Source organism: Streptomyces sp. RKAG293 (genome assembly GCF_023701745.1).
Taxonomy (GTDB): domain Bacteria; phylum Actinomycetota; class Actinomycetes; order Streptomycetales; family Streptomycetaceae; genus Actinacidiphila.
In genome coordinates this window covers 2,142,674-2,199,236 of sequence record NZ_JAJOZB010000001.1, presented here as the reverse complement: position 1 = coordinate 2,199,236, position 56,563 = coordinate 2,142,674, and the positions used below count along the sequence as shown (strand labels likewise).

Below are 56,563 nucleotides of genomic sequence, written 5' to 3'. Positions count from 1 at the left end.
TGCGCTGCCCCGGCGGCCGCGGGACCGGCGTACGGCCGGTGTGCCGCGCCGAGGACGCCGTGCCGCCCGCCGTCCGCCGCTCGGTGTGCTGCTGGGCGTACTCCTCGGCCCGCCGCCCGGTGGGCCGCTCCGGGCGCGGGCCCGCCGTCTTCGGCACCGCCTCGCGCCGGGGCGCGCCGAGCCCGCGCGCCTCACGCGCCGCGATCTCGGCCAGCCGCTCGGACAGCTGAACGGTGCTGGGCCGGTCCCCGGGATCCTTCGCGAGACACGCGTAGACCAGCGGCGCGAGCGCGTCCGGCACCCCGCTCAGATCCGGCTCCTCGTGCACGACCCGGTACAGCATCACCTCGGAACTGCCCTGACCGAACGGCGAGTCGGCGGTCGCCGCGTACGCGAGGGTCGCGCCGAACGCGAAGACGTCGGTCGCCGGGGTGACGGCCGCGCCGCGCACCTGCTCGGGGGCGAGGAACCCGGGGGAGCCGACGGCCGTCCCCACATGCGTCAGGGTGCTCGCGCCGGTCGACCACGCGATCCCGAAGTCGATGATCCGCGGGCCCTTCGGCGACAGCAGGATGTTCGACGGCTTCAGATCGCGGTGGACCACCCCCGCCTCGTGCACCGCCACCAGGCCGTCGGCGAGCGCCGCACCGATCGCGGCGACCTCGGACGCCTGCAGCGTCCCCTCCTCGGCGACCTTGTCGTGCAGCGAGGGGCCGGGCACGTACTGGGTGGCGAACCACGGCCGGTCCGCGTCCAGATCGGCCGCCACCAGCCGCGCCGTGCAGCCGCCGCGGATCCTGCGCGCGGCCGAGACCTCACGGGCGAACCGCGAACGGAACTCCTGATCCTCCGCCAGTTCCGGCCGGATCACCTTCAGTGCCACCCGCTGGCCGCGCTTGTCGGCACCCAGGTACACCACACCCATGCCGCCGGCGCCCAGCCGCCGGTGCAGCCTGAACGAGCCGACGACACGCGGATCCTCGCGCCGGAGCCGCATCATCGCCATGTTCTTCCCCGCTGCCTGGCCAGTTGGACGTCCACAGCTTACGGACTGAACTCCCGGTGCGCCGATAGGCCGCGCATGCGCCGGACGGGGGATTGTCAGTGCCGGGTGGGATCCTTAAGAGGTGGGAACGGGCCGCTCCGAAGGGCTGGAACGGCCGGGCCCGCACCATCAACGGTCCGTCTGCCAAGGGGGAATGACGCCGTGAAAGGTGATCGCGTGGAGATAGTCGTGGATGCCGGGGACACCACCCGTACCTATGAGGTGGTGGCCACCCGGGCCGGCCGCCGGGTCGAGACCGCGGTGCGCCGCGGGGTGGTGGAAGTGAGTGAAGTCACCCGCAACGGCACCGTCGTCCGCACCGCCCGATTCATGTCCACCCGGGTGCTCGCCCTGGTGGAACAGCCCATTCCTAGGGACGACACCGAGGCCTAGCGCGACCGAACGGCCCGCCGGGTGGTCCCTCCCTCGGGGTAGCCCCCTCAGGGATCACCCTGGGACCGGGGGCCCGGTGTCCACCCAGGGGAGTACCCCGGGCGGGCCCGCGTCATCCTCCCGGAGGCCCGGAAAGCGGTACGACGGCATGACGACCAGGCCATGGCGCGCACCTAATCTTGAAATCAAGCGGCGGGCGTAGCACTCGTCCCCCGAGGTCAGACGCCCGCCGCTTGCCTGACCGACAACCAGACGTACCACCAGCGTGAACGACCGACACCTCAGGAGAGGGCCATGGCGAACACAGTGAGTCGTACGGTGCGCCCCATGCGCGGCAGCAGGATCGCCGCCTTCGGTACCCGCCCGTCCGGCACGCGCCATCCGCTGGTCGCAGCGGCCATGGTGCTGCCACTCGCGGTGCTCCTCGCCCTGCTCTTCGGAGGCTTCGACGCGGTGGCCACACAAGCGTCGTCCGTAGCCGGGCTGATGGGGCGCTGACACAGCGCCCCGATGCATCGGCCCCATGCCCGGAAGAGCGGTCCGGGCTGGGGAACCGGTACGAAACCCCGTGGGGACGGGGGTGCGACGGACGGCCGTGATGCCCGGGTACCAGCGGTGGTACCCGGGCATCACGCACGTCAGGGCTCGCGAGGGTGCTTGACTGAACGTATGACGGTGGTGGGGGAGGAGCTGACGGCGGAGCTCGCCGCGCTCGCCGCGGGCATCTCCGGCATATCCGAGACCTCGGTGCTCGCCCACCGGCCCGACGGCACGGTGGTCCGCAGCGGCGCGCTCGTCGCCAAGGCGCACGCCGGCGACACCGACCGGGAGGCCCTCGCGGTCCGCCTCGGCGTCGCCGCGCACCCGTTGCTCCGCGGCATCCTGCTCGCCCCGCTGCCCCTGCCCGCGCCCAGCACCGGCTCGCTGCTGCACGGCCGCCCCGTCACCGCCTGGCCGCTGGGCGAACCCGTGGACCGCGAGGAGCCCGGCAGCGCGCCCTGGGAGGACGCCGCCGTCCTCCTCGCCCGGCTGCACGCCGTCCCCCCGCACGCGCTTCCGCACCCGCTGCCGCCCATGCGCGGCCCCGCCAAGGCGGCCCGCGCCGTCGCCCGCATGACGGCCGGCGCCCGGTCGGCCGCCGCGGACACCGTGCTGCGGGCCTGGGAGTGCCTGCCCGGCTGGGCCCGCGACGAGGCACCGCAGCCGCGTGCGGACACCCTCTGCCACGGTGATCTGCACCTCGGCCAGCTCGTCCGGCATCCCACCCCCGGCGGTCCCTGGCAGCTCATCGACGTCGACGACCTGGGGACCGGCGATCCCGCCTGGGACCTGGCCCGTCCCGCCATGTGGTTCGCGACCGGCCTGCTCGACCCGGACGCCTGGACGCGCTTCCTGGGCGCCTACCGGGACGCGGGCGGCCGGGCGGTGCCGCCCGACGGCGACCCCTGGCCGTATCTGGACGTGCCGGCCCGCGCGTTGACCGTCCAGTCGGCCGCGCTGGCCGTGGTGCGGGCCGCCCGCGAGAAGCGCCCGCTCGACGAGGTCGAGCTGGACCTCACCGCTGCCTGCGCCCGGATCACCCACGTATCGTGAACCCAGCTCCGCCGGACGGGCGTTCCGGCGGCGAATCACCGCAATCGAGGAGTTGAGCCGGAGATGCACTGTCCCAAGTGCCAGGGCCCGATGCACACGTTCAATCGCAACGGCGTCCAGATCGAGCAATGCGGCAACTGCCGGGGGATCTTCCTGGACTACGGCGAGCTGGAGGCGCTCGCCCGGGTCGAGGGCCAGTGGAACCAGCCGGCCGCGCCGCCGCAGCAGGCCTACCCGGCCCAGCAGGCCTACCCGGCGCCGCAGGCGTACCCCGCGGGTCCCGCCTGGGGCGCCCCGCAGCACGGCGGCCACGGCGGTCACCACGGCGGCCACCACCAGAAGCACCGCAGCTTCGGGCACATGCTCTTCTCGTCCTGACCCCAGGACGGATGCCGGGGACGCCCGGCGAGCGGCGGCGGGAACGACCGAGGGCCGGAGCGATGATCGCTCCGGCCCTCGGTCATGACGTGTGCGCGATACTGGGATTGAACCAGTGACCTCTTCCGTGTCAGGGAAGCGCTCTCCCGCTGAGCTAATCGCGCGGGACCCACTACAACTGCTGCCATGCAAGTGGTGCTGTGCTGCGTGCGCGATACTGGGATTGAACCAGTGACCTCTTCCGTGTCAGGGAAGCGCTCTCCCGCTGAGCTAATCGCGCGGGACCCACTACAACTGCTGCGATACAAGTGGTGCTGTGCTGCGTGCGCGATACTGGGATTGAACCAGTGACCTCTTCCGTGTCAGGGAAGCGCTCTCCCGCTGAGCTAATCGCGCGTGAGGTGGAGACGGGATTTGAACCCGTGTAGACGGCTTTGCAGGCCGTTGCCTCGCCTCTCGGCCACTCCACCAACATCGTCGGGGACGGGAAATCCCCCACGCCGAGCGGACGACGAGATTCGAACTCGCGACCCTCACCTTGGCAAGGTGATGCTCTACCACTGAGCCACGTCCGCAGGTGTCGTAGCTCCGGGGCGCTTCCGCGTCCCGGCGACGTGTTGAACTCTAGCGGATTCCACGGCCAGCTCAAAAACCGGTTTCCGCAGCGTGCCGGGCTGCTGACCAGCGAATGACCAGCGGGGCGCCGCGGCGGGCGCCGCTCTAGACTCGGCCACACCCCTTCGGACCGACCCTGGAAGCACTGTGCGAGACCTCGTCCCGATGGCCCGCTTCGGCGGCCGCGTCGCCTCCGACCTGCGAGATGTCACCAGCGACCTCGCCGCGCTCGACTCCTCGGGCTTCTGGGCGGTGTCCGCGGACTTCGAGGGACAGGTGGTGTGCGCGCGCTTCGGGGACGTCCGTTCCGCGCCGCCGGCGTCGCCGGACGGCTGGTGCGGACCGGCCACCGGAGTGTGGACCTCCTCACTGGACCGGGAGGCCTACATCGCGGGTGTGCGCCGCATACGCGCGTACATCGCGGCCGGCGACGTCTACCAGGCCAACCTCTGCCGGGTGCTGTCCGCGCCGCTGCCCGACCCCGCCCGGTCCGACATCGACGCGCTCGGCTCGGTGCTCGCCCACGGCAACCCGGCCCCGTACGCGGGCACCATCCGGCTCCCGGCGCACGGTGTGGAGATCGCCACCGCGTCCCCTGAGCTCTATCTGCGCCGCGACCGGTCCCTCGTCGGATCCGGCCCGATAAAGGGCACCGGACGTACGGAGGCGGATCTGCTGCCGAAGGACCACGCCGAGAACGTGATGATCGTGGACCTGGTCCGCAACGACCTGGGGCGGGTCTGCGCGACCGGCTCGGTCACCGTCCCGGAGCTGTGCGCGGTCGAGAAGCACCCCGGCCTGGTCCACCTCGTCTCGAGCGTGCGGGGCGAGCTGCGCCAGGACACCGGCTGGGCCGGGCTGTTCGCCGCCACCTTCCCGCCCGGCTCGGTCACCGGAGCTCCCAAGTCCAGTGCGCTGCGGATCATCGCGGAGCTGGAGACGGCGCCGCGCGGCCCCTACTGCGGGGGCGTCGGCTGGGTGGACGCCGACCGCGGCACCGGTGAACTGGCCGTGGGGATCAGGACGTTCTGGGTCGACCGCACCGGCCCGGAACCGCTGCTGCGCTTCGGCACGGGAGCCGGCATCACCTGGGGCTCCGACCCGGTGCGGGAGTGGGACGAGACCGAGCTGAAGGCGTCCCGGCTGCTGGCGGTAGCGTCGGGGGAACATCCGGGACACGAAGGGACCACACCGTGAAGATCTGGGTCGATGGCTCGCTGCGGGACGCCGCTGACGCCACGGTGTCGGTGCTCGACCACGGGATCACCGTGGGCGACGGGGTCTTCGAGACGCTCAAGGCCGTCGACGGCGCGGCGTTCGCGACCACCCGCCACCTGGACCGGCTGACCCGGTCCGCGCGCGGCCTCGGACTCCCGGACCCGGACCTCGACGAGGTGCGCAGGGGCTGCGAGGCGGTCCTGGCGGCCAACCCCGTGCCGCTCGGCCGGCTCAGGATCACGTACACCGGCGGGCTCTCCCCGCTCGGCTCCGACCGCGGCGACGCGGGACCCACCCTGATCATCGCCCTCGGTGAGGCCGCCGTCCGGCCGGACACCACCGCCGTGGTCACGGTGCCGTGGACCCGTAACGAGCGGGGCGCGCTCAGCGGCCTGAAGACCACCTCCTACGGCGAGAACGTCGTGGCGCTCGCCCGCGCCCATGCCCACGGCGCCTCCGAGGCGATCTTCGGCAACACCGTCGGCCGGCTCTGCGAGGGCACCGGCTCCAACATCTTCGTCGTGCTCGGCGGGCAGCTGCTCACCCCGCCGCTCTCCTCCGGCTGCCTCGCGGGCATCACCCGCGAGCTGGTCGCCGAGTGGAGCGGGGCGCAGGAGGCGGATCTGCCGCTGGAGGCGCTCGACGAGGCCGAGGAGATCTTCCTGACGTCCACCCTCCGCGACGTCCAGGCGGTACGGCTGGCCGACGGGCGGGAGCTGCCGGGAGCACCGGGCCCGGTCACGGCCAAGGCGATGCGGGTCTTCGCGGAACGGGCCGGAGCCGACCCGAATCCGTGACGTGGCGCTGAGGAGCGGGTAGAACTGGCCCCAGTCCAAACGGGGGAGTGACGCCATGACAACCACCCTGCGACCCGATCAGCCGGAGCGGCACGGAGCGGGCGGCGCGCGTTCGCGCCGCTACACGGTATGCGTCAACAGCAGGCCGGTCGGCGGGATCGAGCTCTCCGCCGGGCCGCGGTTCGGCGTCACGGCCGGCCGGATCACCGGACTGGAGATCCACGAGGCGGACCGGCGGCGCGGCCGCGCCACGGTCGCCGCGCTCGCCGCCGAGGAGGTGCTCCGCGGCTGGGGGTGCGACGAGGTGACGGTCGACATTCCGGCGGACGCCGTCCTGGCGCAGCGGCTCGCCGACACCCTCGGCTACACCGAACGCAACCGGGGCATGGTCAAGCGGCTGTCAGGGCCCGCACCCGAACTGCCCGCGGGCAGCACCGTCCGGCCGATGACCGAGGCGGAGTACCCCGCCTGGAACGAACACAAGATGATCGCGTACGTGGACGGCATGGTGGCCCGCGGCGTCCCGTTCGCGCAGGCCTCCGCCAGGGCCGAGGCCGATCACGGCGCGGCCCTGCCCGCCGGCGTGGGCACCGCCGGCACCCTGCTGCTGACCGTGGTCCACCGGGGCCGGGACGTCGGCACCCTGTGGCTACGGCTGCGGGACGCCGCCGACCCGGGGGTCCCGGCGTGGGTCTTCTCCGTCGAGGTGGCCGAGGAACACCGCGGCCAGGGGCACGGCCGCACCCTGATGCTCGTCGCGGAGCGGGAGTGCCTGGGCGCCGGGGTCGGCACCCTGGGCCTGAACGTCTTCGGCGGCAACACGCCCGCGCTGCGGCTGTACGAGTCTCTGGGATACGCGACCACGCGCCGCCATCTGTTCAAGCGGCTGCTCTAGCGGCTGCTTCAGGGAGACACGACCTGGCGGCTGCTCCGGGGGAGGGGACTCCGGACCGGACCTATCCGGCGAGCAGTCGGTCCGCGATCTCCTCGATCCGGGCCCGCAGTCCCTCCTGGCTCCTGCCGCCGTCCAGCCGCTGCCCGTCGATCACATACGTCGGCGTGCCCGTGACGCCGATCGCCCGCCCCTCGGCCTCGTCGGCGTCGACGATCAGCAGATGCCGGCCGTCGATCAGCGCGGTGTCCACCTCCTCCGCGTCCAGCCCCAGGTCGCGGGCCACCTCGACGAGCAGCTCCTCGCCGCGCTTGCCGAGCTCCTCGGTCCTGGCCAGCACCGCCTCGGTGTACGGCCAGCCCTGCCCCTGCGCCCAGGCCTCCTCGGCCGCCTGGGCGGCGGCGAGGGCGTGCCGGTGCTTCTCCAGCGGGAAGTGCCGCAGCTGGATGTCCAGCGCGTCGCCGTAGCGGGCGCGCAGCGCGCGTACGTCGTCGAGGGCGGTGCGGCAGTCGGGGCACTGCAGCTCGCACCAGACTTCCAGGACGGCGCGGGCGGTGGCCGGGGGAGTGACGTCGTTCATGCGGCCCAGTCTCGCACCTGGGGAGGAGCCCTCCCCCGAGATCACCCTGAGACGGGTCCCGGGACGTGGCCTCCGGCTTCGCGACGGGTGCACGATGGATACAGGAACATCCCGATACAGCCGCAGGAGTACAGGATCAGGAGCACTGGATGCTGACCGCTACCGTATGCGTCGCGCTGTCCGCGGCGGGCCTGGCGATCGCGATGCTGACCGCGTACCGCCGGCGTTATCTCGCGGCCGTCCGCACCGCCGCGTTCGCCCTGCTGCCGGTGGGCCTGTACATGACGGGCCTGGTGACGCTGGGCCGGAAGGTCGGCACGGCCACCGGGAGCTGGGCCGCGGACCTGGTCTTCAAGCCGACGGTATGGCTGGGCTTCGGCGTCCTCGCGGTGTCCGTGGTGCTCTACACGGTGACGCGTTTCGCCGCCGGCCGTGACGGCGGCGGCCGCCGTGAGCGCAAGGCCGCCGCTGCCGCCGCGGGTGCTCCGGCGGTGGCCCCCGGCGCCTCCCAGCCCGCACTGTCCGCGGGCCGCAAGCCGGCGGCGAAGTCCAAGGCCGCGACCGACGGCGGACTGTCCGATTTCTCCGACATCGAGGAGATCCTCAAGCGCCGCGGCATCTGACCTGCCGAAGGGCCCCGGAACGCAGAACCACCCCTGAGAGTTCGCGTGTTGGGCGCGGCGGCATGGGGTGCTGCGTCATCATCGCGGTGTGCTGCGATCTTCCGGGGGGTCACCCCCGTGCCCACGGCCGACATCTGAGGCCGAGAGGCCGGCCCCCGGAGACATCCCGCGGCCGAGGGCGGGCGCCGACGAGCCCAAGGGGTGTCTGTTCGCGCTCTCCCAGCCGCCGCTGATGCTCTTCCTCTGCGTGATCGCGGGGCTGATCGGGTTCGGGGCGCTCTACGACATCGTCATGCTGTGAGCCGCGCGGCTCAGCGGCTGGCCTCGCGCTGCCGGGCCCGGTACGCGGCGACGTGCAGCCGGTTCCCGCAGGTGCGGCTGTCGCAGTAGCGCCGCGAACGGTTGCGCGACAGGTCGACGAAGGCCCGGCGGCAGTCGGGGGCGTCGCAGCGCCGCAGCCGTTCGCACTCACCGGCGACGACCAGGAACGTCAGTGCCATGCCGCCGTCGGCGGCCAGGTGGTCGGAGAGCGACGCGCCCGGGGCGAAGTAGTGCACATGCCAGTCGTGGCCGTCGTGGTTCGTGAGCCGCGGGGTGGTCCCGGCCTCGGCGACCATCGCGTTGAGCAGCGTGGCGGCGGCCTGGGCACTGGGGGCGCAGAACACCTGCGCGAACCGCTCGCGCACCCGGCGCACGGTGGCGAGGTCGTGCTCACCGAGCCGCCCCACCTCGCTCACGTGGTGGTCCTCGACGAACGCGCGCAGCGCGGCGACATCGTGCAGACCCTCCCGGCCCTCGCTCTCCGGGGAGGTGTTGATCAGGTCCACCACACAGTCGAGTGCGTACCTGGTGTCATGGTTGATCAACACGGAATCGCTCCCTGGCCGGTGGGGGTCGGGCGGCTGCGTTCCGGCGACTCTAGCGCGCGAGAGCCACCGCCGTGGGGGTCGTGGTCCACGGCGGTGGCTCTGCGAAGCGCATGTCAGGCTTCGTACGGCGGTCGGGTCCGGGCCATGCCCCCGAGTAGGACGGCACCGGACGGCTGGTGGGCTGGGGTCAGCTCTCCGCGAGGATGTGGGAGAGCTCGGTGTCCAGATCGAAGTGACGGTGCTCGGTGCCCGGGGGCACGGCGGCGTCGGTCCGCTTGAGGAACGACTCCAGTGCCCGCGCCGGGGCTTCGAGCAGCGCCTCCCCCTCTGGGGAGCTGAGGGCGATGCACACGACGCCCTGGCCATGACTGCGGGACGGCCAGACCCGGACGTCTCCGGTGCCGGTAGGCCGGTGCAGGCCCTCGGCGAGCAGATCGCGGGCAAACACCCATTCGACCGTCTCTTCGGCACCAGTGTGGAAGGTGGCGTGCACGGCATAGGGATCGGCCGTGTCGTACCGCAGGCCTGCGGGTACAGGCAGTGAGGATTCGCTCGACACAACGAGGCGCAGGTGCAGCTCGCAGCTGACCGTGGTGTTCATAAGCGCCAGGGCCTTTCGCTCAGTGTGCGCTCGGGGATTCGCACGTCGGCGAAATCGACATGCCACCTGCGGGGACGTTGTAAACCCCTCTGACTGGTTTGTGAGGCTTCTGGTACCTCGTCCGGCCCAGTACTTTTACGGTGTCGAAGGCCATTCCGGTGATCTCCGCCCGTCGGGTAGGTTTGGCGCCATGACTGCGGAGAGTGACGAAATTCGGGAGGACGTGGCCATGGACCGGAGACTCGGTTCGAAGGCTCCTGAATTCATCAGGAAATCCCGGGGACTGCACCTCAGCTGGCAGGTGGGCGTGTTCATCGTCGGGCTGGCCGTGGTGGCGGCCGGTGTGGTGATGCTGCCGCTGCCCGGCCCCGGCTGGTTGGTGATCTTCGGGGGAATGGCCATCTGGGCCACCGAATTCGTCTGGGCGCAGCTCGTGCTGCGCTGGACGAAGCGCAAGGTGACCGAGGCGGCGCAGCGCGCGCTCGACCCCAGGGTGCGGCGCCGCAACATCATCCTGACGGCGGTCGGACTGGTGATCATCGGCACCCTGCTCGGCTACTACCTCTGGCGGTTCGGATTCGAGATGCCATGGCGGATCGGCTGACCCGCGGATGGTCCTGGGCACCGTCTGAGGTGCGGTAATGTTGTCCCCGCACAGGGGCGATTAGCTCAGTGGGAGAGCACTTCGTTCACACCGAAGGGGTCACTGGTTCGAACCCAGTATCGCCCACCCCGACCGAAGGCCCGGAAGCCGAAAAGCTTCCGGGCCTTCGGCGTTTCCGGACCTCCCGCGCCCCGGAAACGCCGCGCGGCGCTCAGTGCATCCGGCCGATGACCTCGCGCACCCGGCGGACGTCACGCAGCCGGCGCTCGTACGTCGTGCCCAGCGCCAGCAGCAGCAGACCCGCCACCGCGAGCGGCAGCCAGCGCGGCGCCGCGCCCACGACCTGGACGACGTACGGGGCCAGCTCGTGCAGCGCGAGGACCACCAGGACGCCGCCGCCCAGCAGCAGCGGGGCCTGCAGCCGGTGCCGGGCGCCCAGCAGCGTCACGGCGAGGGCGCCCGCGCCCAGCAGCAGCGGGCGCTGCCAGTGCGGATCGCCCCACGCGGCCACCAGGCTGGGCAGCAGGGTCATCGCCAGCCCCGGACCGTAGGCGGACCAGGACGAGGCCGCCGGGTCGCGGCGGCGGCGCAGCCAGCCGATGAGCAGCCCCGCGACGGACAGCGACAGCGTGTACGCCTCCGGCGTCGTGACGCCGGAGGCGGCGAGCCGCACCCAGCTCGCAGCGGCCGTCAGGGCGCCGGCGGCGTAGACGGCCCGCCGGCGGTCCTGGCGCAGGGCGAGAGCGCCGGCCAGCACGCCGGCTGCCGCGAGGACCAGGGCGAGCGCCGGAGCGTCCGTGGCGGCCAGCACGACGGCCAGCGCCGCCGCGGCCCACCCCGCGGGCTCCAGGGCCTGCCGGGGCCACCCGGACCGTGCCGCGGACAGCACCGCCGTGGCGCCGACCGCGAGGACCGGGAAGGCCGCCACCTGTGACGGGTGGCCCGCGGCGGCCGGACCGGCCCAGGCCAGCCCGGTCGCGCACACCACCGTGCCGACGGCGCCCACCGTTCGCCGCACCACGTCACCGCGCACCGCCGCCGTCCCGGCGAACGCCGCCAGGAGCACACCCAGCACGGCGAACGTGGCGGTCCGCCCGGCGAGACTCCAGGCCACCGCGGTCACGGCCGTAGCCGTGCCGGTGACGAGCGCGGTACGCGACAGCAGCGGGACGCGTACGGCCACGGCCGCCGCGAGCAGCGCGACCGCGAGCGCGAGCCGCAGGGAGAGCGCCACCGGGTACGTCGCGCCGACGGCCGCGGGCAGCGCCGCGACGGTCACGGCGCCGCACACCACGGCCGCGGGACCCGGCACCCGCCACGCGGGGCGCCGCAGCGCGGTCGCCGTGAGGACCAGGGCGAGCAGCCCGGCGACCACCACCATGGACGGCGGCGCGACCCGCAGCCCGTGGGGTGTCAAGGCGTCGCGGGCGGCGTGCGGGGCGCCCGTCCAGATCGAACCCACCCAGCTCAGCGGCCCGAAACAGGTCACCGCCAGCGGGGGCACCGCCCACAGCGCCGCCAGCAGGTGCGCCGCCGAGGCTCCCGTCGCGACCCCGTCGGCCGTGGCGCGGCGGGAGCCGCCGCGCAGGGCGGCGGCCAGTGCCAGCACGGCCACCGCGCAGCCCAGGTACCCCGGAACGACCCAGTCGTCCGCGACGCCGGTCCGCACCACGCCACCGGTCCCGGCGATCGTCACGAGGGCGGCCAGGGCGGCGAGCAGCGCGGCGGCGGGGTGCCGGGTGGCGGGGGCGCTGAAAAGTGGGGGACCGGCGACGGGAGCCGGGTGCGCCGGAGTCTCCGCCGGTAGGTGATGGGCGGCCGTGAGGGCCACCGCGGCACCTGCCAGCAGCAGGCCGCAGGCCTGGACCGTGGCGCCGGCCGACGCGGCGTCCAGCGACAGCCAGAGCGCGGCGGCCAGGCCCAGCAGACCCGTCACCGTGCCGGCCACGGCGCCCGTCGTCCGCAGACCGCGCGGCAGCCGGCGGCCCGGTGCCGTGACGGCGAGGGCGGCGTCCGACGCGGCGGCGAGGAGCACGGCGGCGGCGAAACCGCGCACGGAACCGTGCGCCCAGGCCCACAGCGACAGCGGCAGTTGGGCGAGGACCAGCGCGACGGGCGCGGGCAGCAGGAGCCGGCCGCGCAGCAGCAGCCCGTAGCCCGCCCAGAGCGCGCTCACGACGGCGAGGCACCCCGCCGTGTACACCAGCGCCTGGACCTCGCCGAGATCCGCGCTCACCCGGCGCACGGCGTACGCGTCGAGCAGCAGCAGGACCAGCCCGAGACAGGCGATCACCTCGGCGGTGGCCGACAGCGACCGGCGCAGCAGGAGCGCGGGAACGGTGAGCGCGGTGAGGGTCAGCGCGCCCAGGACCGCGGACCGGCCGCCGATGCCGAGCTGTCCCCAGTTGACGACGGTGAAGGCGGTCACCGCGACGGCGAGCAGAATGCCGCCGAGGGAGAGCAGCAGATTCTGCGCGCTCGGCGGGGACGTCTCCCGGACCGGACCCGCGACGCGACCCGCGAAGGGACCGGCGAACGGACCCGCGGCCGGACCGGGGCGCGGGCCCCAGCCGGGCGGCGGCGGTGGGAAGGCCACCGGGCGCGCCGCGGCGAACAACTGGGCCCGGCGGCCCAGGAGACGGCCGCGTTCCGCGTCGACCGCGGCGAGCGCGGTCCCGATCGCCCGCAGTTCCACGGCGATCTCCCCATGGAGCGGCAGCGCGCAGCGCGGGCACACCGGGACGGGCGTCGCCGGGTGCGGAAACGTTCCGCAGGCGGGGCATTGGGCGGATGGCGGTAGGGGCTCCATGCCGATGGAGTGTGGCGTGGACCACGAGATCCGTCATCCGGGCCGGTACTCAGAACGTGCCTGAGTACCCACACTGGCTTCCATGGACTGGAGCCGTTACCGCTTCCGCACCACCTGGCGCCTCGGCGCCCGCCGCGACGCCGTCTACGCCGTGCTGGAACGCCCCGACGAGTACCCGTTGTGGTGGCGGCAGGTGCGCGAGGTGCGGCGCACCGGCGAGACCACCGGCACCCTCCGGTTCCGTTCCATGCTCCCGTACGACCTGGTCGTCGACGCGCGCGAGTCGCGCCACGACGAGGTGGCCGGGGTGCTGGAGGTGACCATGACCGGGGACCTGGAGGGCTGGGTCCGCTGGACGGTGACGGCCGACGGCGGCGGTACGCGGCTGCTCTTCGAGGAGGACGTGGTCGTCCGCAAGCCCCTGATGCGCCGCCTCGCGGTGCCGTGCCGGCCGTTCTTCCGGGCCAACCACGCGCTGATGATGCGCCAGGGGCGGCGGGGGCTGCGGGACCGGCTCGCGGCCGGCCCGGCCGGGAATGGCGTTTGAACCGACGGGCCCGCGCCCTGTATTGTTCGGGACGTCCCGGGCGATTAGCTCAGCGGGAGAGCACTTCGTTCACACCGAAGGGGTCACTGGTTCGATCCCAGTATCGCCCACAGCAGTGAGACCGGCCGGTCCTGATGGACCGGCCGTTTTCGTGCGTGACGGGCGCTGCGGACGTCCTGGCGCTCAGGCGGCCGGGGGCCGTGCGCGCTGCGCGGGGATCATCGGCGCGGGGCGCAGCGGCCAGGACGGGTCGCAGCGTTCCGGCGTACCGTTCCTGGCGAAGTAGGCCTGCAGACCGCGGGCTTGGCCCGCATGCCACGCCGTCTGGCGTTCGTGCAGTTCGACGGGGCCGAGCTCGGCGAGCCGCTCCGCGAAGCGCCGCCCTATCGCCCGCGCCAGCTCCAGGGACGCGGCCGCGTCCGCCGCGGCGTCATGCGCGTCCGCCAGCTCGACGCCGTAGTGCGCGCACAGATCGGTGAGGGTGCGCCGGCCCTTGCGGTAGCGGTCCAGCGCCTTGTCCAGCACCCGGGGGTCGAGGACGCACAGCGCCGCCCCGTCCAGCCGGCCGTGCAGCGATCCGCCGCGGTGCCGCTTCAACTCCCGGTCCAGCAGCGTCAGGTCGAACGGCGCGTTCATCACCACCAGCGGCACCGACCGGGCCGCCCGGCCGGCCAGCGCCTGCGCCATCTCCTCGACGACCGGACCCGGCTGCCGGCCGTGCCGCCGCAGGAAGGCGTCGCTGAGTCCGTGTATGGCCCGCGCGCCCTCCGGCACGGGCACGCCCGGGTCGACCAGCCAGCGCAGGACGCGGGGTTCGGCCCCGGGGGCGTCCTGCTCCACGAGGGCCCCGGAGACTATGCGGTCGTGCTCCACGTCCACGCCGGTGGTCTCGGTGTCGAAGGAGGCCAGTGGCCCGTCGTACCAGCGAGGCATGGGGTACTCCCAAGGATGTCGGGGAGGTTGACGGGCGGTCAGTTCTGCCGCCGCTGAGCGGTATGTACCCGTAACTCGGGGTCACTGAACCGCAACTGTTTGCGACCCGCCGCTGGTGGAGAAGACACAGGTGACGGATACGCACTGACAACGCACGGCTCGGAAGGCACGGAAGAGCGATGGCGCTCACGCAGCCCGCCCCGGGCGAGCCGACGGCCGAGCGGGCCGCACCGCTCAGGGGAGGGCTCGCCACCACCAGTTGCATGGAGACCCTGCAGGTGGGGTATTTGCACGCGGTCGCGGCGGCGGCCGGCTGCTCGCTCGCCCAGCCCTTTCCGGACAACGGCATCGACTGGCATCTCAGCCACAGTTCGCGCGCGCACGCCGTCGACGACGAGGTGACGATAAAGGTGCAGCTCAAGTGCACCTACCAGGTCGCCCCGCATCCGGCGGGGCCGACCTTCGGCTTCACGCTGGAGAACGAGCACCTGGTGAAACTGGCCAGGACCCCGGCGTCGGTGCACAAGATCCTGGTGGTGATGCTCGTGCCGCGCACGCAGGACGAGTGGCTGGCGGCTGGACACGACCGGCTGGAACTGCGGCACTGCTGCTACTGGACGAATCTGGCCGGCGTCGCCGTGACGGGCAAGCGCAAGACCACAGTGCGGATACCGACCGCGCGGATCTTCGACGACCGTGCGCTGTGCCAGATCATGGCGCGGGTCGGGGCGGGAGGAAGACCGTGACGATGCAGCGGCCCACGAACACCGAAGAGCCCGTTCTGCCCGACCCCGAGCGCGTCGACCCCGCGGTGCTGACCGCGCTGCTCGTCCGGCACGGCTGGGAGCGGCGCGGCGGCGCCCCCGGCCGGTACAGCCGCTGGACCCCGCCCGGCAGCGCCGTCCGGCTCCAGGACGCGGGGGCGGACGCCGGCCGGCCGACGGGGAACGGCACCGGCACCAGCCTGCTCGTCCCCGAGGGCCGCCCGCGCCGCGGCCGGACCACGGACCCCGGCTACGCGGACCACACCGACCTGCTCGGTGAGGCCCTCACCGCACTCGCCCGCTCCGCCGCCCCGTCCGCGCGCGAGGTGCTGCTCGCCCTCACCGTCCCCGGCGACGAGATCCGCTGGCGGCGCGAGGTGCCGCGGATCGGCGACGCGGTGCCGTGGACCACGGCCGAGCAGCTGCGGGCCGGCGCCCGGGCGATGCTGCTGGCCGCCGCGCGCGCCGCCCGGCAGACCGCGGGGTACTTCGGCGAGCGGCACGGCCCGCATGCCGCGGGATTCCTGGAACAGGTCCTGGTCGGGCCGGTGACCGGCGGCCATCTGCTCACCGCGTACGCCCCCGTCCCCGAGGGCCGGCCGGCGACCTCGACCCTGCTGCGCGCGCTGCAGGCGGCCCGGGACGCGGTGGACTTCCAGCGCGCCACCGGCGGGATGGAGGCGTTCGACGCCGCCGTCGACCTCGGCGTCTGCCATGAACTGGCCGAGGCGCTGGTCCGGCTGGTGCGCGGCACCGAGGGCATGGAGGTGGCGCTCGCCTGGTCGCCGGCGGCCGGTCCGCCCGGCGGTTTCGCGAGCCGTCCCGAGCCGGTGGAGTTCTCGCCCGGCGACCTGCCGGCCCTGGAGGCGGCGAGCGCCCGCTATCTGCGCCGCGAACCGTCGGTCCCGGTCCGGGTGACGGGCACCGTCGTCCGGCTGCGCCGGCCCACCCCGTCCGGCGGCGGCTCGGTCCGGCTCCGGGTGCTCGCCGGCGCCGACGTCCGCCAGGTCCGGGTCCGGCTGGACGAGGCGGAGTACCGTATCGCCGCCCACGCCCATCTGGTCGGGCTGCCGATCCGGGTCAGCGGACGGCTGGAGAGCCGGGGCGGCTTCCGCCGGCTCACCGAGGCCGTCGGCGTCACCCCGGTCCAGGTGGACGAGGCCGAGCGGGACCGGCTGCTGAAGTCGCTGCACGGCGGCGTCGACACCTTCGAGGACGCCTGCGGCGGAGACTCCTGACCTGAGAAGCGTCCGCCGGTAGCTCACCGTCCCTCTATCACTTCGCGGCGCACCCGCCGGGCTCGGTACGATTCACCCGTGCGGCATCCGCCGCCGTGCGGTATTGAGTCATGGGAGAGAACCGGTGTCAGACGTCCGTGTGATCATCATTCGCGATTCCGTTGAGCGGGAAGAGCGGGTGGTCACGACCGGGACGACCGCCGGAGAGCTCTTCGACGGCGACCGCAGCATCGTCGCCGCGCGCGTCGCCGGCGCGCTGAAGGACCTGGCGTACCCGGTCGCCGACGGTGACGAGGTCGAAGCCGTCCCCTGACCAGCGAGGACGGGCTGAACATCCTGCGGCACTCCGCCGCGCATGTCATGGCCCAGGCCGTGCAGGAGCTGTTCCCGTCGGCGAAGCTCGGTATCGGCCCGCCCATCAAGGACGGCTTCTACTACGACTTCGACGTCGAGACCCCCTTCACGCCGGAGGATCTCAAGAGCATCGAGAAGAAGATGCAGGAGATCCAGAAGCGCGGTCAGCGCTTCTCGCGCCGCGTGGTGAGCGACGACGACGCCCGCGAGGAACTGGCGGCCGAGCCGTACAAGCTGGAGCTGATCGGCCTCAAGGGCTCCGCCTCCGCCGACGACGGTGCGAACGTCGAGGTCGGTGCGGGCGAGCTGACCATCTACGACAACATCGACAGCCGGACCGGCGAGCTGTGCTGGAAGGACCTCTGCCGGGGTCCGCACCTGCCCAGCACCCGGCTCATCCCCGCCTTCAAGCTGATGCGCAGCGCCGCCGCGTACTGGCGCGGCAGCGAGAAGAACAAGCAGCTGCAGCGCATCTACGGCACCGCGTGGCCGTCGAAGGACGAGCTGAAGGCGTACCTGGACTTCCTCGCCGAGGCCGAGAAGCGCGACCACCGCAAGCTCGGTTCCGAGCTGGACCTCTTCTCGATCCCCGAGGAGATCGGCTCGGGCCTGGCGGTCTTCCACCCGCGCGGCGGCGTCATCCGCCGGGTCATGGAGGACTACTCGCGCAAGCGGCACGAGCAGGAGGGGTACGAGTTCGTCTACACCCCGCACGCCACCAAGGGCGCGCTCTTCGAGAAGAGCGGGCACCTGGACTGGTACGCGGACGGCATGTACCCCCCATGCAGCTCGACGAGGGCACCGACTACTACCTCAAGCCCATGAATTGCCCGATGCACAACCTGATCTTCGACGCCCGGGGCCGGTCCTACCGCGAACTGCCCCTGCGGCTCTTCGAGTTCGGCACCGTGTACCGGTACGAGAAGTCCGGCGTCGTGCACGGCCTGACCCGCGCCCGCGGCTTCACCCAGGACGACGCGCACATCTACTGCACCAAGGAGCAGATGGCGGACGAGCTCGACTCGACCCTCACCTTCGTGCTGAACCTGCTGCGCGACTACGGCCTGGAGGACTTCTACCTGGAGCTCTCGACCAAGGACCCGGAGAAGTTCATCGGGTCGGACGAGAACTGGGACGAGGCCACCGAGACGCTGCGCAAGGCCGCCGAGAAGCAGGGCCTCGAACTGGTCATGGACCCGGGCGGCGCCGCCTTCTACGGCCCGAAGATCTCCGTCCAGGCGCGCGACGCCATCGGCCGGACCTGGCAGATGTCGACCATCCAGGTCGACTTCAACCTGCCGGAGCGCTTCAACCTGGAGTACACCTCCGGCGACGGCTCCAAGCAGCGTCCGGTGATGATCCACCGTGCGCTCTTCGGCTCGATCGAGCGGTTCTTCGCGGTGCTCCTGGAGCACTACGCGGGTGCCTTCCCGGCCTGGCTGGCGCCGGTGCAGGCGACCTGCATCCCGATCGGTGACGCGCACGTCCCGTATCTGCAGGAGTTCGCCGCCAAGGCGAAGGCCCTCGGGCTGCGGGTCGACGTGGACGCCTCCTCGGACCGGATGCAGAAGAAGATCCGCAACGCCCAGAAGGCCAAGGTGCCCTTCATGATCATCGCGGGTGATGAGGACATGGAGGCCGGTGCGGTGTCCTTCCGCTACCGCGACGGCACGCAGAAGAACGGCGTGCCGGTCGACGAGGCCGTCGCCGAGATCGCCAAGGCCGTCGAGGACCGCGTCCAGGTCTGACGCACGGCGTACGGCGGGCCCCCGGAGCGCGAGCTCCGGGGGCCTTCGTGCGTGGCGGTGTCCCACCGCGGGGATACCACCGCGGGAACCGCCCCTGCGACACGCGGCGCGGGCCGAAGTCCTATGCTGATCGGCATGACGAGTGAGCCGGAGCAGCAGATCGGAGTGGGTACGCAGGACGCGTTCCAGCGCCTGTGGACCCCGCACCGCATGGCGTACATCCAGGGTGAGAACAAGCCGACCGGCCCGGAGGCCGGCGACGGATGTCCGTTCTGCTCGATCCCGTCCAAATCCGACGAGGACGGCCTGATCGTCGCGCGGGGCGAGCACGTCTACGCGGTGCTCAACCTCTATCCGTACAACGGCGGCCACCTGATGGTGGTCCCGTACCGGCACGTCGCGGACTACACCGAGCTGGACCTCGCGGAGACCGCGGAGCTGGCGGAGCTGACCAAGGGCGCGATGCGGGCACTGCGCACCGCGTCCGGGGCGCACGGCTTCAACATCGGCATGAACCAGGGCGGGGCGGCGGGCGCGGGGATCGCCGCCCATCTGCACCAGCACGTGGTGCCGCGCTGGGGCGGCGACACCAACTTCATGCCGGTCATCGGGCACACCCGGGTACTGCCGCAACTGCTGGCCGACACCCGCAAGATGCTCGCGGACGTCTGGCCGAAGGACTAGAAGCCGCGGTGGGCCGGGGGGCCGGGCCCCCCGGCCGCTACGCGTCGTAGGCGTCCGCCTTGCGGGGTTCCGCGCCCTGGACCAGGCCGCTCAGCATCAGCGAGCGGTTGGTGAAGTGCGAGGTGTCGACGCCGTTCTCCTTCATGACGTGGATCGCCGCCGCGTGCACCGCCCGCAGTACCGGGGTCGCGGCGCGCAGCGCGTCATCGGCCATGAAGCGGTGCTTCCACGGCTTGTCCGCCCAGGTGTGCCGGAGGCCGAACGGCTCGGGCAGTGCGAGCGTGCCGCCGAGGTGGTCCAGCACGCTGGGGAACCGGGTGAGCGGCGCGCGGGCCGCCAGCCGGACCACCTCGCCGGGGTGGATCAGCGGCAGCTGCACCGTGTGGGTCTCCCAGAACTTGACCGGGTGCGAGACGGTCTTGGAGTTGGGCGCCGGCGGCGCGGTGAAGATGGGGTGCACGGGGCCCAGCGCATGGCCCGTCACCTCGACCCGCAGGGTCTGCGCCAGCACGGTCACCGTGACCATGAGCGTTATCACCAACTGGCCGTCCCACAGGACGAACTGGATGCCCAGGTAGTGCCGGTTGCCCTTGCCGAACTGCTGGTTGTTGCAGATCCGCTGGATCTCGAAGTCCTTGACGGTGAACGCCTCGACCTCGGCGCCGGTGGGCCGGGAGATGGCCTTGGCGTTCTCCCCGGTCGGAGCGACGACCCAGTGCCGTATCGACGCCTTGGGGAAGCCTCCGGTGTGCAGCGGGCCGCGCTCCAGCATCCGCAGTTTGTCGTGGATGGCGCGGATGACGTCCCAGCTGCGGAAGGGGTGGATCTCGGCGAGACCGTCGCGCGGCACCAGCTCCTCGGCCATCTGCCAGCTGCCCCAGCGGGTGCCCATGCCCAGTATTCCCTTGGGGCCCGCGTAGAAGACCACGTTGCTGTTCTGCTCGGCGGAGAGCTTCGCCAGGCTCTGCCGCAGCGTCTCCGCCCGGGTCTGGTTCGGGTTGCGCGGCACGGCCTCGGGGATCTTGGCGCCGACGCCGCTGCCGGAGACCAGGCCCGCCCAGCGCTCGCGCAGGTCCTTCGCGGTCTGCTCGCAGATGCGCTTGGCCCAGAACCAGCCCAGCACCGGTACGAGCATCATGACGCGCAGGTACTGGCGCCAGAAACCGGTCAGCGGCGGCTTGATGATGAGCAGCGCGGCGAACGCGACGACGACCAGCAGGATCACCGCGCCCAGCGGGCCGGCCTTCGAGTCCTGCGCCTTCGCCAGCGACCTGCGCAGCTGGAACGCGCCGAGCCAGATCAGCACCCCCGGCAGGAACAGCAGCCCGAAGACGGCCATCACGATCGTCAGCCGGTTGTCGCGCTCCTGGCGGATCCGGTTCGCGGCGAGGCAGTGCTCGACGACGGACTGGGGTTCGGCACCGAAGGACTGCACGAGTTCGCCGCGCGCCGCGCCGAGCATCCGCACCTGGACGGAACGGGCGAACGCCTCACCGAGGTTGGGCTCGAAGAGCGAGAGCCGGGGCGGCGTGAACACCGCGTCCTCGTTGGCCTTCCTGAGGTCCTCGACCGGGGAGTCCCGGTAGGCCGCGGACGACAGGGCCTGGGTCGCGGCGGTGCCGCCCTCCGTACCGATCAGCGGGACCTGCGCCCCGGGGCTGAAGTCGAACCCCTTGCCGTCTGCCACTACCGCCCCCTCATTCCCCCACACGACCCCGCGGGCACAACGGCTCCACCGGCCCATTCCCCGCGAGGGGGCCGTCACACTTCTGGAGCAATGCCCACAGTATCGGCGCGGCGGTCCGCGCGGGGGGCACACGGACCGCCGACTGGCCTTCCCGCAGCGTTACTTGGCGGTATCCGCCTGTTCCCTGAGCTTGGCCGCGAGCGGCGGGGGCATCGGCTCGTGGCGGGCGTACGCGCGGCTGAAGCGGCCGGTGCCGTGCGACAGGGACCGCAGGTCGACGGCGTACCGGCCGATCTCGATCTCCGGCACCTCGGCCCGGACCAGCGTGCGCCCTGGCCCGGCCGGTTCGTTGCCCAGGACCCGGCCGCGCCGTCCGGACAGATCGCTCATCACCGATCCGACGTAGTCGTCGGAGACCAGCACCCCGACCTCGACGACCGGTTCCAGCAGGTCGATCCTGGCCCCGGCGGCGGCCTCCCGCATGGCGAGCGCCCCGGCGGTCTGGAACGCGGCGTCGGAGGAGTCCACCGAGTGCGCCTTGCCGTCGGTGAGGGTGATCCTGATGTCCACCACCGGGTGGCCGAGCGCCACGCCCCGGGCGGCCTGCGCGCGGACGCCCTTCTCCACCGACGGGATGAACTGCCGCGGTACCGCCCCGCCGATCACCTTGTCGACGAACTCGATGCCGGAGCCGGCCGGCAGCGGATCGACCTGGATCTCGCAGATCGCGAACTGGCCGTGCCCGCCCGACTGTTTGACGTGCCGGCCGCGCGCGGTGGCCTGCTCACCGAACGTCTCGCGCAGCGACACCCGGTGCTGCACGGCGTCCACCTGGACCCCGTAGCGGCTGCGCAGCCGCTCCAGCGCGACATCGGCATGCGCCTCGCCCAGGCACCACAGGACCACCTGCCGGGTGTCCGGGTTCTGCTCGAGCCGCATGGTGGGATCCTCGGCGACCAGCCGTGCCAGGCCCTGCGAGAGCTTGTCCTCGTCGGCCTTGCTGTGCGCCTGGATGGCCACCGGGAGCAGCGGGTCGGGCATCACCCACGGCTCCATGAGCAGCGGCCGGTCCTTTGCGGAGAGGGTGTCGCCGGTCTCGGCGCGGGTCAGTTTGGCGACGCAGGCCAGATCGCCCGCGACACAGCTCGCCACCCCGCGCTGCTGTTTCCCGAAGGGCGAGGAGAGCGCGCCCACCCGCTCGTCCACGTCATGGTCCGCGTGCCCGCGGTCCGCCATGCCGTGCCCCGAGACATGGACCGTCTCGTCCGGCCGCAGCGTTCCGGAGAAGACCCGCACCAGGCTGATCCGCCCGACGTACGGGTCGGAGGAGGTCTTCACCACCTCGGCGGCGAGCGGCCCGTCAGGGTCGCAGGTCAGCGGCGGGCACGGGCCGCCCTGCAGGGCGCTCACCGGGGGCGCCTCGCGCTCCAGCGGGGTCGGGAAGCCGCCGGTGATCAGCTCCAGCAGCTCCAGGGTGCCCAGCCCCTGCCGGGCGCCGTCGGCCGCCGGGGCGGCGGCCAGCACCGGGTGGAACGTGCCGCGGGCGACCGCCCGTTCCAGGTCCTCGGTGAGCGTCTTGAGGTCCAGCTCCTCGCCGCTGAGGTAGCGGTCCATCAGGGTCTCGTCCTCGCTCTCGGCGATGATCCCCTCGATGAGCCGGTTGCGGGCCTCCTCGATCAGCGGCAGCTCCCCGGACTCTGGGGCCCGCTCGGTCCGCTCGCCCGTGGAGTAGTCGAAGACCCGCTGCGAGAGCAGCCCGATCAGTCCGGTGACCGGGGCGTGCCCGTCCGGGCCCTGCTCGCCGTGCAGCGGAAGGTACAGCGGCAGCACCGCGTCGGGGGAGTCGTCGCCGAGGACCCGGGCGCACAGCGCCGTCATCTCGTCGAAGTCGGACCTGGCCGCCTCCAGATGCGTCACCACCACCGCCCGCGGCATCCCGACCGCCGCGCACTCGTCCCACACCAACCGGGTCGCGCCGCCCACCCCCGCGGCGTCCTGCGCCGCCGAGACGACGAAGAGGGCCGCGTCCGCTGCCCGCAGACCGGCCCTCAACTCCCCGACGAAGTCGGCGTATCCGGGAGTGTCCAGCAGATTTATCTTGACATCGCCCCAGAGGACCGGCACCAGTGACAGCTGCACCGACCGCTGCTGCCGCTGCTCGATCTCGTCGTGATCGGAGATCGATCCGCCGTCCTCCACCCGCCCTGCCCGGTTCACCGCGCCGGTCGCCAGCGCCAGGGCCTCGACGAGTGTGGTCTTGCCCGCTCCGCTGTGGCCGACCAGCACCACATTGCGCACCTTCTCGGGCCGGCCGGCCGCCGGTGCCCTTCCGGCGGCTCCTGGATGTACGTCTCTCCTGTCGGCTGCTCCACCCACGGGTCTCGCCTCCATGTCCGTCACTGCATGGGGGACCGCGCCCTCTGCAGGGGCACAAACGCGCAACGTCACGGGAGACCGCACCGGAGGTGCCCCGGGACGGGGTACAAAGGGAGGGTTTCCGGCGACGCCCGCGGTTATCCGACCTTCCCACGGCGGTCACGGTGCGTCCATACGTCGTACGTCCCCAGGGTACCGACGGGTGCCTCACGCATACGGACGACGAGGGCTGGCTACGATGGGCCGTCCAGTGGCCGACCGGGCCAGCCGACATCCACCGATCCATCCGGGAAGGCCATGCTGAACAAGTACGCGCGTGCATTCTTCACGCGTGTTCTCACGCCGTTCGCCTCGTTCCTGCTGCGCATCGGGGTCACCCCCGACGCGGTGACCCTCATCGGCACCGGGGGAGTGATGGCGGGTGCGCTGGTCTTCTACCCCATGGGCGAGTTCTTCTGGGGCACCGTCGTCATCACCCTGTTCGTCTTCTCGGACCTGGTCGACGGGAACATGGCGCGGCAGTCCGGGGTGTCCAGCCGATGGGGCGCCTTCCTCGACTCCACCCTCGACCGGGTCGCCGACTCGGCGGTCTTCGGCGGGCTCGCGCTCTGGTACGCCGGCGGCGGTGACGACCTCGTGCTCTGCGCGGTGACGATCTTCTGCCTCGCCAGCGGCCAGGTGGTGTCCTACACCAAGGCCCGCGGCGAGGCCATCGGCCTGCCGGTGAACGTCAACGGGCTGGTCGAGCGCGCCGAGCGGCTCGTCATCACCCTCGTCCTGTGCGGTCTCGCCGGGCTGCACAAGTTCGGCGTTCCCTATATCGAGTGGCTTCTGCCGATCGCCCTGTGGGTCGTCGCCGCGGGCAGCCTGGTGACCCTGATCCAGCGGGTCGTCACCGTGCGCCGAGAGGCGGCGGAGGCCGACGCGGCCGACGCGGTCGCCGGTGCGAACGGGGGCGGCGCCGCGTGAAGGACCGGTTGACCGACGGCCTGTACGGGCTGGGCTGGGGTGCGGTGAAGAAGCTGCCGGAACCGGTGGCGAACGCCCTCGGCCGGAACATCGCCGACCTGGTCTGGCGGCGGCGCGGCAAGGGAGTGCTCCGGCTGGAGTCCAACCTCGCCCGTGTCGTACCGGACGCGGACGAGGCCCGGCTGCGCGAGCTGTCCCGGGCCGGCATGCGCTCGTACCTGCGGTACTGGATGGAGTCCTTCCGGATGCCCGCCTGGGACCGGGAACGCTTCCGCAGTGTCGACATCCAGAACGCGCACATCCTGCAAGCGGGGCTGGCGGCCGGCCGCGGCGTCATCATCGCCCTGCCGCACATGGGCAACTACGACCTGGCCGGAGCCTGGGTCACCACCAAGATCGGGGTGCCCTTCACCACCGTCGCGGAACGCCTCAAGCCCGAGACCCTGTACGACCGCTTCGTGGCCTACCGCGAGGGACTCGGCATGGAGGTGCTGCCGCACACCGGCGGCTCGGCCTTCGGCACCCTCGCCCGCCGGCTGCGCGCGGGCGGTCTGATCTGCCTGGTCGCCGACCGCGACCTGTCCGTCTCGGGCATCGAGGTGAAGTTCTTCGGCGAGGCCACCCGGATGCCCGCCGGGCCCGCGATGCTGGCGCAGCAGACCGGCGCCCTGCTCCTGCCGGTCACCCTCTGGTACGACGGCTCGCCCATCATGCGCGGCCGGATCCACCCACCCGTCGACGTCCCCGAACTCGGCGACCGGACCGAGAAGGCCGCGGCCATGACGCAGGACCTGGCCGACGCCTTCGCCTCCGGGATCGCCGAACACCCCGAGGACTGGCACATGCTCCAACGGCTGTGGCTCGCCGATCTCGAGGTACGCCCGAACAGTTCCGGAACGGAGAAACCTTGAGGATCGGGATCGTCTGCCCGTACTCCTGGGACGTCCCCGGCGGCGTCCAGTTCCACATCCGCGACCTCGCGGAGCACCTGATCAAGCTCGGCCACGAGGTCTCCGTGCTCGCGCCCGCCGACGACGAGACGCCGCTCCCGCCGTACGTGGTCTCCGCGGGCCGCGCCGTCCCGGTGCCGTACAACGGCTCGGTGGCCCGGCTCAACTTCGGCTTCCTGTCGGCCGCCCGGGTGCGCCGCTGGCTGCACGACGGCGGCTTCGACGTCATCCACATCCACGAACCGACCTCGCCGTCCCTCGGCCTGCTGGCCTGCTGGGCGGCCCAGGGGCCGATCGTCGCGACGTTCCACACCTCCAACCCGCGCTCGCGGGCCATGATCGCCGCCTATCCGATCCTGCAGCCCGCGCTGGAGAAGATCCGGGCGCGCATCGCGGTGAGCGAGTACGCCCGGCGCACCCTGGTGGAGCACCTCGGCGGCGACGCGGTGGTCATCCCCAACGGTGTGGACGTCGACTTCTTCGCCACCGCCGAGGCCGAGCCGAAGTGGCAGTCGGAAGGGGCCCGCAGCACCGCCCTGGACGGCGTGCCGAGGCCGGGCGGCACGATCGGCTTCATCGGCCGGATCGACGAGCCGCGCAAGGGCCTGCCCGCCCTGATGCGGGCCCTCCCGAAGATCATCGCGGAACGCCCCGACACCCGGCTGCTGGTCGCCGGAAAGGGTGACGAGAAGGAAGCCGTCGAAGCCCTGCCGGAACACCTGCGCGGCCAGGTGGAGTTCCTCGGCATGGTCAGCGACCGGGACAAGGCCCGGCTGCTGCGCAGCGTCGACCTGTACGTCGCCCCCAACACCGGCGGCGAGAGCTTCGGCATCATCCTCGTCGAGGCGATGTCGGCGGGCGCCCCGGTGCTCGCCAGCGATCTGGACGCCTTCCGCCAGGTCCTGGACGGCGGAGCGGCGGGCGAACTGTTCCCCGTCGAGGACGCCGACGCGCTCGCGGCCGCCGCGGTGCGGCTGCTCGGTGACCCCAAGCGCCTCGCGGAGCTGCGGGAACTGGGCAGCAGGCACGTCCGCCGCTTCGACTGGAGCACGGTCGGCGCCGACATCCTCTCCGTCTACGAGACGGTGACGGAGGGCGCCACCGCCGTCGCCACCGACGAACGCGTGGGCCTGCGCGCCCGCCTGGGGCTCGCCCGGGACTGAAGTACCCGGCGCGACGGTAGCCTTGCCGCCCGTGACCACCTTCATCTGGGTCGCGGTGGCTGTCGTTGCCATCGGCCTGTACCTGAGCTGGACCGCGGGCCGCCTTGACCGGCTGCACGCCCGTATCGACGCCGCCCGTGCCGCCCTGGACGCGCAGCTGCTGCGCCGCGCCTCGGTGGCCCAGGAACTCGCGACGTCCGGGGTGCTGGACCCGGCGGCGTCCATCGTCCTCTACCAGTCCGCGCACGCCGCCCGGCAGTCCGAGGACGAGCACCGTGAGGTGGCCGAGAGCGAGCTGAGCCAGGCGCTGCGCGCGGTCTTCGCCGAACCGGACGCCGTCGAGGCGGTGCTGGCCGCGCCCGGCGGCGAGGAGACCGTCGGCGAACTGACCCAGGCGGTACGCCGGGTGCCGATGGCCCGGCGCTTCCACAACGACGCGGTCCGGGCGGCGCGGGCGGTGCGCAGGCACCGGGTGGTGCGCTGGTTCCGGCTGGCCGGCCACGCGCCCTTCCCGCTGGCCTTCGAGATGGACGACGAGCCACCGATGGCGTTCACAGCGGACGGCGCGGCAGGCCACTGACCCCGGATTGGCCCTTTTCCGGCCAGGTGGACCGGTTCACGATGGGTACAACGCACCATTCGTCATCGAGTGAGGTCATACCGTGTCCACCACCCCCGCCACCGCCCAGAACCCCGAGACCGGCACCGCGCGCGTCAAGCGCGGTATGGCCGAGCAGCTCAAGGGCGGCGTGATCATGGACGTCGTCAACGCCGAGCAGGCGAAGATCGCCGAGGACGCCGGCGCCGTCGCGGTCATGGCCCTGGAGCGGGTGCCCGCCGACATCCGCAAGGACGGCGGCGTGGCCCGTATGTCCGACCCGGACATGATCGACGGCATCATCAACGCGGTGTCCATCCCCGTCATGGCGAAGTCCCGCATCGGCCACTTCGTCGAGGCCCAGGTCCTCCAGGCGCTCGGTGTCGACTACATCGACGAGTCCGAGGTGCTGACCCCGGCCGACGAGGTCAACCACAGCGACAAGTGGGCCTTCACCACCCCCTTCGTCTGCGGCGCCACCAACCTGGGCGAGGCCCTGCGCCGGATCGCCGAGGGCGCGGCCATGATCCGCTCCAAGGGCGAGGCCGGCACCGGCAACGTCGTCGAGGCCGTGCGCCACATGCGCCAGATCCGCACCGACATCCGCCGCCTCGGCACCCTGGACGAGACCGAGCTGTTCGTCGCCGCGAAGAACCTCCAGGCCCCGTACGAGCTGGTCAAGGAGGTCGCGGGCCTCGGCAAGCTGCCCGTCGTGCTCTTCAGCGCCGGCGGTGTGGCCACCCCGGCGGACGCCGCCCTGATGATGCAGCTCGGCGCCGAGGGTGTCTTCGTCGGCTCCGGCATCTTCAAGTCCGGCGACCCGGCGCAGCGCGCCGCCGCCATCGTGAAGGCCACCACCTTCTACGACGACCCCAAGGTCATCGCGGACGTCTCGCGCGGTCTGGGCGAGGCCATGGTCGGCATCAACTGCGACACCCTCCCCGAGTCCGAGCGCTACGCCAACCGCGGCTGGTAACCGGACCGTGAGCGCCATACCCACCATCGGCGTACTGGCCCTGCAGGGCGACGTACGCGAACACCTCGCGGCGCTCACCGCCGCCGGCGCACGGGCCGTGCCCGTGCGCCGGCCGGCCGAGCTCGCCGAGATCGACGGCCTGGTCATCCCCGGCGGCGAGTCCACCACGATGTCCAAGCTGGCGGTCATCTTCGGCATGCTGGAGCCGCTGCGCGAGCGGGTCGCGGCCGGCCTGCCGGCCTACGGGTCCTGCGCGGGCATGATCATGCTCGCCGACAAGATCCTGGACGGCCGGGACGACCAGGAGACCATCGGCGGCATCGACATGATCGTGCGCCGCAACGCCTTCGGGCGGCAGAACGAGTCCTTCGAAGCGGCCGTGGAGATCACCGGCATCGGCGGCGGCCCGGTCGAGGGCGTCTTCATCCGCGCCCCCTGGGTGGAATCGACCGGCGAGCGCACCGAGGTACTGGCCCGGCTCGATGACGGCACCGTCGTCGCCGTACGCTCCGGCAACCTGCTGGCCACCTCGTTCCACCCGGAGCTGACCGGAGACCACCGGGTTCACGAGCTCTTCGTCGACATGGTGCGCACCGCGGGCTAGCGCGACCCCGGTAGGATCTCTTCTGTTCATTTCTACTGGCGACGTTGTAAGGAGCTGGCGATGTCCGGCCACTCTAAATGGGCTACCACCAAGCACAAGAAGGCCGTGGTTGACGCCAAGCGCGGCAAGCTGTTCGCCAAGATGATCAAGAACATCGAGGTGGCGGCGCGCATGGGTGGCGGTGACGTCTCCGGTAACCCGACCCTTTACGACGCCATCCAGAAGGCGAAGAAGAGCTCGGTCCCGAACAAGAACATCGACAGCGCGGTCAAGCGCGGTGCCGGTCTGGAAGCCGGCGGCGCCGACTACCAGACGATCATGTACGAGGGCTACGGGCCGAACGGCGTCGCGGTGCTCATCGAGTGCCTCACCGACAACCGCAACCGCGCGGCCTCCGACGTCCGTGTCGCGATGACCCGCAACGGCGGGGCCATGGCGGACCCGGGCTCGGTCTCGTACCTGTTCAACCGCAAGGGCGTCGTCATCGTCCCCAAGGGTGAACTCTCCGAGGACGACGTGCTGGGCGCCGTGCTGGAGGCCGGGGCCGAAGAGGTCAACGACCTCGGCGAGTCCTTCGAGGTCATCAGCGAGGCCACCGACATGGTCGCGGTCCGTACCGCGCTCCAGGACGCCGGCATCGACTACGACTCGGCCGACGCCAACTTCGTCCCCACCATGCAGGTGGAACTCGACGAGGACGGCGCCCGCAAGATCTTCAAGCTGATCGACGCGCTCGAGGACAGCGACGACGTGCAGAACGTCTTCGCCAACTTCGACGTGAGCGACGAGGTCATGGAGCAGGTCGACGCCTGATTCCGCGTTGACCGCGCCTTGTGCGCACCACGGGCCGGCGGGACACACCCCGCCGGCCCGTCGGCGTTGGCGGCGTTGTCAGTGGGAACGGCTAACCTGCAGGAACAGTTGACCGACAGGGCTTGAGGGGTGACGGGGTGCGGGTACTCGGCGTGGACCCGGGACTGACCCGGCTCGGCATCGGAGTCGTGGAGGGCGTCCCGGGGCGCCCGTTGACGATGCTGGGCGTCGGCGTGGTGCGCACCCCGGCCGACGCGGAGATCGGGCACCGTCTCGTCCTCATCGAGCGCGGCATCGAGGCGTGGTTGGACGAGTACCGGCCGGAAGTCGTCGCCGTGGAGCGGGTGTTCAGCCAGCACAACGTCAGCACGGTCATGGGCACCGCGCAGGCCAGCGCCGTCGCGATGCTCTGCGCCAGCCGGCGCGGACTCCCCGTCCATCTGCACACCCCCAGCGAGGTCAAGGCCGCCGTCACCGGCAGCGGACGGGCGGACAAGGCCCAGGTCGGCGCCATGGTGACGCGGCTGCTCCGGCTGGACGCCCCGCCCAAGCCGGCCGACGCCGCGGACGCACTGGCGCTGGCCATCTGCCACATCTGGCGCGGTACCGCCACCAACCGTCTCCAACAGGCCATCGCCGCCCACCGGCCGGCACGAATCCAGGAGCCCCGAGCATGATCGCCTTCGTCAGCGGCCCGGTCGCCGCACTCGCCCCGGACGCCGCGGTCATCGAGGTGGGCGGCATCGGCATGTCCGTCCTGTGCACCCCGGGCACCCTCGCCACCCTCAGAACCGGCCAGCCGGCCAGGCTCTCGACGTCGCTGATCGTCCGCGAGGACTCGCTCACCCTGTACGGCTTCGCGGACGACGACGAGCGGCTGGTCTTCGAGCTGCTGCAGACCGTCAGCGGTGTCGGCCCGCGCCTCGCGCAGACGATGCTCGCCGTGCACTCCCCGGACGCCCTGCGGATCGCGGTGGCCACCGGGGACGAGAAGGCGCTCACCGCCGTCCCCGGCGTGGGCAAGAAGGGCGCCCAGCGACTCCTGCTGGAACTGAAGGACCGGCTCGGCGAGCCCGTCGGCCCCGGGGCGAACCGCGGGATCGGCAGCCCCGTCAGCGCCTCCTGGCGCGACCAGCTGCACGCGGCGCTCATCGGCCTCGGCTACGCCACCCGCGAGGCCGACGAAGCGGTCTCCGCGGTCGCGCCGCAGGCGGAGGCGGAGCTGGCCGGGGGCGGGGCGCCCAATGTCTCCGCACTGCTGCGCGCGGCCCTCCAGACCCTGAACCGCACCCGCTGACGGCCTGCCGCCGCACGGACACGATCCCCGCACCGACGACCCGAAAGTCCGACATGAACTGGGACGAGCCCGCACCCCCGACCGCCGGCGAGCTGCCGGACCGGCTGGTCGGCTCCGATGCCGACGGTGAGGACCAGGCCGTCGAGGCCGCGCTGCGGCCGAAGGACCTCGGTGAGTTCGTCGGGCAGGAACGGGTGCGGCAGCAGCTGGACCTGGTGCTGAAGGCCGCCAAGAAGCGCGGCGGCACCGCGGACCACGTCCTGCTCTCCGGAGCGCCCGGCCTCGGCAAGACCACGCTGTCGATGATCATCGCCGCCGAGATGGGCGCCCCGATCCGCATCACCTCGGGCCCGGCCATCCAGCACGCGGGCGACCTCGCCGCGATCCTCTCCTCCCTCCAGGAGGGCGAGGTGCTGTTCCTGGACGAGATCCACCGCATGTCCCGGCCCGCCGAGGAGATGCTCTACATGGCGATGGAGGACTTCCGGGTCGATGTGATCGTCGGCAAGGGCCCCGGCGCCACCGCCATCCCGCTGGAGCTGCCGCCCTTCACCCTGGTCGGCGCCACCACCCGGGCCGGCCTGCTGCCGCCCCCGCTGCGGGACCGCTTCGGCTTCACCGGCCACATGGAGTTCTACGCCCCCGCCGAGCTGGAGCGCGTCATCCACCGCTCGGCCCGGCTGCTGGACGTCGAGATCGAGACGGACGGCGGTGCGGAGATCGCCGGCCGCTCCCGCGGCACGCCCCGTATCGCCAACCGGCTGCTGCGCCGGGTCCGGGACTACGCGCAGGTCAGAGCGGACGGCCGGATCACCCGCGAGATCGCCACGCAGGCCCTGGAGGTCTACGAGGTGGACGCCCGCGGCCTCGACCGGCTGGACCGGGCCGTGCTGCGCGCCCTGCTCCAGCTGTTCGGGGGCGGCCCGGTCGGGCTGTCGACGCTGGCGGTCGCCGTCGGTGAGGAGCGCGAGACGGTCGAGGAGGTGGCGGAACCGTTCCTGGTCCGGGAGGGTCTGCTGGCGCGTACTCCCCGTGGCCGGGTGGCTACCCGGGCGGCGTGGACGCACCTCGGCCTGGTCCCGCCCCCGCAGCCCGGGGGCCCCGGCCAGGGTGGCCTGTTCGGACCGTGACGGCATGGAGACTCGCCCCCCAGGAACCCCAGTGCCATGCTGGGCGTTGTTTCACCGGCGAGGACTCGCTTAGACTCCGCCGACGCCCTTCCTCCGGAACGGCATACACCCCCGTAGATCAGGCCAGCCACCGCGGCCGTGCGAAGGAACGTTGTAAATCGTGAGTATCGGCTTGCTCCTCCCGTTCATCATCCTTATCGGTGCCATGTTCCTCATGACCCGGTCTGCCAAGAACAAGCAGCGGCAGGCGGCGACGATGCGGAACCAGATGGAACCGGGCTCCGGTGTCCGCACCATCGGCGGCATGTACGCCGTGGTGAAGGAAGTCAACGAGGACACCGTCCTCCTGGAGCTGGCCGACGGGGTGCACGCGCACTTTGCGAAGAACTCCATCGGCGCCGTCCTGGACCAGTCCGAGTACGACCGGATCGTGCACGGCATCGAGCCGGACGAGCTGGAGGACGGCTCCGAGGACGCCGACGAGGACGCGGCCACGGATGAGGACGCCGTGACGGCCGAGGCCGCCGATGACGAGCGCATCGACCTGAGCAAGACGGAGGACGAGCCGAAGAAGGACGGCACCGACCCCAAGTAAGGGCGCGTCGGTCCGGACTCTCACATCACTTCGTGGCCACCCCACGGGCGCGCAGGCCCGGGGGCTGGTTGGACAGGGAGAAACAAGAAGGTGGCAGCACCCAAGAAGGGCCGCAGGTCCTCGGGTAGTCAGGGGTACCCAGGGCGCGCCCTGGCCGTGATCCTGATCGCGCTCGTGGCGTTGACGGGGACGATGTTCCTCTCGCACAACACCAAGCCGCGACTGGGCATCGACCTCGCCGGCGGTGTCAGCATCACGCTGACCGCCAAGAGCGATCAGGCCAACGCGATCAACAAGACCAACATGAACACCGCTGTGAGCATCATCAACCAGCGTGTGAACGGTCTTGGCGTCTCCGAGGCGGAGGTGCAGACCCAGGGCGACAAGAACATCATTGTCAACATCCCCAAGGGCACCGACCCCCAGCAGGCGCAGGACCAGGTCGGCCAGACCGCCCAGCTGTTCTTCCGGCAGGTGCTCGCCGAGCAGGCGAACCCCCCGGCGGTCAAGACGCCGCCGGTGAAGCCCACCCCGTCCGTGACCCCCACGCCGTCGGGCAAGCCCGGCACCAAGCCGACCGGTACGGCCACGCCGAAGGGCACGCCCTCGACGAAGATCACGCCCTCGTCCAGTGCCACCACTCAGGGCCGCGCGGTCACCGACGGCCTGAAGGCCGACCCGGCCAAGGCGCCGACCCCGACGCCCACCCCGTCCGCCCCCCGGCCGGCACGCTGGACAGCACGATTCCGGCCGATCTGCAGGCGAAGTTCACCGCGATCGACTGCAACGACCCGAAGCAGCGCTCGGCGGCGAACCAGGGTGTCAAGCCCGCTGACAAGGTCGTCGGCTGCGGTCAGCGCGGTGACGGCAAGGACAAGATCTGGTACAAGTACGCGCTCGGCCCGGCCGTCCTCGACGGCAAGGACGTCTCCAAGGCCAGTGCGAAGTTCGACACCACGTCCGGCAACGGCTGGGTCGTCGACCTCAGCTTCACCGGTGGTGGCGCCAAGAAGTTCACCAAGGTCACCACCCAGCTGGCCGCCCAGCAGCCCCCGCTGAACCAGTTCGCGATCGACCTCGACGGCAACGTCGTCTCCGCGCCCTCGGTTTCGCAGGCCCTGCCCGGCGGCAGCGCGACGATCTTCGGCAGCTTCACGCAGACGTCCGCACAGAACCTGTCGAACGTCCTGTCCTACGGTTCGCTCCCGCTGACCTTCAAGATCCAGGACGTGACCACGGTCTCCGCCGCACTCGGCGGGGAGCAGCTGCGCGGCGGCCTCATCGCGGGCGCCGTCGGCCTCGCGCTGGTCGTGCTCTACATGCTGGCGTACTACCGGGGCCTCGGCCTCGTCGCGATCGTCAGCCTCCTGGTGTCGGCGGCGCTCACCTACACGCTGATGTCCCTGCTCGGCCCGGCCATCGGCTTCGCGCTGAACCTGCCGGCCGTCTGTGGAGCCATCGTCGCGATCGGTATCACCGCGGACTCGTTCATCGTCTTCTTCGAACGGATCCGTGACGAGCTGCGCGAGGGCCGCTCGCTGCAGCCCGCGGTGGCCCGCGGCTGGCCGCGCGCCCGGCGCACCATCCTGGTGTCGGACTTCGTGTCCTTCCTCGCCGCCGCCGTGCTGTTCGCGGTGACGGTCGGCAAGGTCCAGGGCTTCGCGTTCACCCTGGGTCTGACCACGTTGCTCGACGTCGTGGTGGTGTTCCTCTTCACCAAGCCGCTGATGACGATCCTGGCCCGCAACAAGTTCTTCGCCGAGGGCCACAAGTGGTCCGGCCTCGACCCGAAGGGCCTGGGTGTCCAGGCTCCCATCCGCCGCGTCCGCCGCAGGACGAGCACCGAGACGAAGGAGGCCTGATGTCCAAGCTCGGTAATCTCGGACAGCTCGGACACCGGCTGCACCGTGGCGAGATCGCCTACGACTTCGTCGGCAAGCGCAGGCTCTGGTACGGCGTCTCGATCCTGATCACGATCGTGGCCATCGCCGGTCTGGCGATCAACGGTCTCAAGCTCGGCATCGAGTTCTCCGGCGGTGCGGTCCTGACCACCCCGAAGACGTCGTACTCGGTCACCGATGTGCAGAACAAGATCGCCGGCCACACCGGCGATCATGACGCCACCGTGCAGAAGCTCGGCAACGGCGGCGTCCGGATCCAGGTCAGCGACATCTCCACGGAGGAGTCGAAGAACATCCAGAAGCGGGTCGCCACCGACCTCGGACTGGATTCGAACAAGATCGACGCACAGATCGTCGGCCCCAGCTGGGGTGAGGAGATCTCGAAGAAGGCCTTCACCGGCCTGATCATCTTCATGATCCTGGTGGTGATCTACCTCGCCATCGCCTTCGAGTGGCGGATGGCCATCGCCGCCCTCGTCGCCCTGATCCACGACCTCACGATCACCGTCGGCGTCTACGCCATCGTCGGTTTCGAGGTCACCCCGGGCACCGTGATCGGTCTGCTGACGATCCTCGGTTACTCCCTCTACGACACCGTCGTCGTCTTCGACGGTCTCAAGGAGACGACCCGCAGCATCACCAAGCAGACCCGCTTCACGTACAGCGAGCTGGCTAACCGCAGCCTGAACCAGACCCTGGTGCGTTCCATCAACACCACGGTCGTCGCGCTGCTCCCCGTCGGCGCCCTGCTGTTCATCGGTGGCGGCATCCTCGGGGCCGGTGTCCTCAACGACATCGCGCTCGCGCTGTTCGTCGGCCTCACCGCCGGTGCGTACTCCTCGATCTTCATCGCGACCCCGCTGGTCGCGGACTTCAAGGAGCGCGACCCGGAGATCAAGGCCCTCAAGAAGCGCGTGCTGGCCAAGCGCAAGGCCGACGCGGCCAAGGGCGTGGACCCGGCCGAGGAGGAGCAGCGGGCCCGCGAGGACGCCGTCGCCGCTGACGAGGACGACGAGCCGGAGGACGGCGACCGCGCCGCCGCCGGTGGTGTGGTCGGCCAGCGTCCCCAGGCCGCCGCCCGCAACCGCGGCAAGAACCGTCCTTCCGGGAAGCGGCGGTGACGGCGGCCGCGGCCGGCGCCGAAGCGCTGCGCGAGCAGCTGCTCGGCCGGATCCGGGACGTGCCGGACTACCCGCAGCCGGGTGTGATGTTCAAGGACATCACCCCGCTGCTGGCCGACCCCGACGCGTTCAACGCCCTGGTGGACGCCCTGGCCGTGCTCTGCGCGCGCCATGGCGCCACCAAGGTCGCCGGACTGGAGGCGCGCGGGTTCATCCTCGCCGCCCCCGCGGCGGCCCGGGCCCACCTCGGCTTCGTGCCCGTGCGCAAGGCGGGCAAGCTGCCCGGCGCCACGCTGTCGCAGCGCTACGAGCTGGAGTACGGCAGCGCCGAGATAGAGGTGCAGCAGGACGCCCTCGCCCCCGGCGACCGGGTCCTGGTCATCGATGACGTGCTGGCCACCGGCGGCACCGCCGAGGCCTCGCTGGAGCTCATCCGGCGGACCGGCGCGGAGGTGGCCGGCGTCGCGGTCCTGCTGGAGCTCGGCTTCCTCAAGGGCCGCGAACGGCTCTCCACCGCCCTCGCGGGCGCCCCGCTGGACGCACTGATCATCGTCTGACACCCAGGCACAGCGCCCTGCGGCAGCACAGCACCGCCCGGAGGCGGGCGCCCGGAAACCACCGGGCGCCCGCCTCCTGCCACAGATCGATACCATGGGTGCTCCCACCCGCGTGAGGAGTGCTCTTGCCAGACGAGGCCCAGCCGCTCGACGCCGAAGGCGGGGACGAAACCCCCGCCGGGAGCAACGGAGCCGCCCCCGAGCCGCCGACGCCTGCCGTCCGGCCCGTACGGACCCCCGCCAGCGCGACGCCGTCGCGCGCCGCAGGCTCCTCCAACCGCGTCCGCGCCCGCCTCGCCCGGCTCGGTGTGCAGCGGTCCAGCCCGTACAACCCGGTGCTGGAGCCGATGCTGCGGATCGTCCGGGGCAACGACCCCAAGGGCGACACCGCGCAGCTGCGCCAGATCGAGCGCGCCTACCAGGTCGCCGAACGCTGGCACCGCGGTGTGAAGCGCAAGAGCGGCGACCCGTACATCACCCACCCGCTCGCGGTCACCACGATCCTCGCCGAGCTCGGCATGGACCCGGCCACACTGATGGCGGGACTGCTGCACGACACCGTCGAGGACACCGACTACAGCCTGGACGCGCTGCGCCGGGACTTCGGCGACCAGGTCGCGCTCCTCGTGGACGGCGTCACCAAGCTCGACAAGGTGAAGTTCGGCGAGGCCGCGCAGGCCGAGACCGTACGCAAGATGGTCGTGGCCATGGCCAAGGACCCGCGCGTCCTGGTCATCAAGCTCGCCGACCGCCTGCACAACATGCGCACCATGCGGTATCTCAAGCGGGAGAAGCAGGAGAAGAAGGCCCGCGAGACGCTGGAGATCTACGCCCCGCTGGCGCACCGGCTGGGCATGAACACCATCAAGTGGGAGCTGGAGGACCTCGCCTTCGCGATCCTCTACCCCAAGATGTACGACGAGATCGTGCGGCTGGTCGCCGAGCGCGCCCCCAAGCGCGACGAGTACCTCGCCGTCGTCACCGACCAGGTCCAGCAGGACCTGCGCGCGGCCCGGATCAAGGCGACCGTCACCGGCCGCCCGAAGCACTACTACAGCGTCTACCAGAAGATGATCGTGCGGGGCCGCGACTTCGCCGAGATCTACGACCTGGTGGGGATCCGCGTCCTCGTCGACACCGTCCGCGACAGCTACGCGGCGCTCGGGACCATCCACGCGCGGTGGAACCCGGTGCCCGGGCGGTTCAAGGACTACATCGCGATGCCCAAGTTCAACATGTACCAGTCGCTGCACACGACGGTCATCGGGCCCAGCGGAAAGCCCGTCGAGCTGCAGATCCGCACCTTCGACATGCACCGCCGCGCCGAGTACGGCATCGCCGCGCACTGGAAGTACAAGCAGGACCCCGTCTCCGGCGCCTCCAAGGTGCGCACCGACACCCCGCGCAAGAGCGACGGCGACACCGTCAACGACATGGCCTGGCTGCGGCAGCTGCTGGACTGGCAGAAGGAGACCGAGGACCCGAGCGAGTTCCTGGAGTCGCTGCGCTTCGACCTCTCGCAGAACGAGGTCTTCGTCTTCACGCCCAAGGGCGATGTCATAGCGCTGCCGGCCGGCGCCACCCCGGTGGACTTCGCCTACGCGGTGCACACCGACGTCGGGCACCGGACCATAGGGGCCCGGGTCAACGGCCGCCTGGTGCCGCTGGAGTCGACGCTCGACAACGGCGACCTGGTGGAGGTCTTCACCTCCAAGGCCGCGAGCGCCGCCCCGTCGCGCGACTGGCTGGGCTTCGTGAAGTCCCCGCGCGCCCGGAACAAGATCCGCGCCTGGTTCTCCAAGGAGCGCCGCGAGGAGGCCGTCGAGCAGGGCAAGGACGCCATCGCGCGGGCGATGCGCAAGCAGAACCTGCCGATCCAGCGGGTCCTGACCGGCGACTCGCTCGTCACCCTCGCCCACGAGATGCGCTACCCGGACATCTCCGCGCTCTACGCGGCGATCGGCGAGGGGCACATCACCGCCCAGTCCGTCGTCCAGAAGCTGGTCGACGCGCTCGGCGGCGAGGAAGGTGCGACCGAGGAGATCGAGGAGGTCACCACCCCCTCGCGCAACCGCTCCAAGCGGCGGGCCAACGCCGACCCCGGCGTGGTCGTCAAGGGCGTCGACGACGTGTGGGTCAAGCTGTCCCGCTGCTGCACCCCGGTGCCCGGCGACCCGATCATCGGCTTCGTCACCCGGGGCAGCGGCGTCTCGGTGCACCGCACGGACTGCGTCAACATCGAGTCGCTGTCCCAGGAGCCCGAGCGGATCCTGGAGGTCGAGTGGGCGCCCACCCAGTCGTCCGTCTTCCTGGTCGCCATCCAGGTCGAGGCGCTGGACCGGTCGCGGCTGCTGTCGGACGTCACGCGGGTGCTGTCCGACCAGCACGTCAACATCCTGTCCGCCGCCGTGCAGACCTCCCGTGACCGGGTCGCGACCTCGCGTTTCACCTTCGAGATGGGCGACCCCAAGCACCTGGGGCACGTCCTGAAGGCCGTACGCGGCGTCGAGGGCGTCTACGACGTGTACCGCGTCACCTCGGGCCGCCAGCGCTGAGCCCGTACGCGAGCGGCCCCGGTACGGAAGATCCGTACCGGGGCCGCTTCGTCGTGCGGTGCGGGGCTCAGGGCCTGCTCAGCCGCCGAACTCCTCCAGGCCCTTCAGCGCCTGGTCGAGCAGGGCCTGCCGGCCCTCCAGCTCACGGGTGAGCTTGTCGGCCTTCGACGCGTTGCCCGCGGCCCGTGCCGCCTCGGCCTGGGTGCGCAGCTTGTCGACGGCCGCCTGGAGCTGGCCCGTCAGACCCGCGGCGCGGGCCCGCGCCTCCGGGTTCGTCCGGCGCCACTCGTTCTCCTCCGAGTCCTGGATCGCACGCTCGACCGCGTGCATCCGGGCCTCGATACGGGGCCGGGCGTCGCGCGGCACATGGCCGACGGCCTCCCAGCGCTCGTTGATCCCGCGGAACGCCGCACGGGCCGCCTTGAGGTCCGTCACCGGAAGGATCTTCTCGGCCTCGATGGCGAGCTCCTCCTTGAGCGCGAGGTTCTCCCGCTCCTGGGAGTCGCGCTCGTTGAAGACCTCGGTACGGGCCTGGAAGAACTGGTCCTGGGCGCCGCGGAAGCGGTTCCACAGGTCGTCCTCGGACTCGCGCTGTGCGCGGCCCGCGGCCTTCCACTCCGTCATCAGCTCGCGGTAGCGGGCGGCGGTCGGACCCCAGTCGGTGGAGTTCGACAGCGCCAGCGCCTCCGTGACCAGCTTCTCCTTGGCGCGACGGGCCTCCTCGCGCTGGGAGTCCAGCGACGCGAAGTGCGCCTTGCGCCGCTTGGAGAAGACCGAACGGGCGTGGCTGAACCGGTGCCACAGCTCATCGTCGGCCTTGCGGTCCAGCCGCGGCAGCGCCTTCCAGGTGTCCACCAGGGCGCGCAGCCGCTCGCCCGCGGTCCGCCACTGCTCGCTCTCGGCCAGCCCCTCGGCCTCCGCGACCAGCTCCTCCTTGGCCACCTTGGCCTCGTCGGTCGCCTTCGCCTTCGCGACCTTGCGCTCCTCGCGGCGCGATTCCACCAGCCCGACGAGAGCGTCCAGCCGCGTGGCGAGCGCCGCCAGGTCGCCCACCGCGTGCGCCTCGGTGACCGACGCCCGAAGGTGCTCGATCGCGGTCAGCGCGTCCTTGGGCGCGAGGTCGGTGGTCTTCACCCGCCGCTCAAGGAGGCCGATCTCGACGACAAGCCCCTCGTACTTGCGCTCGAAGTAGGCCAGCGCCTCATCCGGAGACCCCGCCTGCCACGAACCGACCTCCCGCTCCCCGTCGGCCGTACGCACGTACACGGTCCCCGTCTCATCGACGCGGCCCCATGGGTCGCTGCTCACAGCGCCTCCTCCACGTGATGCCCGGCCGGTTTCCGGCTCGCCGGCATCGTTTTTTCACAGTTTCCTCCGGCCGGGCTGCGCCCTGACCGGTCCAACGCCAACATAGGCGACCGGCGCCCCGGCTGTCCGCATCCAGCACACGCGAAATTTACCGCCGGGGCCCGGCTCATCAGGGGTTCACGACTGCTTGACGACCGCCTTGTTGATCACCACGGTCGCGTTCGGGGCGGTGTTCTGCTGAGCGTCGGGGGCCGCCGCGCCCGCCGCCGCGATCTTCTGCAGCACCTTCATGCCGTCGGCGCCGATGGTGCCGAAGGGGGTGTAGGACGGCGCCAGCGGGCTGTCCTTGTAGACCAGGAAGAACTGGCTGCCGCCGGTGTGCGGCTTCCCGGTGTTCGCCATCGCGATGGTGCCCGCCGGGTAGGTGACGGTGCCGTTGGCGCCCGCCTTGCCCAGCGCGGTCAGGTTCTCGTCCGGAATCGTGTAGCCGGGGCCGCCCTGGCCGGTGCCGGTCGGGTCGCCGCACTGCAGGACGTAGATGCCCTCGGCGGTGAGCCGGTGGCACTTGGAGTGGTCGAAGAAGCCCTTGTCGGCGAGGAACTTGAAGGAGTTCACCGTGGCCGGCGCCTTCGCGGCGTCCAGTGCCACCGCGATGTCACCGCAGGTGGTCTGGAGCGTGAAGGTGTACTTGGCGCTCTTGTCGACCGACATCGCCGGCTCGGTCTTCCACTGCTGCTTCCCCGGGGTACCCTCGCCCGGCTTCGCGCACGGGTCCGGCGCCTTGGAGGGCGTCGTGGCCGACGGGCCGGCGGCCGCGTCCGTCTTCGGCTTGTCCTTGCCGTCCAGGCCGCCCGCCGCGTACGCGGTGGCGCCGGCGGCGACCACGACGGCCACCACGGCGGCGATCACGCTGTTGCGCCGGCGGGCCTTGGACTGCTCCACGGTCCTGCGCTGCTGCTGCCGCTCGAACTTCTCTCGGGCGAGCTGTCGCCGCCGCTGTTCCTTGGTGACCACTTCGCCGTCTCCCGGTCTTCTGCTTCAGTCTTCTCGAAAACGTCATCTCGAACGTGAATCCGCGTGCGGCAGATCTTCGCGCCCCACCCGGCCCGCAGTCCAGTACCCGCGCGGTACGCACCGGCGCACCTGCGGGGACGATACGGGTTCGCCGCGGCCGCTCCCGCGCCGGTAGGCTCGTGAGCTGCCGACACCTCCGCGGACGACAGAAGGACGAACGTGCTCATTGCCGGGTTCCCCGCCGGGGCCTGGGGGACCAATTGTTATGTGGTCGCCCCCGCCGCCGGTGAGGAGTGCGTGATCATCGACCCGGGTCATGAAGCGACCCAGGGCGTCGAGGACACGCTCGCCAAGCACCGCCTCAAGCCCGTCGCCGTCATCCTCACCCATGGCCACATCGACCATGTGGCGTCCGTCGTGCCGGTCTGCGGGGCCCATGACGTCCCGGCCTGGATCCACCCCCGGGACCGCTACATGATGAGCGACCCGGAGAAGGCCCTGGGGCGCTCCATCGGACAGCAGCTGCTGGGCGAACTGACGATCGGGGAACCCGACGACGTCCGGGAGCTGACCGACGGCGCCGCCCTCGGGCTGGCCGGCCTGGAGTTCACCGTCTCGCACGCGCCGGGCCATACGAAGGGGTCGGTGACCTTCAGGCTTCCCGAGTCCTCCGACGTGCCGTCGGTGTTCTTCTCGGGCGACCTGCTGTTCGCCGGCTCCGTCGGACGCTCCGACCTGCCCGGTGGCTCCGCGGACGAGCTGATGGAGTCGCTGGCCCGGGTGTGCCTGCCGCTCGACGACTCGACCGTGGTGCTGTCCGGCCACGGCCCCCAGACGACCATCGGCCGCGAGCGCGCCGCCAACCCCTACCTGGGGGAAGCGGCCCGCGGCTTCGGAGCCGGTTCACCGGCTCCGCGACGAGGATTGTGACAAGGCTTCCTGTGAGTACCTTCCAGGCCCCCAAGGGCACGTACGACCTGATCCCGCCGGATTCCGCGACGTTCCTCGCGGTGCGCGAGGCGATCTCCGCACCGCTCAAGCGGGCCGGCTACGGCTATGTCGAGACCCCCGGGTTCGAGACCGTCGAACTCTTCTCCCGCGGCGTCGGCGAATCCACCGACATCGTCAGCAAGGAGATGTACACCCTCACCACCAAGGGCGGCACCACGCTGGCGCTGCGCCCCGAGGGCACCGCCTCCGTGCTGCGCGCCGCCCTGCAGAACAACCTGCACAAGCTCGGCAACCTGCCGGTCAAGCTCTGGTACTCGGGCTCGTACTACCGCTACGAGCGCCCGCAGGCCGGCCGCTACCGGCACTTCTCGCAGGTCGGCGCCGAGGCGATCGGCACCGAGGACCCGGTGCTGGACGCCGAACTGATCATCCTGGCCGTCGACGCGTACAGAACACTCGGCCTGCAGAACTTCCGGGTGCTGCTCAACTCGCTGGGTGACAAGGAGTGCCGTCCCGTCTACCGGGCCGCCCTCCAGGAGTTCCTGGGCGGGCTGGACCTCGACGAGGACACCGTGCGCCGGGCGGAGATCAACCCGCTGCGCGTTCTCGACGACAAGCGTGACGCGGTGCAGAAGCAGCTGACCGGCGCCCCGATGCTCCGTGACTACCTCTGCGAGGCGTGCAAGGAGTACCACGAGCAGGTGCGCGAGCTGCTGACGGCCGCGGGCGTCGCGTTCGAGGACGACCCGAAGCTGGTGCGTGGCCTGGACTACTACACCCGCACCACCTTCGAGTTCGTGCACGGCGGACTCGGCTCGCAGTCCGCCGTCGGCGGCGGCGGGCGGTACGACGGCCTGTCCGAGATGATCGGCGGCCCCGCGCTGCCGTCCGTCGGCTGGGCGCTGGGCGTGGACCGTACGGTGCTGGCGCTCAAGGCCGAGGGCATCGAGCTCGAACTGCCCGCGACGACCGACGTGTTCGCCGTACCGCTCGGTGAGGAGGCGCGCCGCACGCTCTTCGGCACGGTCACCGAGCTGCGCCGGGCGGGTATCGCCACCGACTTCGCGTTCGGCGGCAAGGGCCTGAAGAACGCGATGAAGTCGGCGAACCGCGCCGACGCCCGCTTCGCGATCGTGGCCGGTGAGCGTGATCTGGCCGAGGGCGTGGTGCAGCTCAAGGACATGCGGAGCGGCGAGCAGACGGCGGTCGCTCTGGACGCGCTGGTCGCCACCCTCCAGGAGAAGCTGGCCTGACCTGCTGGTCCGACCTGCTGGCCCGGCCTGACGACCCTTCCGTGTCCACCGTTCGATGGACCGCCGGACACCTGCGGGCCGGGTCACTGGTGCACAATGAAGGTCGCGCGGGATAACGACGGACCTACGGAACGGCGATATGACGACTTCGGCGCTCGACCAGACGCTCACCGACGGTGACCACGAGATCAAGGGCACCATCGGGACGGGACGTCCCTTCGCGTGGCTGTTGGTGATCTGCGGCGCGCTCGGCACGCTCGCGTCCTTCGTGATCACCTGGGACAAGTTCAAGCTCCTCGAGGACCCGAACTTCGTCCCGGGCTGCAGCCTGAACCCGATCATCTCCTGCGGCAACATCATGAAGAGCGAACAGGCCCACGCGTTCGGCTTCCCGAACCCGATGATCGGCCTGATCGCCTACCCGATCGTGATCTGCATCGGCGTCGGAGTGCTCGCGGGCGCCCGCTACCGGGGCTGGTTCTGGCTCGGTCTGCAGGCCGGCACCCTGTTCGGCGTCGGGTTCGTGACCTGGCTGCAGTACCAGTCGCTCTACAACATCAACTCCCTGTGCCTGTGGTGCTCGCTGGCCTGGGTCGTCACCATCGCGCTCTTCTGGTACACGGCCGTGCACAACATCAAGCACGGCATCATCAAGGTTCCGGCCGGGGTGCGGACCGCGGTCCTGGAGTTCCACTGGGTCGTGCCGGTGCTCTGGTACGGCATCATCGCGATGCTGATCCTGACCCGCTGGTGGTCGTACTGGAAGACGCTCATCTGAGCCCCGGGCCGCTGTAGAGGCCCGCCGCACCCGTTCTCCGGGCGCGGCGGGGCCCACGGCTACTGCGGGGTGACGTACGCCCCGCCGATGCCGCCGTCCACGAGGAACTCGCTCGCCGTCATGAAGCTGGAGTCGTCGCTGGCGAGGAACGCCACCGCGGCGGCGATCTCCGTCGGCTCGGCGAAGCGGCCCACCGGAATGTGCACGATGCGGCGGGCGGCGCGCTCCGGGTCCTTGGCGAACAGCTCCTGGAGCAGCGGGGTGTTGACCGGGCCGGGGCACAGCGCGTTGACCCGGATGCCCTCGCGGGCGAACTGCACGCCCAGCTCGCGGGTCATGGCCAGGACGCCGCCCTTGGACGCCGTGTAGGAGATCTGCGAGGTGGCCGCGCCCATCTTGGCCACGAACGACGCGGTGTTGATGATCGAGCCCTTGCCCTGCCGCTGCATGTACGGCAGCACGGCCTTGCAGCACAGGTAGACGGAGGTCAGGTTGACCTCCTGGACCCGGCGCCAGGCGTCCAGGCCGGTGGTGAGGATCGAGTCGTCGTCGGGCGGCGAGATCCCGGCGTTGTTGAAGGCGATGTCGACCGATCCGTAGGTGTCGTACGCCGTCCTGAACAGCGCCTCGACCTGCTCGGGGTCGGTGACGTCGACCTTGACGAAGATCCCGCCGACCTCCTCGGCCGCGGCCTTGCCCGATCCCTCGTCGATGTCGGCGACGACCACGTTCGCGCCCTCGGAGGCGAAGCGGCGTGCGGTGGCCAGGCCGATGCCGCTGCCGGCGCCGGTGATGACCGCGGTACGGCCGACGAGGCGGCGGCAGACTTCGGTGGTGGTTGGCTCTGACATGCGCTGCTACTCCTCAGTGCTGATGAAGACGTTCTTGGTCTCGGTGAAGGCGGCGAGGGCGTCGGGGCCCAGTTCCCGGCCGAGGCCGGATTCGCCGAAGCCGCCGAACGGCGTCGCGTAGCGGACCGAACTGTGGCTGTTGACCGACAGGTTGCCCGCCGCGACGCCGCGCGACATCCGGATGGCCCGGCCGAGGTCGCGGGTCCAGATCGAGCCGGACAGCCCGTAGCGGGTGGCGTTGGCGAGCCGCAGCGCGTCCGCCTCGTCCTCGAAGGGCAGGACGACGGCGACCGGCCCGAAGATCTCCTCGGTGGCGGCGGGGGCGGCGGCGCCGACCGGGGCCAGGACCGTCGGCGGGTACCAGAAGCCGGGTCCTTCGGGGGCGCTGCCGCGGGCGGCCACCGGCAGGTCGTCGGTGACGAGCGAGCGGACCCGCTCCCGCTGGACCGCCGAGATCAGCGGGCCCATCTCGGTGGCGGGGTCCGACGGGTCGCCGACCCGGACGGCCTCGACCGCCGGGACCAGCAGCTCCAGGAACCGCTCGTAGACCTCCCGCTGGACCAGGATCTGGGTGCGGGCGCAGCAGTCCTGGCCCGCGTTGTCCAGGAAGGCCATCGGGGCCGCCGCGGCGGCCTTCTCCAGGTCCGCGTCGGCGAAGACGATGTTCGGGCTCTTGCCGCCGAGTTCGAGGGTGACCCGCTTCACCTGCCGTGCGCACTGCTCCATGATCCGCTTGCCGACGGCGGTGGAGCCGGTGAACACGATCTTCCGCACGTCCGGGTGCTCGACGAGCCGGGTACCGGTGACCGGGCCCGCCCCGGGCAGTACCTGGAAGAGCCCCTCGGGCAGGCCCGCGGACAGCGCGAGTTCGGCCAGCCGCAGTGCGGTCAGCGGGGTGGTCTCGGCCGGTTTGAGCAGGACGGCGTTGCCCGCCGCGAGCGCCGGGGCGGTGCCCCACGCGGCGATCGGCATCGGGAAGTTCCACGGGGCGATGACGCCGACGACGCCGATCGGCTCGTGGAACGTGAGGTCGATGCCGCCGGCGACCGGGATCTGCCGGCCGCTGAGCCGTTCCACGCCGCCGGCGGCGTAGTCGAGCAGATCGCGGACGTTTCCGGCCTCCCAGCGGGCGTTGCCGAGGGTGTGGCCGGCCTCGCGGACCTCCAGCGCGGCGAGTTCCTCGGCGTGCGCGTCGACCTCGGCGGCGAACCGGCGCAGACCGCGCGCCCGGTCGGCCGGGGCCAGCGCGGCCCAGCCCTGCTGGGCCTTGGCCGCCGCGGCGACGGCGGTGTCCACGCCCTCCGGGGTGGTCGCCGCGACCGTGGCGACGACCTCCTCGGTGGCGGGGTTGAGTACCTGGTGGTGCTCGGTCACGGGGCTGCTTCCTTACATCCGCTCGAAGGAGCGGAACCGCTCCCAGTCCGTGATGGCGGTGTCGAACGCTTCCTGCTCGATCCGCGCCATGTTGCTGTAGTGGTCGACGACGTCCTGGCCGAAGGCCTCCCGCGCGATCGGGCTGGCCGCCCACAGTCCGGCGGCCTCCCGCAGGGTGCCGGGCACCTGCGGGTAGTCGGCGGTGTAGGCGTTGCCCGTGCAGGCCTCCGGCAGTTCGAGCTTGTGCTCGATGCCGTACAGACCCGCCGCGACCATGCCCGCCACGGCCAGGTACGGGTTGACGTCGCCGCCCGGGACGCGGTTCTCCAGGCGCAGCGAGGCGCCGTGCCCGACGACGCGCAGCGCGCAGGTGCGGTTGTCGACGCCCCAGGCGACCGCGGTGGGGGCGAAGGAGCCCGGCCGGAAACGCTTGTACGAGTTGATGTTGGGCGCGTACAACAGGGAGAAGTCGCGCAGGGCGGCGAGCTGCCCGGCCAGGAAGTGCCGCATGAGGGGCGACATCTCGCCGTCCTCGCCCGCCATGACAGGGCGTCCCGCCTCGTCCCGCAAGGAGAGGTGGATATGACAGGAGTTGCCCTCGCGCTCGTTGAACTTCGCCATGAAGGTGAGCGAGGCGCCCTCCTGGGCGGCGATCTCCTTGGCCCCGGTCTTGTAGACGGTGTGCTGGTCGCAGGTGACGAGCGCCTCGTCGTAGCGGAAGACGATCTCGTGCTGACCGAGATTGCACTCGCCCTTGGCGGACTCCGGGGTCAGGCCCGCCCCGGCCATCTCGTTGCGGATCCGGCGCAGCAGCGGCTCGACGCGGGAGGTGGCGAGCACCGAGTAGTCGGCGTTGTACTGGTTGGCGGGGGTCAGACCGCGGTAGCCGCCGTCCCACGCCTGCTCGTAGGTGTCGCGGAAGACCATGAACTCCAGCTCGGTGCCCGCGTGGGCGGTCCAGCCCTGGTCCGCGAGCCGGCCCAGCTGGTGGCGCAGGATCTGCCGGGGCGCGGCGACCACCGGCTTGCCGTCGTTCCAGGCGAGGTCGGCGATGAGCAGGGCCGTGCCGTCCTGCCAGGGGACGTGGCGCAGGGTGCTGATGTCGGGGTGCATGGCGAAGTCGCCGTAGCCGCGTTCCCAGGAGGACATCGCGTAGCCGTCGACGGTGTTGAGGTCGACGTCCACCGCGAGCAGGTAGTTGCAGCCCTCGGTACCGTGGGCCAGCACCTCGTCGAGGAAGAACGGCGCGGCGAATCGTTTGCCCTGCAGCCGCCCCTGCATATCGGCGAAGCCGAGGATGACGGTGTGGATCTTCCCCGCTTCCACCAGGGCGCGCAGGGCGTCGACGGACAGGGGGGGTGTGCGATCTGCCACGAGGGAGGTCCTCTCGGATCGGACGGAAGCACTAAGGTATGGGTTGGAACCATTGATTGGGAAGGGGCCCGCGCATGAGTGAGCAGCAAATCTCCGCGGATCCGCTCGCCTCGGTGCTGCGGCCGGTCCGCGGCGGCAATGGTTTCGAGGAGGCGCTGGAGCAGGTGCTCCAGGTCGTCCGGCTCGGTCTGGTGCCGGACGGCGAGCGGCTGCCCGCCGAGCGCGAACTGGCCGAACGGCTGCGGATCAGCCGCGTCACCCTGCGCGAGGTGCTGAAGGTCCTGCACGAGCAGGGGCTGGTCGAGACCCGCCGCGGCCGGCACGGCGGCACCTTCGTCCGCAACCGGCCGCCTTCGCACGGCGCGGACCGGGCGGACGCGGAGAACGAGCTGCGCCGCAGGGCGGCCGGGCTGGGCGCCGGCGGCCTGGACGACGTGCTGCGCTTCCGCGAGGTCCTGGAGGTCGGGGCGGCCGGGCTGTGCGCCCGCACCGAACTGACCGGAGAACAGGCGGACCTGCTGCGCCGCCGGCTGCGCGGGACGGGCGATGCGCCCACCGCCGACTACCGGCGCGCCGACACCCTGCTGCACCTGGCCATCGCCGAGCTCTGCGGCTCCCCTTCGCTGGTCACGCAGTACGCCGCGGTGCGCGCGCAGGTCAATGAACTCCTGGACTGCATCCCCATCCTGGTGCGCAACCTCGAACACTCGCAGGGTCAGCACACCGCGCTGGTCGAGGCCATTCTCGACGGCGAGGAGGAGGCCGCCGCGGCGGTGATGCGCGAGCACGCCGAGGGCACCGCGGCCCTGCTGCGCGGCTTCCTCGCCTGACCCGGCGGTGGCCGACGAACCGGCCGGCCCGTCCCTGCCGGGGGCTTGCGCATCTCCGCGACAGCCGTAAAGGTATGCGTTCAAACCTTTACCCCTCGTCCCGTACGGGAGTGACGCATGCCCCAGCCCGGTGATTCACCGTCCCCAACAGGCAGCACGGCAGGCAGCACGGCGACGGCCACCCCGCCCGCGGCCCCACCCGGCGACGGCTACCTGGAGCGCCGCACCCTGCGCCGCGGCACCGCGGGCTGGCTGCTGCTCACCGGACTCGGCGTCGCCTACGTCGTCTCGGGCGACTACTCCGGCTGGAACTTCGGCCTGCGCGAGGGCGGTTTCGGCGGACTGGCCATCGCCACCGCCCTGATGGGCCTGATGTACACCTGCCTGGTCTTCTCGCTCGCCGAGATGTCCTCGGTACTGCCCACGGCCGGCGGCGGCTACGGCTTCGCCCGCCGCGCCCTCGGCCCCTGGGGCGGCTTCCTCACCGGTACCGCCATTCTCATCGAGTACGTGCTGGCGCCCGCCGCCATCGCCACGTTCATCGGCGCCTACGTCGAGTCCCTCAACCTCTTCGGGCTCACCTCCGGCTGGCCGGTCTTCCTCGCCTGCTTCGTGATCTTCATCGGCGTGCATCTGTGGGGGGTCGGCGAGGCGCTGCGCTTCAGCTTCGCCGTCACCGCCGTCGCCGTCCTCGCGCTGGTGGTCTTCGCCGTCGGCGCCCTCGGCTCCTTCGACGCGAGCCGGCTCAACGACATCAAGGTGACCGACGCGGTCGGCGCCGGATCCTGGCTGCCCTTCGGCCTGATGGGGATCTGGGCCGCGTTCCCCTTCGGGATGTGGTTCTTCCTCGGGGTCGAAGGCGTCCCGCTGGCCGCCGAGGAGACCAAGGACCCGGTCAGGAGCCTGCCCCGGGCCATGGCGCTCTCCATCGGCATCCTGGTGGTGCTCGCCGTCATCACCCTGCTGCCGACCGTCGGCGCGGGCGGCGCCGACGCGCTCAAGGAATCCGGGAACCCCCTGGTCGAGGCGTTGCGGACCGCCAACGGCGGGAAGTCCTCAGCCCTGAGCCAGATCGTCAACTACGCGGGTCTCGCCGGTCTGGTCGCCTCGTTCTTCTCGCTCATCTACGCCGGATCGCGGCAGCTGTTCGCCCTGTCCCGGGCCGGCTATCTGCCCCGCTTCCTCTCCCTGACCAGCAAGCGCAAGGCCCCGTACCTGGGACTGGTGGTCCCCGGCACCATCGGCTTCGTCCTGGCGGCGGCCAACGCCGACGACGGGTCCAAGGTCCTGAACATGGCGGTCTTCGGCGCGGCGGTCAGCTACGTCCTCATGGCGCTGTCGCACATCGTGCTGCGGCTGCGCGAGCCCGCCCTGCACCGGCCCTACCGCACCCCCGGCGGCATCGTCACCTCCGCCGTCGCCTTCGTGCTCGCCGTCGCGGCCGTGGTGGCCACCTTCCTGGTGGACATCGACGCGGCCCTCACCGCGCTCGCCGTCTACGCCGTGGCCATCGGCTACTTCGCCCTCTACAGCCGCAAGCGGCTGGTCGCCTCCGCCCCCGAGGAGGAGTTCGCCGCGCTGGCCGCCGCCGAGGCCGAGCTGGCACGGGACTGACGGACGCCGCGCGACGCCCCGCGCGGCTCCGGACGCCCGGCAGCCGTCCGCGCCACAATCGACCCCGTCATCCAGGAGGATCAGTTCATGCCCGAGCAGCCGCTGGTCGGCGTCACGACCTATCTCGACACCGCCAGGTGGGGCGTCTGGGAGACCAGCGCCGTCCTCCTGCCGGAGGTCTACCCCCGCATGGTGCGCGCCGCGGGCGGGATCGCCGCGCTGCTGCCGCCGGACGATCCGGACGTCGCGGCCGCGGCGGTCGCCAGGATGGACGCCGTCATCGTCGCCGGCGGTCCCGACGTCGAGCCCTCGCTCTACGGGGAGCCGCGCCATCCGCGCACCGGTCCCCGGGCGCGCGAGCGCGACCGGTGGGAACTGGCGGTGCTGCGGGCCGCGATCGACTCCGGCACCCCCGTCCTCGCCGTGTGCCGCGGGATGCAGCTGCTGAACGTGCTGTGCGGCGGCACGCTCGTCCAGCACCTCCCCGAGCAGGTCGGCCACGACGGGCACGCCGTCACGCTCGGGGTCTTCGGCGACCACGTCGTGACCCCGGTGCCGGGCACCCTGCTGGCCCGGATCACCCCGGCCCCGGAGAAGGTGCCGACCTACCACCACCAGGCCGTCGGCGCGCTCGGCGCCGGTCTGACGGTGAGCGCGTACGCCGAGGACGGCACCGTGGAGGCGCTCGAGCTGCCCGGGCCCGGCTTCGCGCTGGGTGTGCAGTGGCACCCCGAGATGGGCTCCGACCGGCGGCTGGTGCGGGCCCTGCTGGCCGCGGCAGGAGGCGCTGTCACACCGGTGCCATAGGCTCGGACGAATGGAGCCCGACCTGTTCACCGCAGCCGCAGAGGACCGCCAGGAGAGAGAGCCGGGCAACAGCCCGCTCGCCGTGCGGATGCGTCCGCGCGTCCTGGACGAGGTGGTCGGCCAGCAGCATCTGCTCAAGCAGGGCGCGCCGCTGCGCCGGCTCGTCGGCGAGGGCAGCGGAGGCCCGGCGGGGCCGTCCTCGGTGATCCTCTGGGGCCCGCCCGGCACCGGCAAGACGACGCTCGCCTACGTGGTCAGCAAGGCCACCAACAAGCGCTTCGTCGAGCTCTCGGCGATCACCGCGGGCGTCAAGGAGGTCCGCGCGGTCATCGAGAGCGCCAAGCGGCAGTCCGGCGGCTACGACCGGGAGACGGTGCTCTTCCTGGACGAGATCCACCGCTTCAGCAAGGCCCAGCAGGACTCGCTGCTGCCCGCCGTCGAGAACCGCTGGGTCACCCTGATCGCGGCCACCACCGAGAACCCGTACTTCTCGATCATCTCCCCGCTGCTGTCCCGCTCGCTGCTGCTCACCCTGGAGCCGCTCACCGACGAGGACCTGAGCGGAGTCCTGCACCGGGCGCTGACCCACGAGCGCGGTCTCGGCGGCGCCGTCACCCTGCCCGCCGACTCCGAGGCCCATCTGCTGCGCATCGCGGGCGGGGACGCGCGGCGGGCCCTGACCGCCCTGGAGGCGGGCGCCGGCGCGGCCATCGCCAAGGGCGAGCAGGAGATCACCCTCAGCACGCTGGAGGAGTCCGTCGACCGGGCCGCGGTGAAGTACGACCGGGACGGCGACCAGCACTACGACGTGGCGAGCGCCCTGATCAAGTCCATCCGGGGTTCGGACGTGGACGCCACGCTGCACTATCTGGCGCGCATGATCGAAGCGGGGGAGGACCCCCGGTTCATCGCCCGCCGGCTGATGATCTCGGCGAGTGAGGACGTCGGCATGGCCGACCCCACCGCGCTGCAGACCGCGGTCGCCGCCGCGCAGGCCGTCGCGCTGATCGGTTTCCCCGAGGCGCGCATCATCCTGTCGCAGGCCGCGATCGCCCTCGCCCTCGCGCCGAAGTCCAACGCGGCGTACATGGCGATCGACGCGGCGCTCGCCGATGTGCGCAAGGGCCTGGCGGGGCCGGTGCCGCCGCATCTGCGCGACGGGCACTACAAGGGCGCGGCCAAGCTCGGCCACGCCCAGGGCTACCAGTACCCGCACGACCTGCCCGGCGCCATCGCCGCCCAGCAGTACGCCCCCGACGAGATCCACGGCCGCCGCTACTACGAGCCCACCCGCTACGGAGCGGAGGCCCGGTACGCCGACATCCTCGACCGCGTCCGGGAGCGCCTGTCGGGGGAGTGACCCCGCCCGGCCCGGCCGTGCGGCCGGGCCCGTGAGCAGGCCCGCGGTCCCGTGATCGGGGCAGCGGTCCCGTGGCCGGGCGCGATCCGGCTACGCCCCGTGAAGATCGTCCGCGGAGGCGCGGGCCGCGTCGAAGAGGGTGTGCATCGCGTGGTGCAACTCCTCGTGGCCGCGCACCGGTTCAGGGAAGTCGAAGCGGGCGTCGAAGCTGCCGTCGGCGTCGGAGAAGCGCACCCGCAGCCCGAAGCGGTCCAGTGCCACCGGCACCGCCGTCCGGGTGCCGGCGCACTCGGCGCCCCGTCCGCCGTAGCCGCCGACGAGCCCGCACAGCCACCCGACCTGGTCCTCGTGCGCGGCAGCCAGGTGCTGGAGCAGCTCGGACTCGTGGGCCGCCAGCGGGTCGGCGGTGGCGTCGGCGAACTCGTCGGGTTCCACCTGCTCCGCGCCCCACAGGTCGTCGACGGACGCCTCGCCGACCTCCAGCCGCAGCAGCGCGGTGCCGGGCACGACCGGTTCGTCGCGTACCGGGGTCAGCCAGCCCGCGATCCAGGCCCGCCCGCGGATCCGGTGCGGCACCGAGACGGGTGCCACATCGGTGATCTCCAACACAGCGGTCAGCTCGTCGGCCTCGGCGTGGGTGGCGGCCCGCACGGCCGGGGAATCCGCCGGGAACAGCAGGAACACATCGCCTTCGGGCCCGACGCTGCGCATCTCGGGCACCATCTGACCGGGCTGTACGGGGTCCAGCCCGGGAATGACCAGGACAGCCGACGGGTTACCCTCGACTAGAGTTCGCGCGCGTTCGGCTGCCGATGGCATCCGGAGCGCATCGTCCACGTCGGGGCGCGGCTGACCGTGCGCAGGCATGGGGTTCCCGGGTCGAATCATGCGATCTCCTCAGCTAAGGTAAGCCTTACCTAATTTACATGGAGGATCGTTCCACGTGAACCAGTCGCGTCCCAAGGTCAAGAAGTCGCGTGCGCTCGGCATCGCGCTGACCCCGAAGGCAGTCAAGTACTTCGAGGCCCGCCCCTACCCGCCCGGCGAGCACGGTCGCGGTCGCAAGCAGAACAGCGACTACAAGACCCGTCTGCTCGAGAAGCAGCGGCTGCGTGCCCAGTACGACATCAGCGAAACGCAGATGCGCCGTGCCTACGACCGCGCTCGGAAGGTCGACCTCAAGACAGGCGAAGCGCTGATCATCGAGCTGGAGCGCCGTCTGGACGCGCTCGTCCTGCGGTCCGGTCTGGCCCGCACCATCTACCAGTCCCGGCAGATGGTCGTGCACGGTCACATCGAGGTCAACGGCCGCAAGGTCGACAAGCCCTCCTTCCGCGTGCGCCCCGACGACGTCGTGATGGTCCGCGAGCGCAGCCGCGAGAAGACCCCGTTCCAGGTCGCCCGTGAGGGTGGCTGGGCCGGCGAGGGCGAGACGCCGAAGTACCTGCAGGTCAACCTGCAGGCCCTGGCCTTCCGCCTGGACCGCGACCCGAACCGTCGCGAGATCCCGGTGATCTGCGACGAGCAGCTCGTCGTCGAGTACTACGCCCGCTGATCCAGCGAGCGCCGGGTACTCTCAGCCCGCCGTCTCCCCGCCGCCCACGGCAGGGGAGGCGGCGGGTTCGTGCGTACGGGGGCCGGCCACCCGCGGCACCGGGCCGAGCCGCTCCGGCGGCTGCTCCGCCGGCCGCTCGCGCAGCGCCCGCGCCACCGCCGCGTCCAGACCGAACCGCGCGCCCTCCGCCAGCCCCGACTCGTAGCCGGCGTCGCCCAGAGCGGTCCTGGCCCGCTTCTCGCACAGCTCGTGCGGCGCGTTGAAGAACTGCGAACCGAACAGCCGCAGCCCCACCGAGCGCCAGACCCGGCCGGCCGCGCCCTGCAGCACCGCCGCCTCGTACGGCGCGCCCTCGCCCTCGGTGATCAGCGCCAGCAGCTCGATGGCGAGCACCGCGCCGACCAGGTCGTGGAAGGCGTGGTCGATGACCAGGCATTCCTCCACCAGCTCCCGCGCGGCGGCCGGGTCCCCGCCGAGCCAGGCCGCGTACCCCAGCACATAGAGCGCGTACGCCAGGGCCCAGCGCTCGCCGTGGTCGCGGCAGATGTCGCGGACCTCCTCGCTCAGCGCCACCGCCCGCTCCAGATCGCCCCGGAAGGCGACCGCCATCGCCAGTTCGACCTGCGCCATCAGCACATTGCTGTTGAGCTCGCCGATCTCGCGGTAGGCGTCCAGCGCCGCCCCGATCAGCTCCTCGGCCCGGACCATGTCGTCCGACAGCAGCGCCAGGCACCCCAGCCGGTGCACCGCGTACGCCGAGGCCGGCGCGTTGCCCGTCAGCGCGGCCTCGTCGCGGCACTCCTGCAGCACGCCGAGCGCGCACACCGGATCGCCCTGCAGCACGGCCACATACCCGTACACCCACATCGCCTTGGCCCGCGCCTCGGCGTGCGACGTTTCCAGCTCCAGCGCCCTGGCCAGCCAGAGCCGGCCCTCGGACAGCCGCCCGCAGCCCACCCAGTAGAACCAGAGGGTGGCCGCCAGGTACTGGCCCACGTGCGGATCCTCGGCGCCGCTGAGGCTGAACTCCAGCGCCAGCCGCAGATTGGGCAGATCCGCCTCGACCCGGGCGGCGACCTCGGCCTGCCGGGGGCTGAACCAGTCCAGCTCGCACCAGGTGGCCAGCCCGAGATACCAGTCGCGGTGCCGGCGCTGCATGCGCGCCGTGTCGTCCAGCGCCTCCAGCCAGCCCGCGCCGTACTCGCGGACGGTCTCCAGCATCCGGTAGCCGACGCCCTCCTCACAGGTCACGACCGACTGCGCCACCAGCTGCGCGATCGTCTCCATGACGTCCTCGGCGGGCAGATCGGGACTGGAGCACACGTATTCCGCGGCCTCCAGGTCGAACTGCCCGGCGAAGACCGAGAGCCGGGCCCACAGCAGCCGCTGGGCGGGCGTGCACAGTTCGTGGCTCCAGCCGATCGCGGTCCGCAGCGTGTGGTGCCGGGTCGGTGCGCTGGGGTCGCCGCCGGTCAGCAGCCGGAAACGGTCGTCGAGGCGCTGCAGCACCTGGCCCACCGAGAGGGCGCGCAGCCGGCCCGCCGCCAGTTCCAGGGCCAGCGGAATGCCGTCCAGCCGCCGGCACAGTTCCACGGCGGCCTCCTGGTTGGCCGCGGTGACCCTGAAGCCCGGCAGCACGGCGGCCGCCCGGTCCGCGAACAGCCGGACGGCGTCACCGTCCGCGGCCGCCGCGGGCAGCGGCGCCAGCGGGACGGTGTGCTCGCCCGTGATGCCCAGCGGCCGGCGCGCGGCGGCCAGCACCCGCAGACCGGGCGCCCGGCGCAGCAGTTCCGCGACGAGTTCCGCGCACTCCCGCACCACATGCTCGAAGCCGTCCAGCACCAGCAGCAGTTCACGCTCGGCCAGTTCCTCGGCGAGCGCGGTCCGCGGCGGCCGTCCGGTGTGGTCGGCCAGCTTCAACGCCTCGGCCAGGCTGTGTTCCAGCAGCTCCGCGTTGTACAGGGCGGACAGCTCCACGAGCCACACCCCGTCGGGGAACCGGCCGGCCACCCGCCGTGCCGTCCGCGCCGCCAGCCGGGACTTCCCGACGCCGCCGACCCCGGTGATGGTGACCAGCCGCGCCTGCTCCAGCAGACCGTCGAGGGCCGAGAGTTCGGCGGCCCGCCCGACGAAGCTGTTGAGCTCGGCGGGGAGGTTTCCCGCTGTGTCCATGGTCTACGGAGAGTACGGGGTGGTGAGCGGAACGTACAATCACGCCACCTCCGGGAGCCCGGGGCACTACCCTGCGACGCTGCCGCCGCGCCGGGAATGCGGTACGAACGCCGAGGCCGGGCGCGATAGGGTCGGTAGCTGATTGTTGTTGTGAAGTGGTGACGGTGAGGGAGCGCAGCAACGTGTCCGGTGGAGAGGTGGCCGGCCTGATCGTGGCCGTCTTCTGGGCGATCCTGGTGTCGTTCCTGGCGGTGGCGCTCGTCCGGCTGTCCCAGACGCTCAGGAAGACCACCGAACTGGTCGCGAGCGTCACCGAACAGGCCGTTCCGCTGCTCGGCGAGGCGACCTCCGCGCTCCGCTCCGCGCACACCCAGCTCGACCGGGTCGACACGATCACCGCGGACGTCGCCGAGGTGACCGCCAACGCCTCCGCGCTCTCCTCGACGGTGGCCTCCACCTTCGGCGGGCCGCTGGTGAAGGTCGCCGCCTTCGGCTACGGGGTGCGGCGCGCGGTCGGCCTGCAGGCCAAGGGCGCGGGGAAGACCCGCACCGTCGTGGTCGGCAAGGCGCTGCCGGCCGCCCGGCGCGGCAGCCGACGCAACCGTTCGAAGGGCTGACACACCATGTTCCGCCGCCTGTTCTGGTTCTTCACCGGCGCCGCCGCGGGCGTCTGGGCCACCACCAAGGTCAACCGCGCGGTGCGCAGGCTCTCCCCGGACAGCCTCGCCGCGACGGCGGCCGACAA

General features: G+C 71.7%; 53 protein-coding genes, 7 tRNA genes and 2 pseudogenes (2 of these 62 cut by a window edge). 42 read left to right on the top strand and 20 right to left on the bottom strand.

From position 1 onward, the window contains the following. Positions 1-1,006, bottom strand: the 5' portion of a protein-coding gene (locus LNW72_RS09635) for a serine/threonine-protein kinase (RefSeq protein ID WP_138352666.1). It extends 158 nt beyond the left edge of the window; 1,006 of the gene's 1,164 nt are visible here — the first part of the coding sequence; it begins with the start codon at positions 1,004-1,006; the stop codon falls past the left edge of the window. Between the two features lie 201 nt (positions 1,007-1,207). Here LNW72_RS09635 and LNW72_RS09630 point away from each other — a divergent pair, with 201 nt between their 5' ends. The 4 genes from LNW72_RS09630 (at position 1,208) to LNW72_RS09615 (ending at position 3,409) form a co-directional block, all read left to right on the top strand. Then, complete coding sequence (locus tag LNW72_RS09630) at positions 1,208-1,438, top strand: hypothetical protein (RefSeq protein ID WP_138352665.1); 231 nt, start codon at positions 1,208-1,210, stop codon at positions 1,436-1,438. A 294-nt stretch (positions 1,439-1,732) separates the two neighbouring features. Further along, on the top strand, positions 1,733-1,936 hold the full coding sequence (locus LNW72_RS09625; RefSeq protein WP_250975023.1) for a hypothetical protein: 204 nt from the start codon (positions 1,733-1,735) through the stop codon (positions 1,934-1,936). Positions 1,937-2,107: 171 nt separating this feature from the next. Continuing rightward, on the top strand, positions 2,108-3,031 hold the full coding sequence (locus LNW72_RS09620; protein WP_250975022.1) for an aminoglycoside phosphotransferase family protein: 924 nt from the start codon (positions 2,108-2,110) through the stop codon (positions 3,029-3,031). Positions 3,032-3,094: 63 nt separating this feature from the next. Continuing rightward, entirely contained in the window at positions 3,095-3,409 is a 315-nt protein-coding gene (locus LNW72_RS09615) for a zf-TFIIB domain-containing protein (protein WP_250975021.1), read from the top strand. Positions 3,410-3,501: 92 nt separating this feature from the next. Here LNW72_RS09615 and LNW72_RS09610 read toward each other — a convergent pair. From LNW72_RS09610 to LNW72_RS09590, 5 genes are all read right to left on the bottom strand, one after another. Beyond that, positions 3,502-3,573: transfer RNA gene (locus tag LNW72_RS09610), tRNA-Val, on the bottom strand. A 44-nt stretch (positions 3,574-3,617) separates the two neighbouring features. Further along, positions 3,618-3,689, bottom strand: a tRNA-Val gene (locus tag LNW72_RS09605). Between the two features lie 44 nt (positions 3,690-3,733). Next, positions 3,734-3,805, bottom strand: a tRNA-Val gene (locus tag LNW72_RS09600). 3 nt (positions 3,806-3,808) lie between these two features. After that, positions 3,809-3,879, bottom strand: a tRNA-Cys gene (locus tag LNW72_RS09595). Between the two features lie 33 nt (positions 3,880-3,912). Next, a tRNA-Gly gene (locus LNW72_RS09590) sits at positions 3,913-3,984 on the bottom strand. A 187-nt stretch (positions 3,985-4,171) separates the two neighbouring features. Here LNW72_RS09590 and LNW72_RS09585 point away from each other — a divergent pair. Genes LNW72_RS09585 through LNW72_RS09575 form a run of 3 tightly spaced genes read left to right on the top strand, consistent with a single transcriptional unit; the run spans position 4,172 to position 6,934 of the window. Further along, on the top strand, positions 4,172-5,221 hold the full coding sequence (locus LNW72_RS09585) for a chorismate-binding protein (protein WP_374117192.1): 1,050 nt from the start codon (positions 4,172-4,174) through the stop codon (positions 5,219-5,221). After that, positions 5,218-6,039, top strand: coding sequence for an aminodeoxychorismate lyase (locus LNW72_RS09580; protein WP_250975020.1), 822 nt, complete (start codon positions 5,218-5,220; stop codon positions 6,037-6,039). Before LNW72_RS09585 ends, LNW72_RS09580 begins: the two co-directional genes overlap by 4 nt. Before the next feature lie 55 nt (positions 6,040-6,094). After that, entirely contained in the window at positions 6,095-6,934 is an 840-nt protein-coding gene (locus LNW72_RS09575; RefSeq protein ID WP_250975019.1) for a GNAT family N-acetyltransferase, read from the top strand. 61 nt (positions 6,935-6,995) lie between these two features. Here LNW72_RS09575 and LNW72_RS09570 read toward each other — a convergent pair whose 3' ends face one another. Further along, on the bottom strand, positions 6,996-7,511 hold the full coding sequence (locus LNW72_RS09570; protein ID WP_250975018.1) for a DsbA family protein: 516 nt from the start codon (positions 7,509-7,511) through the stop codon (positions 6,996-6,998). Positions 7,512-7,660: 149 nt separating this feature from the next. Here LNW72_RS09570 and LNW72_RS09565 point away from each other — a divergent pair, with 149 nt between their 5' ends. Both LNW72_RS09565 and LNW72_RS09560 read left to right on the top strand, forming a co-directional pair. Beyond that, positions 7,661-8,134, top strand: a complete 474-nt coding sequence (locus LNW72_RS09565; protein ID WP_250975017.1) for a hypothetical protein — start codon at positions 7,661-7,663, stop codon at positions 8,132-8,134. Between the two features lie 88 nt (positions 8,135-8,222). Continuing rightward, complete coding sequence (locus tag LNW72_RS09560) at positions 8,223-8,435, top strand: hypothetical protein (RefSeq protein ID WP_250980489.1); 213 nt, start codon at positions 8,223-8,225, stop codon at positions 8,433-8,435. A 10-nt stretch (positions 8,436-8,445) separates the two neighbouring features. Here LNW72_RS09560 and LNW72_RS09555 read toward each other — a convergent pair whose 3' ends face one another. Together LNW72_RS09555 and LNW72_RS09550 are read right to left on the bottom strand one after the other, a co-directional pair. Continuing rightward, complete coding sequence (locus tag LNW72_RS09555; RefSeq protein ID WP_250975016.1) at positions 8,446-9,003, bottom strand: CGNR zinc finger domain-containing protein; 558 nt, start codon at positions 9,001-9,003, stop codon at positions 8,446-8,448. 187 nt (positions 9,004-9,190) lie between these two features. Next, complete coding sequence (locus LNW72_RS09550) at positions 9,191-9,604, bottom strand: SsgA family sporulation/cell division regulator (RefSeq protein ID WP_003959770.1); 414 nt, start codon at positions 9,602-9,604, stop codon at positions 9,191-9,193. A gap of 190 nt (positions 9,605-9,794) precedes the next feature. Here LNW72_RS09550 and LNW72_RS09545 point away from each other — a divergent pair, with 190 nt between their 5' ends. Together LNW72_RS09545 and LNW72_RS09540 are read left to right on the top strand one after the other, a co-directional pair. Continuing rightward, the gene (locus tag LNW72_RS09545) at positions 9,795-10,208 is read left to right on the top strand and encodes a TIGR02611 family protein (RefSeq protein WP_250975015.1); all 414 of its coding nucleotides are present in this window, start codon (positions 9,795-9,797) and stop codon (positions 10,206-10,208) included. Positions 10,209-10,262: 54 nt separating this feature from the next. Beyond that, a tRNA-Val gene (locus LNW72_RS09540) sits at positions 10,263-10,334 on the top strand. Between the two features lie 85 nt (positions 10,335-10,419). Here the strand turns inward: LNW72_RS09540 and LNW72_RS09535 are convergent. After that, on the bottom strand, positions 10,420-12,903 hold the full coding sequence (locus LNW72_RS09535; RefSeq protein WP_250975014.1) for an SCO7613 C-terminal domain-containing membrane protein: 2,484 nt from the start codon (positions 12,901-12,903) through the stop codon (positions 10,420-10,422). Between the two features lie 196 nt (positions 12,904-13,099). Between LNW72_RS09535 and LNW72_RS09530 the strand changes: the two genes are divergently transcribed. Next, on the top strand, positions 13,100-13,564 hold the full coding sequence (locus LNW72_RS09530; protein ID WP_250975013.1) for an SRPBCC family protein: 465 nt from the start codon (positions 13,100-13,102) through the stop codon (positions 13,562-13,564). 38 nt (positions 13,565-13,602) lie between these two features. Beyond that, positions 13,603-13,674, top strand: a tRNA-Val gene (locus LNW72_RS09525). Between the two features lie 73 nt (positions 13,675-13,747). On the opposite strand, the gene LNW72_RS09520 is transcribed toward LNW72_RS09525, so the two are convergent. Next, positions 13,748-14,497 (bottom strand): exonuclease domain-containing protein, encoded by a 750-nt coding sequence (locus LNW72_RS09520; RefSeq protein WP_250975012.1) that lies wholly within the window; start codon positions 14,495-14,497, stop codon positions 13,748-13,750. A gap of 179 nt (positions 14,498-14,676) precedes the next feature. Between LNW72_RS09520 and LNW72_RS09515 the strand changes: the two genes are divergently transcribed. The 4 genes and pseudogenes from LNW72_RS09515 to LNW72_RS09500 all read left to right on the top strand — a co-directional run bounded on the left by LNW72_RS09515 (position 14,677) and on the right by LNW72_RS09500 (position 19,285). Beyond that, positions 14,677-15,243, top strand: coding sequence for a DUF4365 domain-containing protein (locus LNW72_RS09515; protein ID WP_250975011.1), 567 nt, complete (start codon positions 14,677-14,679; stop codon positions 15,241-15,243). Between the two features lie 2 nt (positions 15,244-15,245). Further along, a complete protein-coding gene (locus tag LNW72_RS09510) occupies positions 15,246-16,499 on the top strand; it encodes a hypothetical protein (RefSeq protein ID WP_250975010.1) in 1,254 nt (417 codons plus the stop codon). 124 nt (positions 16,500-16,623) lie between these two features. Next, a pseudogene (thrS, locus tag LNW72_RS09505) lies at positions 16,624-18,601 on the top strand (threonine--tRNA ligase). Between the two features lie 123 nt (positions 18,602-18,724). Then, a complete protein-coding gene (locus LNW72_RS09500; RefSeq protein WP_250975009.1) occupies positions 18,725-19,285 on the top strand; it encodes an HIT domain-containing protein in 561 nt (186 codons plus the stop codon). Between the two features lie 37 nt (positions 19,286-19,322). On the opposite strand, the gene LNW72_RS09495 is transcribed toward LNW72_RS09500, so the two are convergent. Beyond that, positions 19,323-20,972, bottom strand: a complete 1,650-nt coding sequence (locus tag LNW72_RS09495; RefSeq protein ID WP_250975008.1) for a hypothetical protein — start codon at positions 20,970-20,972, stop codon at positions 19,323-19,325. A 159-nt stretch (positions 20,973-21,131) separates the two neighbouring features. After that, positions 21,132-23,363 carry an elongation factor G-like protein EF-G2 gene (locus LNW72_RS09490; protein ID WP_250975007.1) on the bottom strand — a complete coding sequence of 744 codons (2,232 nt, stop codon included), beginning with the start codon at positions 23,361-23,363 and terminating at the stop codon, positions 21,132-21,134. Between the two features lie 282 nt (positions 23,364-23,645). On the opposite strand from LNW72_RS09490, the gene pgsA reads away from it, so the two are divergent. The 15 genes and pseudogenes from pgsA to LNW72_RS09415 all read left to right on the top strand — a co-directional run bounded on the left by pgsA (position 23,646) and on the right by LNW72_RS09415 (position 38,577). Then, positions 23,646-24,317: a phosphatidylinositol phosphate synthase gene (gene pgsA, locus LNW72_RS09485; protein WP_138352646.1), complete on the top strand. Its 672-nt coding sequence runs from the start codon at positions 23,646-23,648 to the stop codon at positions 24,315-24,317. Next, a complete protein-coding gene (locus LNW72_RS09480) occupies positions 24,314-25,228 on the top strand; it encodes a phosphatidylinositol mannoside acyltransferase (RefSeq protein ID WP_250975006.1) in 915 nt (304 codons plus the stop codon). Before pgsA ends, LNW72_RS09480 begins: the two co-directional genes overlap by 4 nt. Further along, entirely contained in the window at positions 25,225-26,430 is a 1,206-nt protein-coding gene (locus LNW72_RS09475) for a glycosyltransferase family 4 protein (RefSeq protein ID WP_250975005.1), read from the top strand. Before LNW72_RS09480 ends, LNW72_RS09475 begins: the two co-directional genes overlap by 4 nt. A 22-nt stretch (positions 26,431-26,452) precedes the next feature. Continuing rightward, positions 26,453-27,010, top strand: a complete 558-nt coding sequence (locus LNW72_RS09470; protein WP_250975004.1) for a hypothetical protein — start codon at positions 26,453-26,455, stop codon at positions 27,008-27,010. A gap of 82 nt (positions 27,011-27,092) precedes the next feature. Next, positions 27,093-28,004, top strand: coding sequence for a pyridoxal 5'-phosphate synthase lyase subunit PdxS (pdxS, locus tag LNW72_RS09465; protein ID WP_138352642.1), 912 nt, complete (start codon positions 27,093-27,095; stop codon positions 28,002-28,004). 7 nt (positions 28,005-28,011) lie between these two features. Continuing rightward, positions 28,012-28,608, top strand: a complete 597-nt coding sequence (gene pdxT, locus LNW72_RS09460; RefSeq protein ID WP_308401916.1) for a pyridoxal 5'-phosphate synthase glutaminase subunit PdxT — start codon at positions 28,012-28,014, stop codon at positions 28,606-28,608. A gap of 60 nt (positions 28,609-28,668) precedes the next feature. Then, positions 28,669-29,421, top strand: coding sequence for a YebC/PmpR family DNA-binding transcriptional regulator (locus tag LNW72_RS09455; RefSeq protein WP_250975003.1), 753 nt, complete (start codon positions 28,669-28,671; stop codon positions 29,419-29,421). A 137-nt stretch (positions 29,422-29,558) separates the two neighbouring features. Then, positions 29,559-30,098: a crossover junction endodeoxyribonuclease RuvC gene (gene ruvC / locus LNW72_RS09450; RefSeq protein WP_250975002.1), complete on the top strand. Its 540-nt coding sequence runs from the start codon at positions 29,559-29,561 to the stop codon at positions 30,096-30,098. Then, complete coding sequence (gene ruvA / locus LNW72_RS09445) at positions 30,095-30,718, top strand: Holliday junction branch migration protein RuvA (protein WP_138352638.1); 624 nt, start codon at positions 30,095-30,097, stop codon at positions 30,716-30,718. Before ruvC ends, ruvA begins: the two co-directional genes overlap by 4 nt. 53 nt (positions 30,719-30,771) lie before the next feature. Continuing rightward, positions 30,772-31,848 (top strand): Holliday junction branch migration DNA helicase RuvB, encoded by a 1,077-nt coding sequence (gene ruvB, locus LNW72_RS09440; protein WP_250975001.1) that lies wholly within the window; start codon positions 30,772-30,774, stop codon positions 31,846-31,848. Between the two features lie 160 nt (positions 31,849-32,008). After that, positions 32,009-32,443 carry a preprotein translocase subunit YajC gene (gene yajC / locus LNW72_RS09435; RefSeq protein WP_250975000.1) on the top strand — a complete coding sequence of 145 codons (435 nt, stop codon included), beginning with the start codon at positions 32,009-32,011 and terminating at the stop codon, positions 32,441-32,443. 90 nt (positions 32,444-32,533) lie between these two features. Then, positions 32,534-34,305, top strand: a pseudogene (secD, locus tag LNW72_RS09430) (protein translocase subunit SecD). After that, the gene (gene secF / locus LNW72_RS09425) at positions 34,305-35,465 is read left to right on the top strand and encodes a protein translocase subunit SecF (RefSeq protein WP_250974999.1); all 1,161 of its coding nucleotides are present in this window, start codon (positions 34,305-34,307) and stop codon (positions 35,463-35,465) included. Before secD ends, secF begins: the two are co-directional and overlap by 1 nt. After that, complete coding sequence (locus LNW72_RS09420) at positions 35,462-36,022, top strand: adenine phosphoribosyltransferase (protein ID WP_250974998.1); 561 nt, start codon at positions 35,462-35,464, stop codon at positions 36,020-36,022. Before secF ends, LNW72_RS09420 begins: the two co-directional genes overlap by 4 nt. 125 nt (positions 36,023-36,147) lie before the next feature. Next, the gene (locus LNW72_RS09415) at positions 36,148-38,577 is read left to right on the top strand and encodes a bifunctional (p)ppGpp synthetase/guanosine-3',5'-bis(diphosphate) 3'-pyrophosphohydrolase (protein WP_138352632.1); all 2,430 of its coding nucleotides are present in this window, start codon (positions 36,148-36,150) and stop codon (positions 38,575-38,577) included. A 78-nt stretch (positions 38,578-38,655) separates the two neighbouring features. On the opposite strand, the gene LNW72_RS09410 is transcribed toward LNW72_RS09415, so the two are convergent. Both LNW72_RS09410 and LNW72_RS09405 read right to left on the bottom strand, forming a co-directional pair. Next, positions 38,656-39,885, bottom strand: a complete 1,230-nt coding sequence (locus tag LNW72_RS09410; protein ID WP_250974997.1) for a DUF349 domain-containing protein — start codon at positions 39,883-39,885, stop codon at positions 38,656-38,658. 177 nt (positions 39,886-40,062) lie between these two features. Further along, positions 40,063-40,899: a peptidylprolyl isomerase gene (locus LNW72_RS09405; RefSeq protein WP_250974996.1), complete on the bottom strand. Its 837-nt coding sequence runs from the start codon at positions 40,897-40,899 to the stop codon at positions 40,063-40,065. A gap of 219 nt (positions 40,900-41,118) precedes the next feature. On the opposite strand from LNW72_RS09405, the gene LNW72_RS09400 reads away from it, so the two are divergent. The 3 genes from LNW72_RS09400 to LNW72_RS09390 all read left to right on the top strand — a co-directional run bounded on the left by LNW72_RS09400 (position 41,119) and on the right by LNW72_RS09390 (position 43,881). Further along, positions 41,119-41,829, top strand: a complete 711-nt coding sequence (locus tag LNW72_RS09400) for an MBL fold metallo-hydrolase (RefSeq protein ID WP_250974995.1) — start codon at positions 41,119-41,121, stop codon at positions 41,827-41,829. Between the two features lie 11 nt (positions 41,830-41,840). After that, the gene (gene hisS, locus LNW72_RS09395) at positions 41,841-43,103 is read left to right on the top strand and encodes a histidine--tRNA ligase (protein WP_250974994.1); all 1,263 of its coding nucleotides are present in this window, start codon (positions 41,841-41,843) and stop codon (positions 43,101-43,103) included. A 139-nt stretch (positions 43,104-43,242) separates the two neighbouring features. Continuing rightward, positions 43,243-43,881, top strand: coding sequence for a vitamin K epoxide reductase family protein (locus LNW72_RS09390; protein WP_250974993.1), 639 nt, complete (start codon positions 43,243-43,245; stop codon positions 43,879-43,881). Positions 43,882-43,940: 59 nt separating this feature from the next. Here the strand turns inward: LNW72_RS09390 and LNW72_RS09385 are convergent, their stop codons facing one another. From LNW72_RS09385 to LNW72_RS09375, 3 genes are read right to left on the bottom strand one after another with little or no spacing between them, the layout of a single operon-like run. Continuing rightward, complete coding sequence (locus LNW72_RS09385) at positions 43,941-44,732, bottom strand: 3-oxoacyl-ACP reductase (protein WP_250974992.1); 792 nt, start codon at positions 44,730-44,732, stop codon at positions 43,941-43,943. A 6-nt stretch (positions 44,733-44,738) separates the two neighbouring features. Further along, positions 44,739-46,106 carry an aldehyde dehydrogenase family protein gene (locus tag LNW72_RS09380; RefSeq protein ID WP_250974991.1) on the bottom strand — a complete coding sequence of 456 codons (1,368 nt, stop codon included), beginning with the start codon at positions 46,104-46,106 and terminating at the stop codon, positions 44,739-44,741. 12 nt (positions 46,107-46,118) lie between these two features. Continuing rightward, a complete protein-coding gene (locus LNW72_RS09375) occupies positions 46,119-47,480 on the bottom strand; it encodes a glutamine synthetase family protein (protein ID WP_250974990.1) in 1,362 nt (453 codons plus the stop codon). Between the two features lie 74 nt (positions 47,481-47,554). On the opposite strand from LNW72_RS09375, the gene LNW72_RS09370 reads away from it, so the two are divergent. The 4 genes from LNW72_RS09370 to LNW72_RS09355 all read left to right on the top strand — a co-directional run bounded on the left by LNW72_RS09370 (position 47,555) and on the right by LNW72_RS09355 (position 52,091). Beyond that, positions 47,555-48,310: an FCD domain-containing protein gene (locus LNW72_RS09370; protein WP_250974989.1), complete on the top strand. Its 756-nt coding sequence runs from the start codon at positions 47,555-47,557 to the stop codon at positions 48,308-48,310. Between the two features lie 117 nt (positions 48,311-48,427). Beyond that, entirely contained in the window at positions 48,428-49,924 is a 1,497-nt protein-coding gene (gene eat / locus LNW72_RS09365; protein ID WP_250974988.1) for an ethanolamine permease, read from the top strand. 87 nt (positions 49,925-50,011) lie between these two features. Continuing rightward, complete coding sequence (locus tag LNW72_RS09360) at positions 50,012-50,731, top strand: gamma-glutamyl-gamma-aminobutyrate hydrolase family protein (RefSeq protein ID WP_250974987.1); 720 nt, start codon at positions 50,012-50,014, stop codon at positions 50,729-50,731. Positions 50,732-50,741: 10 nt separating this feature from the next. Then, positions 50,742-52,091 carry a replication-associated recombination protein A gene (locus tag LNW72_RS09355; protein ID WP_250974986.1) on the top strand — a complete coding sequence of 450 codons (1,350 nt, stop codon included), beginning with the start codon at positions 50,742-50,744 and terminating at the stop codon, positions 52,089-52,091. A gap of 90 nt (positions 52,092-52,181) precedes the next feature. Here the strand turns inward: LNW72_RS09355 and LNW72_RS09350 are convergent, their stop codons facing one another. Further along, positions 52,182-52,910: a DUF2470 domain-containing protein gene (locus LNW72_RS09350; protein ID WP_250980076.1), complete on the bottom strand. Its 729-nt coding sequence runs from the start codon at positions 52,908-52,910 to the stop codon at positions 52,182-52,184. Between the two features lie 124 nt (positions 52,911-53,034). Here LNW72_RS09350 and rpsD point away from each other — a divergent pair, with 124 nt between their 5' ends. Further along, entirely contained in the window at positions 53,035-53,646 is a 612-nt protein-coding gene (gene rpsD, locus LNW72_RS09345) for a 30S ribosomal protein S4 (RefSeq protein ID WP_250974985.1), read from the top strand. A gap of 21 nt (positions 53,647-53,667) precedes the next feature. Here rpsD and LNW72_RS09340 read toward each other — a convergent pair whose 3' ends face one another. Beyond that, positions 53,668-55,818 carry a tetratricopeptide repeat protein gene (locus LNW72_RS09340; RefSeq protein ID WP_250974984.1) on the bottom strand — a complete coding sequence of 717 codons (2,151 nt, stop codon included), beginning with the start codon at positions 55,816-55,818 and terminating at the stop codon, positions 53,668-53,670. 182 nt (positions 55,819-56,000) lie between these two features. Here LNW72_RS09340 and LNW72_RS09335 point away from each other — a divergent pair, with 182 nt between their 5' ends. Beyond that, complete coding sequence (locus LNW72_RS09335) at positions 56,001-56,435, top strand: DUF948 domain-containing protein (protein ID WP_250974983.1); 435 nt, start codon at positions 56,001-56,003, stop codon at positions 56,433-56,435. A 6-nt stretch (positions 56,436-56,441) separates the two neighbouring features. Then, positions 56,442-56,563, top strand: partial view of a DUF6167 family protein gene (locus LNW72_RS09330; protein ID WP_250974982.1) — the start only. It continues 235 nt past the right edge of the window; 122 of the gene's 357 nt are visible here — the first part of the coding sequence; the start codon lies at positions 56,442-56,444; the stop codon falls past the right edge of the window.

Bases quoted from the DNA above. Each gene is read 5' to 3' on its own strand.
- LNW72_RS09625 (WP_250975023.1), top strand. From the start codon at position 1,733: ATGGCGAACACAGTGAGTCGTACGGTGCGCCCCATGCGCGGCAGCAGG.
- LNW72_RS09620 (WP_250975022.1), top strand. From the start codon at position 2,108: ATGACGGTGGTGGGGGAGGAGCTGACGGCGGAGCTCGCCGCGCTCGCC.
- LNW72_RS09615 (WP_250975021.1), top strand. From the start codon at position 3,095: ATGCACTGTCCCAAGTGCCAGGGCCCGATGCACACGTTCAATCGCAAC.
- LNW72_RS09575 (WP_250975019.1), top strand. From the start codon at position 6,095: ATGACAACCACCCTGCGACCCGATCAGCCGGAGCGGCACGGAGCGGGC.
- LNW72_RS09570 (WP_250975018.1), bottom strand. From the start codon at position 7,511: ATGAACGACGTCACTCCCCCGGCCACCGCCCGCGCCGTCCTGGAAGTC.
- LNW72_RS09565 (WP_250975017.1), top strand. From the start codon at position 7,661: ATGCTGACCGCTACCGTATGCGTCGCGCTGTCCGCGGCGGGCCTGGCG.
- LNW72_RS09550 (WP_003959770.1), bottom strand. From the start codon at position 9,604: ATGAACACCACGGTCAGCTGCGAGCTGCACCTGCGCCTCGTTGTGTCG.
- LNW72_RS09545 (WP_250975015.1), top strand. From the start codon at position 9,795: ATGACTGCGGAGAGTGACGAAATTCGGGAGGACGTGGCCATGGACCGG.
- LNW72_RS09530 (WP_250975013.1), top strand. From the start codon at position 13,100: ATGGACTGGAGCCGTTACCGCTTCCGCACCACCTGGCGCCTCGGCGCC.
- LNW72_RS09520 (WP_250975012.1), bottom strand. From the start codon at position 14,497: ATGCCTCGCTGGTACGACGGGCCACTGGCCTCCTTCGACACCGAGACC.
- LNW72_RS09515 (WP_250975011.1), top strand. From the start codon at position 14,677: ATGGCGCTCACGCAGCCCGCCCCGGGCGAGCCGACGGCCGAGCGGGCC.
- LNW72_RS09510 (WP_250975010.1), top strand. From the start codon at position 15,246: ATGCAGCGGCCCACGAACACCGAAGAGCCCGTTCTGCCCGACCCCGAG.
- LNW72_RS09500 (WP_250975009.1), top strand. From the start codon at position 18,725: ATGCTGATCGGCATGACGAGTGAGCCGGAGCAGCAGATCGGAGTGGGT.
- LNW72_RS09490 (WP_250975007.1), bottom strand. From the start codon at position 23,363: ATGGAGGCGAGACCCGTGGGTGGAGCAGCCGACAGGAGAGACGTACAT.
- pgsA (WP_138352646.1), top strand. From the start codon at position 23,646: ATGCTGAACAAGTACGCGCGTGCATTCTTCACGCGTGTTCTCACGCCG.
- LNW72_RS09455 (WP_250975003.1), top strand. From the start codon at position 28,669: ATGTCCGGCCACTCTAAATGGGCTACCACCAAGCACAAGAAGGCCGTG.
- ruvA (WP_138352638.1), top strand. From the start codon at position 30,095: ATGATCGCCTTCGTCAGCGGCCCGGTCGCCGCACTCGCCCCGGACGCC.
- ruvB (WP_250975001.1), top strand. From the start codon at position 30,772: ATGAACTGGGACGAGCCCGCACCCCCGACCGCCGGCGAGCTGCCGGAC.
- secF (WP_250974999.1), top strand. From the start codon at position 34,305: ATGTCCAAGCTCGGTAATCTCGGACAGCTCGGACACCGGCTGCACCGT.
- LNW72_RS09390 (WP_250974993.1), top strand. From the start codon at position 43,243: ATGACGACTTCGGCGCTCGACCAGACGCTCACCGACGGTGACCACGAG.
- LNW72_RS09385 (WP_250974992.1), bottom strand. From the start codon at position 44,732: ATGTCAGAGCCAACCACCACCGAAGTCTGCCGCCGCCTCGTCGGCCGT.
- LNW72_RS09370 (WP_250974989.1), top strand. From the start codon at position 47,555: ATGAGTGAGCAGCAAATCTCCGCGGATCCGCTCGCCTCGGTGCTGCGG.
- eat (WP_250974988.1), top strand. From the start codon at position 48,428: ATGCCCCAGCCCGGTGATTCACCGTCCCCAACAGGCAGCACGGCAGGC.
- LNW72_RS09360 (WP_250974987.1), top strand. From the start codon at position 50,012: ATGCCCGAGCAGCCGCTGGTCGGCGTCACGACCTATCTCGACACCGCC.
- LNW72_RS09355 (WP_250974986.1), top strand. From the start codon at position 50,742: ATGGAGCCCGACCTGTTCACCGCAGCCGCAGAGGACCGCCAGGAGAGA.
- LNW72_RS09350 (WP_250980076.1), bottom strand. From the start codon at position 52,910: ATGCCATCGGCAGCCGAACGCGCGCGAACTCTAGTCGAGGGTAACCCG.
- LNW72_RS09340 (WP_250974984.1), bottom strand. From the start codon at position 55,818: ATGGACACAGCGGGAAACCTCCCCGCCGAGCTCAACAGCTTCGTCGGG.